The organism is Inhella proteolytica (assembly GCF_016093275.1).
Lineage (GTDB): Bacteria > Pseudomonadota > Gammaproteobacteria > Burkholderiales > Burkholderiaceae_C > Inhella > Inhella proteolytica.
The window spans coordinates 342,491-397,554 of record NZ_JAEDAK010000003.1 but is presented as its reverse complement, the minus strand read 5'-3'; the positions used below and the strand labels follow the sequence as shown (position 1 = coordinate 397,554).

At 71.0% G+C, this 55,064-nt stretch carries 50 protein-coding genes and 2 tRNA genes (2 of these 52 running past the window's edge); 27 read left to right on the top strand and 25 right to left on the bottom strand.

Features of this window, described 5'->3' with window-relative positions:
• The 5 genes from I7X39_RS06865 to I7X39_RS06845 form a co-directional block, all read right to left on the bottom strand.
• A protein-coding gene (locus tag I7X39_RS06865) for a hypothetical protein (RefSeq protein WP_198110226.1) crosses the window boundary here: on the bottom strand, window positions 1-1,517 show its 5' portion. The gene continues 397 nt to the left of window position 1, outside the view; 1,517 of the gene's 1,914 nt are visible here — the first part of the coding sequence; it begins with the start codon at window positions 1,515-1,517; its stop codon lies beyond the left edge, outside the window.
• 102 nt (window positions 1,518-1,619) lie between these two features.
• Window positions 1,620-2,789, bottom strand: a complete 1,170-nt coding sequence (locus I7X39_RS06860) for a HupE/UreJ family protein (protein ID WP_198110225.1) — start codon at window positions 2,787-2,789, stop codon at window positions 1,620-1,622.
• Complete coding sequence (locus I7X39_RS06855) at window positions 2,761-3,918, bottom strand: hypothetical protein (RefSeq protein WP_198110224.1); 1,158 nt, start codon at window positions 3,916-3,918, stop codon at window positions 2,761-2,763. Before I7X39_RS06855 ends, I7X39_RS06860 begins: the two co-directional genes overlap by 29 nt.
• Complete coding sequence (locus I7X39_RS06850) at window positions 3,915-4,202, bottom strand: hypothetical protein (RefSeq protein ID WP_198110223.1); 288 nt, start codon at window positions 4,200-4,202, stop codon at window positions 3,915-3,917. Before I7X39_RS06850 ends, I7X39_RS06855 begins: the two co-directional genes overlap by 4 nt.
• A 13-nt stretch (window positions 4,203-4,215) precedes the next feature.
• Window positions 4,216-5,757 (bottom strand): DUF4331 domain-containing protein, encoded by a 1,542-nt coding sequence (locus I7X39_RS06845; RefSeq protein WP_198110222.1) that lies wholly within the window; start codon window positions 5,755-5,757, stop codon window positions 4,216-4,218.
• Between the two features lie 216 nt (window positions 5,758-5,973).
• Here I7X39_RS06845 and I7X39_RS06840 point away from each other — a divergent pair, with 216 nt between their 5' ends.
• A complete protein-coding gene (locus tag I7X39_RS06840; RefSeq protein ID WP_198110221.1) occupies window positions 5,974-6,288 on the top strand; it encodes a hypothetical protein in 315 nt (104 codons plus the stop codon).
• A gap of 31 nt (window positions 6,289-6,319) precedes the next feature.
• A complete protein-coding gene (locus tag I7X39_RS06835; protein WP_198110220.1) occupies window positions 6,320-6,880 on the top strand; it encodes a YaeQ family protein in 561 nt (186 codons plus the stop codon).
• Here the strand turns inward: I7X39_RS06835 and I7X39_RS06830 are convergent.
• On the bottom strand, window positions 6,859-7,143 hold the full coding sequence (locus I7X39_RS06830) for a hypothetical protein (RefSeq protein ID WP_198110219.1): 285 nt from the start codon (window positions 7,141-7,143) through the stop codon (window positions 6,859-6,861). The genes I7X39_RS06835 and I7X39_RS06830 overlap by 22 nt on opposite strands.
• Window positions 7,144-7,254: 111 nt before the next feature.
• Between I7X39_RS06830 and I7X39_RS06825 the strand changes: the two genes are divergently transcribed.
• The 3 genes from I7X39_RS06825 to I7X39_RS23655 all read left to right on the top strand — a co-directional run bounded on the left by I7X39_RS06825 (window position 7,255) and on the right by I7X39_RS23655 (window position 11,590).
• Complete coding sequence (locus tag I7X39_RS06825) at window positions 7,255-9,870, top strand: ATP-binding protein (protein WP_198110218.1); 2,616 nt, start codon at window positions 7,255-7,257, stop codon at window positions 9,868-9,870.
• A 119-nt stretch (window positions 9,871-9,989) separates the two neighbouring features.
• Window positions 9,990-10,871, top strand: a complete 882-nt coding sequence (locus I7X39_RS06820; protein ID WP_198110217.1) for a hypothetical protein — start codon at window positions 9,990-9,992, stop codon at window positions 10,869-10,871.
• 68 nt (window positions 10,872-10,939) lie between these two features.
• Window positions 10,940-11,590, top strand: coding sequence for a PEP-CTERM sorting domain-containing protein (locus I7X39_RS23655; protein WP_198110216.1), 651 nt, complete (start codon window positions 10,940-10,942; stop codon window positions 11,588-11,590).
• A gap of 14 nt (window positions 11,591-11,604) precedes the next feature.
• On the opposite strand, the gene I7X39_RS06810 is transcribed toward I7X39_RS23655, so the two are convergent.
• Genes I7X39_RS06810 through I7X39_RS06800 form a run of 3 tightly spaced genes read right to left on the bottom strand, consistent with a single transcriptional unit; the run spans window position 11,605 to window position 14,269 of the window.
• Window positions 11,605-12,759 carry an alpha-hydroxy acid oxidase gene (locus I7X39_RS06810; protein WP_198110215.1) on the bottom strand — a complete coding sequence of 385 codons (1,155 nt, stop codon included), beginning with the start codon at window positions 12,757-12,759 and terminating at the stop codon, window positions 11,605-11,607.
• Between the two features lie 33 nt (window positions 12,760-12,792).
• Window positions 12,793-13,518 (bottom strand): substrate-binding periplasmic protein, encoded by a 726-nt coding sequence (locus I7X39_RS06805; protein ID WP_198110214.1) that lies wholly within the window; start codon window positions 13,516-13,518, stop codon window positions 12,793-12,795.
• Between the two features lie 28 nt (window positions 13,519-13,546).
• The gene (locus tag I7X39_RS06800) at window positions 13,547-14,269 is read right to left on the bottom strand and encodes a substrate-binding periplasmic protein (protein ID WP_198110213.1); all 723 of its coding nucleotides are present in this window, start codon (window positions 14,267-14,269) and stop codon (window positions 13,547-13,549) included.
• A 74-nt stretch (window positions 14,270-14,343) separates the two neighbouring features.
• Here I7X39_RS06800 and I7X39_RS06795 point away from each other — a divergent pair, with 74 nt between their 5' ends.
• Together I7X39_RS06795 and rraA are read left to right on the top strand one after the other, a co-directional pair.
• Window positions 14,344-14,760 carry a YbaN family protein gene (locus I7X39_RS06795; protein WP_198110212.1) on the top strand — a complete coding sequence of 139 codons (417 nt, stop codon included), beginning with the start codon at window positions 14,344-14,346 and terminating at the stop codon, window positions 14,758-14,760.
• Window positions 14,757-15,257: a ribonuclease E activity regulator RraA gene (gene rraA / locus I7X39_RS06790; protein WP_198110211.1), complete on the top strand. Its 501-nt coding sequence runs from the start codon at window positions 14,757-14,759 to the stop codon at window positions 15,255-15,257. The genes I7X39_RS06795 and rraA overlap by 4 nt, the downstream gene beginning before the upstream one ends.
• Here rraA and I7X39_RS06785 read toward each other — a convergent pair whose 3' ends face one another.
• The 7 genes from I7X39_RS06785 to I7X39_RS06755 form a co-directional block, all read right to left on the bottom strand.
• Entirely contained in the window at window positions 15,258-15,992 is a 735-nt protein-coding gene (locus I7X39_RS06785; protein WP_198110210.1) for a head GIN domain-containing protein, read from the bottom strand.
• Window positions 15,989-16,768 (bottom strand): LytR/AlgR family response regulator transcription factor, encoded by a 780-nt coding sequence (locus I7X39_RS06780; protein WP_198110209.1) that lies wholly within the window; start codon window positions 16,766-16,768, stop codon window positions 15,989-15,991. The genes I7X39_RS06785 and I7X39_RS06780 overlap by 4 nt, the downstream gene beginning before the upstream one ends.
• Window positions 16,769-16,774: 6 nt before the next feature.
• Entirely contained in the window at window positions 16,775-17,842 is a 1,068-nt protein-coding gene (locus tag I7X39_RS06775) for a sensor histidine kinase (protein ID WP_198110208.1), read from the bottom strand.
• 90 nt (window positions 17,843-17,932) lie between these two features.
• Window positions 17,933-18,658, bottom strand: coding sequence for a substrate-binding periplasmic protein (locus I7X39_RS06770; RefSeq protein ID WP_198110207.1), 726 nt, complete (start codon window positions 18,656-18,658; stop codon window positions 17,933-17,935).
• Entirely contained in the window at window positions 18,655-19,359 is a 705-nt protein-coding gene (gene serB / locus I7X39_RS06765; protein WP_198110206.1) for a phosphoserine phosphatase SerB, read from the bottom strand. Before serB ends, I7X39_RS06770 begins: the two co-directional genes overlap by 4 nt.
• Complete coding sequence (mfd, locus tag I7X39_RS06760; RefSeq protein WP_198110205.1) at window positions 19,356-22,808, bottom strand: transcription-repair coupling factor; 3,453 nt, start codon at window positions 22,806-22,808, stop codon at window positions 19,356-19,358. The genes serB and mfd overlap by 4 nt, the downstream gene beginning before the upstream one ends.
• 58 nt (window positions 22,809-22,866) lie before the next feature.
• A complete protein-coding gene (locus I7X39_RS06755; protein WP_198110204.1) occupies window positions 22,867-23,448 on the bottom strand; it encodes a peroxidase-related enzyme in 582 nt (193 codons plus the stop codon).
• 71 nt (window positions 23,449-23,519) lie between these two features.
• On the opposite strand from I7X39_RS06755, the gene tolB reads away from it, so the two are divergent.
• The 8 genes from tolB to I7X39_RS06715 all read left to right on the top strand — a co-directional run bounded on the left by tolB (window position 23,520) and on the right by I7X39_RS06715 (window position 30,580).
• On the top strand, window positions 23,520-24,797 hold the full coding sequence (tolB, locus tag I7X39_RS06750) for a Tol-Pal system beta propeller repeat protein TolB (protein WP_198110203.1): 1,278 nt from the start codon (window positions 23,520-23,522) through the stop codon (window positions 24,795-24,797).
• 157 nt (window positions 24,798-24,954) lie between these two features.
• Complete coding sequence (gene pal / locus I7X39_RS06745) at window positions 24,955-25,479, top strand: peptidoglycan-associated lipoprotein Pal (protein WP_198110202.1); 525 nt, start codon at window positions 24,955-24,957, stop codon at window positions 25,477-25,479.
• Window positions 25,479-26,249: a tol-pal system protein YbgF gene (gene ybgF / locus I7X39_RS06740; protein ID WP_198110201.1), complete on the top strand. Its 771-nt coding sequence runs from the start codon at window positions 25,479-25,481 to the stop codon at window positions 26,247-26,249. Before pal ends, ybgF begins: the two co-directional genes overlap by 1 nt.
• 64 nt (window positions 26,250-26,313) lie before the next feature.
• Entirely contained in the window at window positions 26,314-27,429 is a 1,116-nt protein-coding gene (locus I7X39_RS06735; RefSeq protein WP_198110200.1) for a YeeE/YedE family protein, read from the top strand.
• Window positions 27,419-28,192 carry a tRNA threonylcarbamoyladenosine dehydratase gene (locus I7X39_RS06730; protein ID WP_198110199.1) on the top strand — a complete coding sequence of 258 codons (774 nt, stop codon included), beginning with the start codon at window positions 27,419-27,421 and terminating at the stop codon, window positions 28,190-28,192. The genes I7X39_RS06735 and I7X39_RS06730 overlap by 11 nt, the downstream gene beginning before the upstream one ends.
• A 43-nt stretch (window positions 28,193-28,235) precedes the next feature.
• Window positions 28,236-28,311: transfer RNA gene (locus tag I7X39_RS06725), tRNA-Lys, on the top strand.
• A gap of 27 nt (window positions 28,312-28,338) precedes the next feature.
• Window positions 28,339-28,414 (top strand) — tRNA-Lys (locus I7X39_RS06720).
• A 222-nt stretch (window positions 28,415-28,636) separates the two neighbouring features.
• On the top strand, window positions 28,637-30,580 hold the full coding sequence (locus I7X39_RS06715) for a DUF1631 family protein (RefSeq protein WP_198110198.1): 1,944 nt from the start codon (window positions 28,637-28,639) through the stop codon (window positions 30,578-30,580).
• Here I7X39_RS06715 and I7X39_RS06710 read toward each other — a convergent pair whose 3' ends face one another.
• From I7X39_RS06710 to I7X39_RS06695, 4 genes are read right to left on the bottom strand one after another with little or no spacing between them, the layout of a single operon-like run.
• Complete coding sequence (locus I7X39_RS06710; RefSeq protein WP_198110197.1) at window positions 30,581-31,606, bottom strand: S66 peptidase family protein; 1,026 nt, start codon at window positions 31,604-31,606, stop codon at window positions 30,581-30,583. It abuts the gene before it with no gap.
• Entirely contained in the window at window positions 31,603-32,220 is a 618-nt protein-coding gene (locus tag I7X39_RS06705; protein WP_198110196.1) for a M15 family metallopeptidase, read from the bottom strand. The genes I7X39_RS06710 and I7X39_RS06705 overlap by 4 nt, the downstream gene beginning before the upstream one ends.
• Window positions 32,217-33,113 carry a LysR family transcriptional regulator gene (locus I7X39_RS06700; protein ID WP_198110195.1) on the bottom strand — a complete coding sequence of 299 codons (897 nt, stop codon included), beginning with the start codon at window positions 33,111-33,113 and terminating at the stop codon, window positions 32,217-32,219. The genes I7X39_RS06705 and I7X39_RS06700 overlap by 4 nt, the downstream gene beginning before the upstream one ends.
• Window positions 33,110-34,693 (bottom strand): ABC transporter substrate-binding protein, encoded by a 1,584-nt coding sequence (locus I7X39_RS06695; RefSeq protein WP_198110194.1) that lies wholly within the window; start codon window positions 34,691-34,693, stop codon window positions 33,110-33,112. The genes I7X39_RS06700 and I7X39_RS06695 overlap by 4 nt, the downstream gene beginning before the upstream one ends.
• A 180-nt stretch (window positions 34,694-34,873) precedes the next feature.
• Here I7X39_RS06695 and I7X39_RS06690 point away from each other — a divergent pair, with 180 nt between their 5' ends.
• The 11 genes from I7X39_RS06690 to I7X39_RS06640 all read left to right on the top strand — a co-directional run bounded on the left by I7X39_RS06690 (window position 34,874) and on the right by I7X39_RS06640 (window position 46,474).
• Window positions 34,874-35,224 carry a cobalt-zinc-cadmium resistance protein gene (locus I7X39_RS06690; RefSeq protein WP_198110193.1) on the top strand — a complete coding sequence of 117 codons (351 nt, stop codon included), beginning with the start codon at window positions 34,874-34,876 and terminating at the stop codon, window positions 35,222-35,224.
• Window positions 35,225-35,322: 98 nt separating this feature from the next.
• Window positions 35,323-36,567, top strand: coding sequence for a TolC family protein (locus I7X39_RS06685; protein ID WP_198110192.1), 1,245 nt, complete (start codon window positions 35,323-35,325; stop codon window positions 36,565-36,567).
• Window positions 36,568-36,588: 21 nt separating this feature from the next.
• Window positions 36,589-37,116, top strand: coding sequence for a hypothetical protein (locus tag I7X39_RS06680; protein WP_198110191.1), 528 nt, complete (start codon window positions 36,589-36,591; stop codon window positions 37,114-37,116).
• A complete protein-coding gene (locus tag I7X39_RS06675) occupies window positions 37,113-38,207 on the top strand; it encodes an efflux RND transporter periplasmic adaptor subunit (protein WP_198110190.1) in 1,095 nt (364 codons plus the stop codon). The genes I7X39_RS06680 and I7X39_RS06675 overlap by 4 nt, the downstream gene beginning before the upstream one ends.
• A gap of 1 nt (window position 38,208) precedes the next feature.
• Window positions 38,209-41,316 (top strand): efflux RND transporter permease subunit, encoded by a 3,108-nt coding sequence (locus I7X39_RS06670; protein WP_198110189.1) that lies wholly within the window; start codon window positions 38,209-38,211, stop codon window positions 41,314-41,316.
• Between the two features lie 26 nt (window positions 41,317-41,342).
• Window positions 41,343-41,723, top strand: a complete 381-nt coding sequence (locus I7X39_RS06665) for a hypothetical protein (RefSeq protein WP_198110188.1) — start codon at window positions 41,343-41,345, stop codon at window positions 41,721-41,723.
• 192 nt (window positions 41,724-41,915) lie between these two features.
• On the top strand, window positions 41,916-42,581 hold the full coding sequence (locus I7X39_RS06660; RefSeq protein WP_198110187.1) for a response regulator transcription factor: 666 nt from the start codon (window positions 41,916-41,918) through the stop codon (window positions 42,579-42,581).
• Between the two features lie 19 nt (window positions 42,582-42,600).
• Window positions 42,601-43,950 (top strand): sensor histidine kinase, encoded by a 1,350-nt coding sequence (locus tag I7X39_RS06655; RefSeq protein ID WP_198110186.1) that lies wholly within the window; start codon window positions 42,601-42,603, stop codon window positions 43,948-43,950.
• A gap of 115 nt (window positions 43,951-44,065) precedes the next feature.
• Window positions 44,066-44,755: a hypothetical protein gene (locus tag I7X39_RS06650; RefSeq protein WP_198110185.1), complete on the top strand. Its 690-nt coding sequence runs from the start codon at window positions 44,066-44,068 to the stop codon at window positions 44,753-44,755.
• A gap of 12 nt (window positions 44,756-44,767) precedes the next feature.
• Window positions 44,768-45,079 carry a c-type cytochrome gene (locus I7X39_RS06645; RefSeq protein ID WP_198110184.1) on the top strand — a complete coding sequence of 104 codons (312 nt, stop codon included), beginning with the start codon at window positions 44,768-44,770 and terminating at the stop codon, window positions 45,077-45,079.
• Between the two features lie 36 nt (window positions 45,080-45,115).
• The gene (locus I7X39_RS06640) at window positions 45,116-46,474 is read left to right on the top strand and encodes an FAD-dependent oxidoreductase (RefSeq protein WP_198110183.1); all 1,359 of its coding nucleotides are present in this window, start codon (window positions 45,116-45,118) and stop codon (window positions 46,472-46,474) included.
• A 12-nt stretch (window positions 46,475-46,486) separates the two neighbouring features.
• Here the strand turns inward: I7X39_RS06640 and I7X39_RS06635 are convergent, their stop codons facing one another.
• The 4 genes from I7X39_RS06635 to I7X39_RS06620 all read right to left on the bottom strand — a co-directional run bounded on the left by I7X39_RS06635 (window position 46,487) and on the right by I7X39_RS06620 (window position 52,785).
• Window positions 46,487-48,136, bottom strand: coding sequence for a right-handed parallel beta-helix repeat-containing protein (locus tag I7X39_RS06635; protein WP_198110182.1), 1,650 nt, complete (start codon window positions 48,134-48,136; stop codon window positions 46,487-46,489).
• A gap of 64 nt (window positions 48,137-48,200) precedes the next feature.
• Window positions 48,201-49,124, bottom strand: coding sequence for an agmatinase (locus I7X39_RS06630; RefSeq protein ID WP_198110181.1), 924 nt, complete (start codon window positions 49,122-49,124; stop codon window positions 48,201-48,203).
• Window positions 49,121-50,374, bottom strand: coding sequence for a serine hydrolase domain-containing protein (locus tag I7X39_RS06625; RefSeq protein ID WP_198110180.1), 1,254 nt, complete (start codon window positions 50,372-50,374; stop codon window positions 49,121-49,123). The genes I7X39_RS06630 and I7X39_RS06625 overlap by 4 nt, the downstream gene beginning before the upstream one ends.
• Window positions 50,375-50,376: 2 nt before the next feature.
• Complete coding sequence (locus I7X39_RS06620) at window positions 50,377-52,785, bottom strand: TonB-dependent receptor (protein WP_198110179.1); 2,409 nt, start codon at window positions 52,783-52,785, stop codon at window positions 50,377-50,379.
• 213 nt (window positions 52,786-52,998) lie between these two features.
• On the opposite strand from I7X39_RS06620, the gene I7X39_RS06615 reads away from it, so the two are divergent.
• The gene (locus tag I7X39_RS06615) at window positions 52,999-53,943 is read left to right on the top strand and encodes a LysR family transcriptional regulator (protein ID WP_198110178.1); all 945 of its coding nucleotides are present in this window, start codon (window positions 52,999-53,001) and stop codon (window positions 53,941-53,943) included.
• Window positions 53,944-53,980: 37 nt separating this feature from the next.
• Here I7X39_RS06615 and I7X39_RS06610 read toward each other — a convergent pair whose 3' ends face one another.
• Window positions 53,981-55,064, bottom strand: partial view of a C39 family peptidase gene (locus I7X39_RS06610; RefSeq protein WP_198110177.1) — the end only. Its footprint extends 1,196 nt past the window's final position; the window shows 1,084 of its 2,280 coding nt (coding positions 1,197-2,280); its start codon lies beyond the right edge, outside the window; it ends in the stop codon at window positions 53,981-53,983.

The window sequence follows — 55,064 nt, the reverse complement described above, 5'->3', positions numbered from 1 at the left end:
GTGAAGCTGGCCTTGTAGGCCGCGCCGTTCAGGCCGTCGGCATTGCCCAGCCAGCCCACGGCGCTGGGACGCAGCTGGTGGTCTTGCGGGGCGCCGGTCGGGATGACGCCTGCCGCCCCGGTGGGGGCCACGCACAGGTGGCGCTGGTTGCAGGCGGCCAGGGGCAGGGCGTAGTTCAGCGGGGTTTGCACGGTGCCGGCCAGCACCAGGTAGCTGGTGAAGGCCTCGTCGGTGGCCTGCAGGCGCACTTCCACCCCGGGGAAGGGCGTGGTGAGCGCGGTGCTGCCGGTGCCCAGGGTGTCGGCGCTGCCGTCGCGCTTGAGCAGCTGGGTGCTGGAGGCCCAGACATCGAAGGCGAGCGGGTGCCCGTTGCCGATCAGGGACCAGCGCTTGGTGGCGGTGTTGTAGGTCGCGGCGTCAAGCAGGCGGCGCACCGGCTTGCCGCTGCGGTCGCTCAGGGTGCTGGCCACCACGACGCGCAGGCAGTCACCCTTCTTGACGACCAGATCCGCGCAGCTCAGGACCTGCAAGGGGCCGAGCTGCAGGCCCTCGGCCGCGGCCGCCACCAGGCTGGCGGCCAAGGCGTCAGCGTTGCGGCCGTCGTGTTCGTCGTAGCCCGTGAGCGCGGCGCTGGCCTTGTAGGTGGCGGCCGTGGTGCTGGCCTGGGCCAGCAAGGGGTTCAGGGTGCTGACGATGCCGTCCAGCGTGGCCGCATTCGTCACCACCGAGGCCGCGGCGCTGGTGACCTTCAGCGTGCTGGTGATGGCCGAGGCCGGCACGCCGGTGCTGCCCTTGGCGAGCTCGGTCTTGGCCGTGGCCAGGCTCACCTCCACCTCGGGCGTGGGGTTGGCCAGGAAGCGCGTGCCCAGCAGCAGCTTGCCGCCGGCGCCATCCACCTGCAGGCGCAGCCCGGCCAGCATCAGGTCGGCGGCGCTCTTGGGCGTGGCCAGGCGGCTGTCCGTCAGCAGGTCGAAGGCGTCGAGGCTGGTGATCTTGGCGTCCGAGGCGGCGGTCTTGATGAGCGTCTTCAGGAACGTGCCAGCGCCACTGATAAGCGGGGCGGTGTCGGTCAGTTTGGCGTCGGCCGGCTTGGCGAAGGCGGCCTGGGGGTCGGCACCGAGCGCCAGCGCGCTCACGGCCTGCGAGAGCGGCGTCAGGTGCACGGTGGTGCTGGCGTCGTTGGCGGCCGCAGGCACCAGGGCGTGCAGCAGCACGGGCAGGCCGGCGGAATCGATGCCGCGCGCCTGCAGCATGAGCGGCAGGCTGGGGCTGGCGGCTGAGAGCTTGAGGCTGTAGCGCCCATCGCCCGCGTTGCTGCTGGTGCTGCCCAGGGCCGTGCCCTTGGCGTCCACCACGCTGATCTGCGCCCCGCCCAGGGGCACGCCGACCGACACCACGCCGGCCAGCGTGGGCGGCACGGCGGGCGTGGTGGGGGTGGTGGTGCCGCCGCCACTGCCACCCCCGCCGCCGCAGGCGGTGAGGAGCAAGACAAGCAGGGCAAGCAGGACAGCGCGCATGGTCAGAACCGGAGGCAGGGTGCCGAAATTCTCGGCCGCCCACCGCCGCGCCCGCGGCCGAACAGGCCGGTGTTCGCCTGCCAGATTGGCGCCATGCCGGGCTCAGGCCAGACGCTGCACCACCCACAGGCTGCCCATGGCGGCCGCCAGCGTGGAGCCCAGCCCCAGCACCCAGCGCGGGTAGCCGGCCCAGCGCCGCAGCGCCCACAGCAGGCCCATGGCCAGCAGCACCAGGCCCACCTGGGCCAGCTCCAGCCCCAGGTTGAACTGCAGCAGCGCCCAGGCCAGCGCGCCGGCGGGCAGCTCCAGTTCGGCCAGCACGCCCGCAAAGCCAAAGCCATGCACCAGGCCGAAGCCCAGGGCCACGCCCCAGCGCGGGCCGGGCAGGAAGGGGCGCAGGTTGTCCAGCGCGGCCAGCACGATGCTGAGCGCGATGGCCGGCTCGATCCACTGCGGCAGCAGCTGCACCCGTCCGTAGGCCGCCAGGGCGAGCGTCAGGCTGTGCGCCAGCGTGAACGCGCTGACGATGCCAAGCACCGCGCCCAGCGCCTCCCCCGGGCGCCGCAGCGGCTTCCAGCCCGGCGCGCTGCGCCGCCGCGCCAGCACCGCGGGCAGCAGCAGGCAGAGCAGGAAGAGCAGGTGGTCGTAGCCGGTGACGAGGTGGTGCATGCCTTCGCGCCAGAACGAAGGGGCGGCGGCGTGCGGCACGGGGTGCGGCGGCTGCTCCAGGGCCTGGGGTTGCGGGGCGGCCGTTGGCGGAGGCGTGGGCAGGGGCGGTGGCTCCAGCCATTCGCTGGGCTGCAGCGGGTGCAGCAGGCTCAGCTCGGGTTCCTTCTGCTCGCGTGACAGGCGCAGCAGGGCGCGGTGGGTCGGGTCCAACTCGCCCAGCAGGGTGTAGCGCAGCACCGCGCCCACGCCGATGTGGCAGGGCGCCTGCAGCTGCAGGGCGGCGTAGACGCCGTCGGCGCGGCGCTCCAGCCCGAAGCCCTTGGGGCTGAAGCCGGCCGCGCAGCCCTGCAGGCGCAGGCCGGCCAGCGCATAGCGCTCGATGGCGGGCTGCGCGGCCTGCACCTCGCCCCAGCTGAGCTGGCCGTCGGCGTTGGCGTCCAGGTCGAGGGTGGCGTCCAGGTCGCGCAGCGCCAGGTCCACGCGCAGCAGCGCGCCGCCCTCGCTGGCGCGCAGGTCCAAGTAGGCCTGGCTGCTGGAGTGGGCGCCGGCTGACAGGGGCAGCGCCAGCAGCAAGCTAAGGAGCCAGGGCTTGCAGGCGTTCATCGTGGAGTCCGATCTGTTCTGTGAGTGCTTGGGCCTGGCGCAGGGCCTGGGGCTGGCCGGCGGCCTGGGCGGCCTGGGCCAGCAGCAGCAGGTCGGCGCTTTCGCGCTGCTGCCGGGTGTTGCGCTGCGCCAGCTCCAGGGCCTGGCGCGGCGCGCGCTCCACCCAGAGCGCGAACTGGGCCTGCTCGCGCAGATGGGGCAGGGGCTCGCGCGGATCGGCGGCATGGCGCTCGCGTGCCTGCGCAAAGCGGGCGCGCAGCTCGGCGGCCCAGGGGCCGGCGCGGGTATCGCCCAGGGCCTGGGCCAGCGCGGCCTGGCGTACTGCCACGGCGTCGCTGCGGGCCTGGCCTTCCAGCAGGGCCAGGGCTTCACGCAGCCGCCCCTGGGCCTGCAGCAGGTCGGCCAGCGCGCAGCGGGTGTAGAGATCGTCCTGCAGCAGCAGGGCGGTGCGCAGGCCGGCCTCGGCCGGGCCGGACAGGCCGGCGCGTTGGGCCTGTTCGGCTTCGGCCAGCCAGAGCCAGGCCTGGGCCGCGGCATCGCCGCGAACCTGGGCGCGCAGGCCCGCCCATTCGGCCAGCGGCAGCGCGGGGTCGCGCAGGCTGCGGGTTTCAAGCTGGCAGGCTTGCTGGAGCCAGCCTGGGGGCAGCTCGGCACAGGCGGCTTCGCTGGCCGGCAATTGGCCCTGCGTGCGGCGCACGGCGGCCAGCAGCAGGGCGGCCTGGCTGCGCAGCCCGGCCTCCAGCGCTGGCCGGCGCAGCAGCGCCTGCAGGCCCTGGGCGCTGGCCTCGAAGTCATGCAAGTGCTGCTGCACGCGCGCACGCAGCAGGGCGACCTCGGGCGGCGGCGCTGCCTCGGCAAAGCCCTGCAGCGCCGCCAGCGCGCGCCCGCCCAGCCGGGCATCGCCCTCGGCACGGGCGCGCGCCAGCAGGCTCTGGCCCAGGGCCAGTGCAGCCTGCTGATCGCGCGGCTGCTGCTGCAGGCGGCGCTGCCAGCCGCGTTCGCGCGCGCGGCTAGCGGGGTCGCCGTCCAGCCGCTGCACGATCTCGGCCGCGCTGCGCGGCTGCAGCGGCGCCGCCAGGGCGCCTGCCGTGCAGAGCAGGGCCGCCAGCGTCAGCAGCAAGGGCCTCATGGCTCCTCGGGCTCCGTGCTGTCGCTGCTGGCCAGCTGCGCCTCGCCCAGCTCCAGCGGTTCGGCTGCCTCGCTGCTGCTGGCGGCGCTGCTGCGCACGAAGGCGGTGGCGGCGCTGGCGCTGGCGGCGGCGCTGCTGGGCACCTGGCTGCCGGGCTGCGGTGGGTCCGCGGGGGCCGGAGCCGGCGCGGGGGCAGGGGGCATGGGTGGGGCGCTGTAGTCGTCGCCACTGCCGCAGGCCGTCAGCAGGGCGGCAGCGCCCAGCACGAGCAGATGTTTGTGCATGGTCGGCCCCCGCTCAGAAGTTCTTCGCGCCGGGCAGCGGCGTGTTCAGGTAGGGGAAGGCGCTGCGGTAGTCGGCCGCCTGGGTGCGGCTGCCGTCCACGAAGGGCACGGCGCCGGCCGGGGCGTCGGCGGGCTTGCAGCCCACCTTGAGCGCATCGGCCTCGCCCGTCAGCACGCACAGCGCGCCCATGGCCACGCGCAGGGCCGCGTCCACCACGTCGTCGCCGGGGCGGCGGCCGTTGGGGAACCCGGCGTTGTCACCCGCCGCCACGCCCAGGGGCTTTTGCTGCGCGACCGGGGTGATGGCGATGGCGGTGTTCAGGCGCAGCATCTCGGCCAGCGGGCCGCCGGTGCCGAGGCCGGTGATGCGGGCCGGGCGGTTCACACCGGGCAGGCCGGTGAGGAAGGCGGTCATCAGATCGGTGCGCGGGAAGTTCGTCGGTGCCTTGGCGCCGAACAGCACCTCGATCAGTGCCGGCAGGGTCGGATGGGTGACGTAGTCGGCGAAGTTGGCGGCGTCATCCCTGGGTTTGCTGGCGTTGAACTTGTCCTTGTCCTTGAGGCCGATGACGACCTCGTTCACCAGCGGCATGCCCAGGCGCGAGACCTGCACCCAGGCGCCGCCGGTCTTTTCGCTCGCCTGCAGGCCGGAAGCCGGCTTGCCGTTCAGCAGCCGCGCCTGGCGCAGGCTGGCGGTCGTCCAGGCGCCGATCACCGGGTCGTTGCCGGCGGTCAGGCAGGCGGCGGGCAGCTCCAGCGCCAGCGTGGTGACGTTCTTGTCGGCGATGGTGCCGGCGCCGAACGCCGCGGCATTGGCCTCGTTGGTGATGACGGCGGCCGGAGCGTTGACGAGGTCGAAGATCGTGCCCAGGGTCACCGGGAAGGGGTCCTGCCGCTGGCCCACGAACACCTTGCCCGGCGTGCTGCAGCCGGGGAGGTTGATCGGGTGCACATGGCGCTGGGCGTAGGCCTCATAGCTGGCGGCATTGCCCAGGGTCTTCTCGCCGAAGTAGTCGATCGGCTTGGCAAAGCTGCTGGCGCCGCTGCTGGCGTGGGTGATGGCCTGGCGCTGGCCGCCGCGGCGGTCGCCCCGCACCAGGCTGAGCTCGAAGCTCTCGGTGTAGGCCAGCGGGTCGGTGGCGGCGCCGCTCACCGGCCCGGCCTGGCGCAGCGGAATGGCGACCGACTTGCCGCCCACGTTCAGCGCGATGCCGCCGCCGTTGGCCGCCAGGGTGTTCTTGAAGCGGAACTGGAAGCTCAGGTCCTCGACGCCGTCGCCGTTGTTGTCGACATGGATCTCGTACAGCGCGTTCGGGTCCAGGCTGAAGTAGTTCGGGCCGCCATAGCCGTCCTGCAGCGGCAGGTAGTTGGCGATCAGGGTGACGTAGCCCTCGCGCCCGGGTTCATACGAGCGGAACAGATAGAAATCCGTGCCGTCCACCTTGGGGGCAGTGGTGATGAAGGGCGCCTCGCGGTGCGAGGAGGCTTGGGCCGCGGGTGTGACCAGGGCAGCCAGCAGCAAGGCGCTGGCCAGGGCGGTGGGCTTGAAAGGCATCGAGGGGCTCCGTGGAACGGCCGGGATTGGCCATGGCAGCCCTTACGGCGAGGAGCCGGGCGGTGGATTCGCGCCGGCGCTGCGGACATGCCCCTGCATCCAGCCCGGTGCCGCCCGCGTAGCGCGCGCCCGCACCAGGTGCGGCGCCGAAATGGCGGGTTTTCGGGCCGCTTTTCCGGCTCAAGTCCGGCGCCGCACCGCGGCAGCATGGCGGCCATGGTGATCGACCTCCGCCCCCAAGCCGACCCGGATGCTCCCGGCGCCTCCTGGTTCGATGCGCGCCTGGACGGCCTGTTCTCGCTCGGCAGCCTGGGCGCCCCGGCCCGCCTGGACGAGCTGCAGGGCTTCGCCCGCCTGATGCAGACCCAGGGCCAGGGCGTGGAGGCCACGCGCATGCTGTTCGACGCGCCTTACGCCCACACCTTGCTGCAGCAGGGCCGGCTGAGCGCCTGCGCGCCCCTGGCCGAGCTGGCCGAGGCGCTGTTCCAGCGCTACCAGCGCGCCGGGCAGTGGCTCGGTCTGGTGAACTGAAGGCGGCTGGGACGAAAGGGACAATGGGCCAATGGCCCTCAAATCCACCATCTTCAAGGCGAACGTTGCGATCGCCGACATCGACCACGGCTACTACGCCGACCACAACCTAACCCTGGCCCGCCACCCGAGCGAGACCGACGAACGGATGATGGTGCGCCTGGTGGCGCTGGCCCTGCACGCGCACGAACTGCAGACGCGCTGCAATGGCGACGCCACCTTGGCCTTCGGCGCCGGCCTGTGCGACCCCGACGACCCCGATGTGGTGCTGACCGATTACACCGGCACCAAGCGCCTGTGGATCGAGGTCGGCCAACCCGACGACAAGGCGCTCAGCAAGGCCTGCAGCAAGAGCGAGGCGGTGGTGGTGTACGCCTACGGCCCGGCCGCCGAGGTGTGGTGGAAGGGCATCGAGACCAAGCTGACGCGCCTGGACAAGCTGCAGGTCTGGCGCCTGCCGCACGAGGCCATGGCCGAGCTGAACCGCCTGGCCGAGCGCAGCATGCAGCTGCAGGCCACCATCCAGGAAGGGCATCTGATGCTGACCAGCGGCCTGGGCAGCGTGGACCTTCAGCCGCTGCGCTGGAAGTGAGGCCGGAACGGCGGCGTGACGGGGTGATCCTCCCGGTCTGAGCGCCGGCGGCGGGGGGAGTTGGAGGCGGCCGCAGGGGTCGCGGCGGGCCGCGTCGCTTGCAGGGCCTGCTCCTGCAGCAGCCAGCTCACCAATTCGGTCACGCTCGCGAAGCTGTGCCGGCGGCCGCTCAGCACATGTTCGATGGAGCCGGCCACGCCGTTGGCGGGGGTGCGGGCGACCTGGACTTGCAGGGCATACAGGTGAGGGGCAGGGCAGTTCATGGCGCAGGCCGGGGCAGCAATCAATGCCACCATGCTGGCAAAGCCCGCGCGCCAAGTCGTCAGGAAGCGGTTTGTTTCAAGTCGGGCTTCTCCACACGAGCCCCGGAGGCCATGCAACCCCTGCACTTCGAACCCTTCTGCCTGGACATCGCCAACGCCCGCCTGACACGGGCCGGCGCGCCGGTCGAACTGCCGCCCAAGGCCTTTGCCGTGCTCGCCCATCTGGCCCAGCGGCCGGGCGAGCTGGTGCTCAAGGATCAGCTGCTGGATGCGGTGTGGGGGCGGCGCTTTGTCAGCGAAGGGGCCATCAAGACCGTGGTCAGCGAGCTGCGCGCCGCCCTGGGGGATGACCCCCGCGCGCCGCGCTGGATCGAGACCGTGCAGCGGCGCGGCTACCGGTTCGTGGCGGCGGTGCAGGGCCAGCAGCAGGCGCCTGCCGAAGCCGCGGCGCCGCAGCCGCCGCAGGGGCCGGAGCGCTCCCCACCACGCCCCGGCAACCTGCCCACCGGCCTGGGTGCGTTGCTGGGCCGTGCGGACGAGCTGCGCACGCTCGCCAGCCTGGGCCGCGCGGCCCGGCTGATCACCGTGACCGGCACGGCCGGTGTGGGCAAGACCCGCCTGGCCCTGGAGGCCGCCGCTGCGCGCCGCGCCGCGCACGCCGACGGCGTGTGGCTCCTGGAGCTGGCGCCGCTGCAGGCCCCCACGGCGCAGATGCTGCGCGCCACCATCGCCCGCACCGTGCTGGGCAGCTCGGTGGGCAGCGAAGCCGACGCGGGCCTGGTGCGGGCGCTGCATGGGCTCGATCTGCTGCTGGTGGTGGACAACGCCGAGCATGTGCTGGAACCCCTGGCGCCGCTGCTGGCCCATCTGCACGCCCAGCTGCCGGGCCTGCACCTGCTCGTCACCAGCCGCGAACCGCTGCACATCCCCGGCGAGCAGCTGCTCAACTTGGCCCCTTTGGCCCTGCCGCGCGAAGAAGCCGGCGGTGCCCCGCCCGGCGCGGGGGATGAAGCGGCCTCGTTTCGTCTGCTGGTGGCGCGCATCGAGGCGCGGCTGCCGGGCTTTGCGCCCGATGCCGCCCAGCAAGCGGCGCTGGCGCGCCTGTGCCGGCTGTTGGATGGCCTGCCGCTGGCCCTGGAGCTGGCCGCCGCGCGCGTGCCGGTGCTGGGTGTGCATGGCCTGGTCGAACACCTGGAGGCGGATGACCGGGCGGCCATGCGCCTGCAGCTGCTCACCCAGGGCCCGCGCACGGCGGTGCCGCACCAGCGCACGCTGCGCGCCACGCTGGATTGGAGCCACGCGCTGTTGTCGCCGGACGAGCGGCGCATCTTTCGCCGCCTGGCGGTCTTCCGTGGCGGCTTCACGCTGGCCGCGGCCCAGGTGGTGGCTGCGGATCCGGGGGAGCCGGCTTGGTCGGTGCTGGACCGCCTGGACGCGCTGGTGGCCAAGTCCCTGGTGGTGGCGCAGCGCGCGGGCGATGCGGCCCCGCGCTTCGGCCTGTTGGAGAGCCTGCGCGAGTACGCGTGGGAGCAGCTCGACGCCGCAGGCGAGGGCACCAGCACCGCGCGACGCCACCTGGCCTGGGCCTGCGCCCACTGGCGCGAGGCCGCGCGCAAGGCCCTGAGCGAGCCCGTGCTGCCTTGGAGCGAACGCCTGCTGCCAGAGCTCGACAACCTGCGCGCCGCCCTGCGCTGGGGAGCCGAGGCCAGTGGCGCCGCCAGCGTGGAGGCCACCGTGGTGGACGAGGCGCTGGCCCTGCTGGCCGCCTCGGCGCCGTTCTGGCAACGGGTGGGGCTGAGCGCCGAGGGCGGGCGCTGGTGCCTGGCGCTGGGCGACCTTGCCGCCGCCCACCCGGACCCGCTGCGAAGTGCGGATTACGACCTGACGGCCGCCACGCTGTGCCGCTTCACGCCGCTGGGCACGGCCGAGGAGAACCTGGCGCGTGCCCGCCGCGCCGCCGCCACCTACGCCGAGCAGGGAGACATCGACAACGAGTACCTGGCGCAGTACCTGTGCTGGGTGCTTGCATTGGAAGTGAGCGAGGCCGTCGATCGCCAGCAGGCCTTCGAGCGCCTGCGCGCGCTCGTGCAGCCGCATTGGGGCGCACTGGAAACGCGCTTTGTGCGTTCCATCGTGGCCCAGGAGGCGCGCCTGCGCGGCGACATGGAAGCCTTCCTGGCCACAAGCCGCGAGCTGGTGGCGGATCTGCAGGCGGCGGGTGCGCAGGTCGAGAGCTGGACCACCACCTTCCTGCTGATGCTGGCGGAGCACGACCTGGGCTCGGCCGAGCGCGCGCTCGCGCTCGGTCAGGCCGCGCTGGACCAGATCCGTGCCGCCGGGCTGCTGCGCAGCCAGGCCCAGCTGCTGTGCATGCACACCGCCATGCGGGCCGAGGCCGGCGACTGCGCCGGCACCCGCGCCGCGCTGGTGGACGCGCTGCCGCTGCTGGGGGGCATGCAGGCCTGCGAAGTGCTGCTGCTGGCGCTGGCCTGGCTGGCCTGGCACGAGGGCCGTGCTCCGGATGCCGCGCGCGTGCTGGCCTGGTTCCGCTCGCCGCAGCGCCCGAGCGGCAGCTACGGCCCGCGCACCTTCACCCAGCGCACGGCCCAGGCCTTGGCGCAGCGCCTGGAAGGCCAGCTCGGCGCGGCGGAATGCGCACGGCTGGCCGAGGCCGCCGAAGGCCTGGGTGACGCGGAGGCGGTGCGCCTGGGCCTCGGCCCGGCCTGACCCCCCGCTTGCGGCCCCGCAGCCACGGGGGGGCGGGGTACCCAATCCTGACCAAAACCTGACGACTCCGGCGACGGGCCCGCGAACACTGCGGCCATCGCACCCACTCAGGAGTCGTCATGCATCCCACCGCTTCCTTGCTCCAGGCCGCCCGGTTCGCCCTGGTTTCGGCGGCCGCCCTGCTAGGGGCGGGCATGGCCACGGCCCAGCCCGCGCACCACCAAAGTGCGCAGTTGCTGCTCGGGCAGATCCAGCAGGCCCAGTCGCAGGGCGTGTTTGCGGATGCGCAAGGGGTCTCGATCAACCGCTACGGCGGCAGCTGGAGCGGCAGCGACCCGTCCTTCATCCGCTTGGGCGACGCGCAGAACGGGGTGCTGCCCGGCAACCACAGCAAGTGCTCGTCCTTCCTGACGCGCCTGTTCCAGCACCAGTACGCCTGGAACTGGAACCAGGAGACCTACCGCTTCACCGACCCCAAGACCCAAGGCTCGGTCAAGACGGCCAGTCCCGAGGCCTACCAGTACGTCGGCCTGATCCAGCAGGGCAAGGGCTTCACCGAGATCCATGCCCTGAACCTGGCGCAGCCGGGCGATGTGCTGGCCTGGTGGGTGGTGGGCAGCAGCTCGAACGACCACGCCATGCTGATCGAGGAGGTGCGCTGGAACACCTTGAAGACCTATCCCGGCGGCCTGCCCAACAGCAACCCGGCCCTGGTGGGCACCCAGTACGTGGAGGTGCGGGTGATCGACAGCTCCAGCGACACCCACACCCAGGACACCCGTTTCGTGATGAAGGACGGGGTGCTGACCCCCATCGCCGGCCTGGGCGGCGGCACCATCGGCCTCCTGCTGGACGCCAATCTGCGCGTCATCGGCCGCACTTGGAGCCTGCCGACCAGCGACTACTACGCCAAGCCCGACACCTGGGTGAAAAGCCTGAACGAGCGGCTCAAGCTGGCCCCCAGCTGGGGCTTTGCCATCGGGCGCCTGCAGGCGCCCTGAGCCGACGCGGCCACACCGTCCGTCCCTGCCATTCCTTTCGTTTCCCCTTCAACCTTGGGAGCACCCCTGTGAAACAAGCCCTCCAGCAAGTCCTGGCCGCCACCGGCCTTTGCCTCAGCAGCTTTGCCTGCCACGCCGCCCTGACGGTGTATTCCGGAGGCGGAGCCGGCATCCCCGTGCAGGGCATGACCAATCCCTATCCGCTGGTCATCGAGGCCGGGGGTGGCACGATCGTTGATGTCGATGTGAAGCTCAAGGGTCTGTGGCACACCTACCCGGATGATCTGGACATCCTGCTGGTCGGGCCGCAGGGCCAGCAGGTGATGCTGATGAGCGATGTGGGGGGTCAGTTCGACGTGTTTGGCGTCCATCTGGTGTTCGACGATGACGCGGCCGACTCGATTCCCGACAAGGATCAGTTGCTGTCCGGAACCTACAAGCCCAGTGACAACAACCTGCAAGTGGAGCTGCCCTTCGAAGCCCCCGCGCCGGCAGGCCCTTACGGCTCCATGCTGTCGGTCTTCAATGGACTGGACGCGGCCGGCGCCTGGTCGCTCTTCATCCGCGACGACACCAGCGGCGACTCGGGGGTCTTCAATGGCTGGGAGCTCCACATCACCACCGCTGACCCAGCCCGCGCGGTGCCCGAACCCGCTTCGGCGGCCCTGTTCGGTCTGGCCGGGCTCGCCGCCCTGGGCGTGCGGCGCCGGCGCGGCTGAGAGCCCGGCCAGGCTCAGCGCGGCAGGGTGTGCGGCACCAGCACGCTGGCATCCACCTCGCTGAGCTTGCGACGGCCGCAGAAGGCCATCGTCAGGTCCAGCTCCCTCTGGATGATCTCCAGGCACTTGGTGACGCCGGCCTCACCCAGCGCGCCCAGCCCGTACAGGAAGGCGCGGCCGATGTAGGTGCCGCGCGCGCCCAGCGCCCAGGCCTTGAGCACGTCCTGGCCGCTGCGGATGCCGCCATCGAAATGCACCTCGATCTGCGAGCCCACAGCGGCCACGATGCGCGGCAGCACGGCGATCGAGCTCTCCGCGCCGTCGAGCTGGCGCCCACCGTGGTTGCTGACGATCAGCGCATCGGCGCCGCTGGCCACCGCCAGGCGGGCGTCTTCCTCGTCCAGGATGCCCTTGATGATCAGCTTGCCGCCCCAGCGCTTCTTGATCCACTCCACATCGCCCCAGTTCAACGCGGGGTCGAACTGGGCGTGCGTCCATTCGGACAGGCTGGTGAGCGAGTCCACCCCCTTGGCGTGGCCGACGATGTTGCCGAACTGGCGCCGCTTCGTGCCCAGCATCCCCAGGCACCAGCGCGGCTTGGTGGCCAGATCCAGCAGGTTGGTGAGCGTGGGCTTGGGCGGTGAGCTCAGGCCGTTCTTCAGGTCCTTGTGGCGCTGGCCGAGGATCTGCAGGTCCAGTGTCAGCACCAGGGCGCCGCAGCGCGCCGCCTTGGCACGGTCGATCAGGGCCTCGATGAAGGCGCGGTCCTTCATCACATAGAGCTGGAACCAGAAGGGCTGGGTGGTGACCGAGCGCACGTCCTCGATGGAGCAGATGCTCATGGTGGAGAGCGTGAAGGGCACGCCGAAGGCCTCGGCGGCGCGGGCGGCCAGCATCTCGCCGTCGGCGTGCTGCATGCCCGTCAGGCCCGTGGGCGCCAGGGCCACCGGCATCGCCACGGGCGTGCCGATCATCGTCGCGGCGGTGCTGCGCTGCGTCAGGTCCACCGCCACGCGCTGGCGCAGCTTGATGGCTGCGAGATCGGCCTCGTTGGCGCGGTAGGTGCTCTCGGTCCAGCTGCCGGCATCGGCGTAGTCGTAGAACATGCGCGGCACGCGCCGTCGCGCCAGTTGGCGCAGGTCTTCGATGCAGGTGATGACAGGGCTCATGGGCGGTTTGCGGGGTGGGGGGCCTTGGAGGGATCAACGGCCATAGGCCGCCAGGATGCGCTGCAGCTCACCGTCGGCCACCATCTCGGCCAGCGCGGCATTCACGTCGTCCAGCTTGAGCGGGCTGCGCGGCGACAGCGCGCAGGGCGCGGTGTAGGCGTTCAGCACCACGTCTTCGCGCAGGCCGTCCTCGGGCAGGCGGCGCTGGTGCTCGCGCAGCACCAGGCGGTCGGTGATGGCGTAGTCCATGCGCTTGGCCACCAGCTTGCGCAGATTGGCCTGCATGTCGGGGGCATCCTGGCGGCGCAGGCGCTCGCCCAGCGCGGCCTCGGCCTCGGCATAGCGGTAGCCCAGCACCGTGCCCACGGGGCGGTCGGCCAGGTCGGCCAGGCTGCGCAGGCGCGGCGCCTCGGGCCGCGCGGCCACCACCTCGGCGTTTGGAATCAGCGGCAGGGTGAAGCGAAAGTCCGGGCCGATCCACTGCGGCCGCGTGTAGCAGAGCAGATCGCCCTCGCCCTGGCGCAGGGCCATCGGGGCGCGCTTGCTGGGCATCAGCAGGTAGCGCGGGCGCAGTCCCATTCGCCGCGCCAGCGCATCGCCCAGGTCCTTGATGATCCCGCCGGTGAGTTGGCCGCGCTCGAAGCGCGACAGCGGCTCGGTGTGGTTGGTGGCCGTCACATAGACGATTTCCTGCGCCCAGAGCGGCAGGCACAGCAGGCTCAGCAGCAGGAAAAGCGTCGGGGTTCGGCGGAGGCGCACGCGTCCAGGTCCTCGGGCGGCCAGGGGCTCACTGACCATGCCGGCGCAGGATAGCGCGCAGCTCCCCACTGCGCTGCATCGCCTCCAGCGCGGCGTCGACCTCCTGCAGGCTGAGGAAGGATTGCGGCGACAGTGCGCAGGCGCTGCGGTAGTTTTCGAGCACCATTTCCTCGCGCAGCCCGGCGGCCGGGTGGCGGCGCTGCCACTCGCGCAGGGTGATGCGGTCGGTGAAGGCATAGGGCATGCGCCCGGCTAGCAGCTTGTCCAGATTCGCGCGCATGTCGACGGCCTCCAGCCGCCGCAGCGTGTCGCCGAGTTGCTGTTCCACCGTCGGGTAACGGTAACCGCGCACGATGCCGATCAGTTGGCCGCGCAGTTCGAGCAGCTGGCGCAGCGGGGGCGCATCGCCGCGGGCGGCCAGCACCTCGGCGTTGTCGAACAGCGGTCGGCTCCAGCGGAATTCGCCATCGATCCACTGTGGCCGGCTGTGGCAGAGCAGGTCCGCATGGCCGTTTCGCAGCGCCAACGCCACCCGAAGGCTGGGCAGGGGGATGTGGCGGGCCTGCAGGCCCAGCCGGCGCGCCAGCGCGTCTTCGGTCTCCACCAACAGGCCGCCCTTGAGTTCGCCTGCCTCGAACAGCACCAGGGGCGGGGCGTGGTTGGTGGCGGTGATGAAGCGCAGTTCGCCCTGAGGCCAGGCGCAAGGCGGTATCAGCAGCAAGCAGGCCAACAGAACACGCAGTCGGGGCATCGCAGGGGGCGGTGTGACCGGGGCCGGCAGTGTCACCCACGCCCAGCCAGCAGCCCGGTGCGAAGATGAGCCGCATGCGCGACTCCCTGCCCGAGACCCTGCCGAGCGGCCCGCGCGCGGCCGCCTGGCTGCGGCCGCTGTGGCTGGCGGCCGGCGCGGCCTGCCTGCTGCTGGGGGTGGCGGGGCTGGTGCTGCCGCTGCTGCCCGGTGTGCCTTTTCTGCTGCTCGCGGCCTTCTGCTTTTCGCGCGGCAGCCCGCGCTGGGAGGCCTGGCTGGTCGCCCACCCGAAACTGGGCCCGGTGGTGTTGGACTGGCGCCGCCACCGGGTCATTCCGCGCCGGGCCAAGCTGCTGGCCTGGACCATGATGGCGCTGGGCTGCGCGCTGGCGGCCTGGCGCGCGCCCTGGTGGGCCGCCAGCCTGGCGGCCCTCACCTGCCTGTGCGTGGCCCTTTGGATGGCGCGCCAGGCCGAACACGCTCCGACTCCATGAACCCTTTGCCTTCCACCTGCGACCTCTGCGATGCGCGCAAGGCCGACAGCAGCGGTGTGCTGCGCGTATTTGCCGGCAGTGGCTGGCGCAACTACGGTGGCGCCGAGCGCATGGCCGGACCGATCAGCACGGTGCGCTGCCTGGACGACAACAGCCAGGTCAAGGCCGCCGTGGAGGGGCCGGGCGCGGGCCGGGTGCTGGTGGTGGATGGGGCGGCCAGCCTGCGCCGCGCGCTGCTGGGCGGCAACCTGGCCGCCGCGGCGGCGCGCAACGGCTGGGCCGGGCTGTGGATCCACGGCGCGGTGCGCGATCTGGCCGAGCTGCGTGCCGTGCCGATCACCATCTGGGCCCTGGGCCACCTGCCGATGCCCTGCGACCGCAAGGGCCAGGGCGAGCGCGACGTGGCGATCTGGATCGAAGGCCAGGCCATCCGCCCCGGCGAATGGCTGCTGGCCGATGCGGATGGGCTGCTGGTGCACCCCACGCCGCTGGGCTGATCACTCGGCGGGGCTGGCGGGCGCAGGCGGGGGCGCGGGCTTCGGGCCCAGCCCGTTGATGGTGGCCAGGCCGGAGCTGCGCCGGCTGACCTTGGCATTGCCCCAGTGGTCTACCGTGCCGATGCCGGAGATCGACACCTCCAGCTCCTGCTCCACCCACAGCTTGGCCTTGCCCAGGCCGCTGATGCTGACCTTGGCCTGCTGCACCTGCAGGCCCTGAGCGAGGAAGTCGCTGCGGCCGGAAATGCTGAGCGAGAGGCGCTGGACCTGGCCGGCGAACTGGCCATCGCCTGCGCCGGAGACGCCGAACTTCAGGTCCTCGGTGCGCAGCTGGTCGAAGCGCACCAGGCCGGCACCCGAGATGCTGACGCGCAGCTCCGGCAGCTGCACTGGCTCGGGGGCCTGGAAGTTCACCGAGCCGGAGACGCTCAGGCGCTTGAGCTCGCGCGCCATCACCTGCACGCGCAGCCGGGTGTCGCGCCAGAACCACCAGGTGCCGCGGGTGTGCAGGCTGAGCTGGCCGTCGCGCAGCTGCAGGCGCACGTCCTTCTGCACGTCCTCGTCGCCCTCGATGAAGAGCTCGTCGCGCTCGCCCTGGCGGAAGCTCACCTGGGCGGCACCGCTGAAGCTCAGGCTGTCGAAGGGCCCGGGCGTGTAGAGCTTGCCCACCGGCTGGGCCTGGCCCCAGGCCGCCAGCGGCAGCGCCAGAACGAGTGTGAGGTAGAGCGGTTTCATAGCGAGTCGGCCCTCAGTTGCTTGGACACCTCGCGGCTGGCTGTGAAGCGGTTGCCGTCGCGCAGGTGCACGACGAGCTGGGAGCTCTCGTCCGGCACCAGGGCTTCGACGAAGTCCAGGTTCACGATGCAGCTGCGGTTCACCTTCAGGAAGCGCTGCGGGTCCAGGCGCTGCCCGAAGTGGCTGATGGGCAGGCGCACCAGGTAGGTGCGGCCCTGCGTGACGATGGCGGTGTACTTGGTGTCCGAGCGCAGGTGCTCGATGCGCTCGACCTGCAGCGGCACGATGCGGCCCATGTCGCGCACCAGCAGGCGCTGCAGCGGGGCTTCGGGGCTCGCGGTGTGGGCGGCCTCCAGCGCGGCCAGCTCGCGGCCGCCGCCGCTCTCGTCCTCGCTCGGGCGCACGGTCTGGGTCTGCAGCACATGGGCGATGGCCTCGTCGAAGCGCTCGCGTGAGAAGGGCTTGAGCAGGTAGTCCACCGCGTGCAGCTCGAAGGCGGTGAGGGCGTGCTCGTCGTAGGCGGTGGTGAAGATCACGGCCGGCAGGGCGGCACCCGGGCGCTCCTGGCTGAGCGTGCGCAGCACCTGCAGGCCGGTCAGGCCGGGCATCTGGATGTCCATCAGCACCAGCTCCGGCTGCTGGCTGCGGATGGCCTGCAGCGCGGCTGGGCCGTCGCCCACCGCGCCCAGCAGCTCCAGCTCCGGGTGGGCCTGCACCCAATCCACCAGGCCCTCGCGGGCCAGCAGTTCGTCTTCGGCGATCAGGGTCTTGAGCATCGGCGTTCAGTTCCTCGGGATGCGGAGCTCGACGGCGAAGCCCTGGCCCGGCGCGGTGTGCACCTGCAAGCGGGCCTGGCCTTCGAAGTCCAGCGCAAAGCGGCGCTGCAGGGTGCCCAGGCCCAGGCCCTGGCGGGCCGTGGGGGCGGGCGGCCAGGGGCACCCGGGGCCGTCGTCGGCCACGCGCAGCAGCAGCCAGTCGCCTTCACAGCGGGCCTGCAGGCTCAGGGTGCCGCCGCCCACCTGCGGGGCGATGCCGTGCTGGATGGCGTTCTCCACCAGCGGCTGCAGCGTCAGCGGCGGCACCGCCTCGGCCAGCGCGGCGTCCTCGACCTGCCAGTCCACGCGCAGGCGTTCGCCCAGGCGCAGGGTCTCCAGCGCCAGGTAGTCGCGCACGAAGTCCAGCTCCTCGGACAGGCTGACGCGCTCCTCGTTGTTGCGCTTGCTGTCCAGCACATGGCGCATCAGGCGCGAAAAGCCCAGCAGCGCCTGCTCGGCGCGGCTGGCGTCGCGCCGCACCAGCATCAGCAGCGAATTCAGGGTGTTGAAGAGGAAATGCGGGTTGAGCTTGCCGCTCAGGGCCGAAAGCTCGGCGCGCACGCGTGCGGCCTCGGCCTGTGCCGCCTGCAGCGCGGCAGCCTGGGCGCGCCGCGCATGCAGCACGCCGCCAAAGCCGAACACCAGCACGCCATAGGCCACGGCCCCGCCGGCGCTGCGCCACACCAGGCCCTGTTCCAGCCGGGCGTGTGCGTGGTCGGCACTGAAGAGCAGGGCGGCGGCGCCGGCGTCCAGCAGCTGCCAGCTGAGGCCAAAGGCGGCAGCGCCCAGCGCATGGCCGGCCAGGCGGCGCCACGGGCTGACAGCCTGCAGCCGGCGCGTCCAGGGCAGCACCGCCGGCCCCATGGCGAGGATGGGGCCAAGGTTCCAGGTGGCGTCGTACAGGCCCTCCCAGACGCTGCGGCTGCCGTACTGCCAGTCGGTGGCGGCAATCGCATACAGCGCCCAGCACAGCAGGCCCAGCCCGGCATAGGCCAGGGCGGTGCGGCGTGTGGCAGAGGGCAGGGCAGTGGACATGGGCGGCATCCTAGGCAGGCGCGGGCCGGCGGGCCGGCACCCGGCGACGAACTGCGGGGCCGGGGTTGAGAACTGCGGCGCGGCGGGTGTTCAGCTGCCGTAGCGGGCCAGGATGCGGCGGATCTCGCCCTCCCGCACCATCGCCGCCAGCTGCTGGTTGATGCCCTCGAAATCCAGCCGCGACTGCAGCGACTGGGCGCACTGCGCGGTGTAGCGGGCCACCGTCATCACCACGCGCAGGCGGCTCTTGGGGTGGCGCCGCACGTAGTCGCGCAGCGTCAGCTCCTCGCTGATCGCATACGCCATGCGGCCGGCGGCCAACTTGTCGAGGTTGGAGCGGGTGTTGAGCGCATCCTGCCGAATGAAGGGCAGTGGCTGGCCAGGCTCGGCCAACAAATGCGTGTAGCCGTAGCCGATCACGGTGCCGACCTGCTGGTTCTGCAGCTCGTCCAGGCGCTGGATATCGGGTGCCTCGGGCCGCGCGGCCACCACCTCGGCATTGGGCAGCACCGGCACGCTCCAGCGGTATTCGCCCTCCAGCCAACCCGGCAGCACGTAGCAGACCAGGTCGGCCTCGCCCTTGCGAAGCGTTTCGGACACGCGCCGGCTCGGCACCGGCAGGTAGCGCGGCTTGCGCTGCAGGCGCTCGGCCAGGCGGTCGCCGATGTCCTTGAGGATGCCGCCCTGCAGCAGGCCGCCGGCGCCAAAGCTGGCGATGGGCTCGGTATGGTTCGTCGGGGCGACGAACACGATCTCCTGGGCCTGCGCAGCGGCGCACAGGCAGCTGGCAAGCAGGAGGGCGCGCAGGCGGGTCATGCGATGTCCAGCGCCTCCAGCAGGCGCTCCAGCCCGCCGCTTTCGATCGACACGCGGGCCTGCTCGCGCACCCGGGGCTTGGCATGGAAGGCCACCGAGAGCCCGGCCGCGCCCATCATCGGCAGGTCGTTGGCGCCGTCGCCCACGGCCATGGCCTGCTGCGGGCTGCAGCCCAGGCGCTCGCAGTGTTCGAGCAGGAACAGGCGCTTCTGCTCGCCGTCCACCACATCGCCCCAGGCCTGCAGGCGCACCCGGCCGGTGAGCCGGCCGTCCACGACCTCGAGCTCGTTGGCGCGCACGAAGTCCATGCCCAGTTCGGCCGCGACGAAGCGCGTGAAGTGGGTGAAGCCGCCCGACACCAGGCCCAGCTTCAGCCCGGCCGCCTTCAGCGCCGTACACAGCTCGCGTGCGCCCGGGTTGAAGCGCAGGCGCTCCCGCAGCACGCGCTCCAGCAGGCTTTCGGGCTGGCCGGCCAGCAAGGCCAGCCGGCGGCGCAGGGATTCGCGGAAGTCGGTGATCTCGCCGCGCATCGCCGCTTCGGTGATGGCCGCCACCTGTTCGCCCACGCCGGCCAGGGCGGCGATCTCGTCGATGCACTCGATCGCGATCAGCGTCGAGTCCATATCGAAGGCGGCGAAGCGGAATTCGGCGAGGCGCGGGCGGGGGCCGCGCAGGATCAGGCCGGGGGCGATCTCGGTCATGCGGTGGCTTTCGGAGGGCCGATCAGGCGCAGCACCTCACGGACGCAGTGCGCACGGTCGGCCGGGTCGGAGAGGGATTTGTCGATGCGCAGCTTGTCATTGCCGACCAGCTTGATGGACGGGTTCTTCTGCACCAGCTGGATCACCTTGATCGCCTCGATCGGCGGGTTGGGCTTGAACAGCACATTGATGACGCCCGGCGCGGCGTCGATGCGCGTCACGCCATGGGCTTGCGCCAGCACGCGCAGGCGGTGCGTGTCGAAGAGGGTCTGGCCCTGCGGCGGCAGGGTGCCGAAGCGGTCGGTGATCTCCTCCAGCAGCGCGTCGATGTGCTCGGCCTTGCTGGCGCTGGCCAGGCGCTTGTAGAGCGACAGGCGCGTCTGCACATCGCCGCAGTAGGCGTCGGGCAGCAGCGCGGGGGCGAAGAGGTTGATTTCGGTGACGGCGGCCAGCGGGTTGGCCAGGTCCGGCTCCTTGCCGCTCTTGAGGGCGCGCACTGCCTCGGCCAGCATGTCGTGGTAGAGCTGATAGCCCACCTCCATCATGTTGCCGCTCTGCTTCTCGCCCAGCACCTCGCCGGCGCCGCGGATCTCCAGGTCGTGCATGGCCAGGTAGAAGCCGCTTCCCAGTTCCTCCATGGCCTGGATGGCCTCCAGGCGCTGCGCGGCCTGCTTGGTCAGGCCCTCGAGGTCCGGCACCATCAGGTAGGCATAGGCCTGGTGGTGGCTGCGGCCCACGCGGCCGCGCAGCTGGTGCAGCTGCGCCAGGCCGAACTTGTCGGCGCGGCTGATGACGATGGTGTTGGCCGAAGGCACGTCGATGCCGGTCTCGATGATGGTCGAGCACAGCAGCAGGTTGTGGCGCTGGGCCACGAAGTCGCGCATCACCTTTTCCAGCTCGCGCTCGGGCATCTGGCCGTGCGCCACGGCGATGCGCGCCTCGGGAATCAGCTCTTCCAGCGCCTGGCGGCGGTTCTCGATCGTCTCGACCTCGTTGTGCAGGAAGTAGACCTGGCCGCCGCGCTTGAGTTCGCGCAGCACGGCCTCGCGGATCACGCCCTTGCCCTCGTTGCGCACGAAGGTCTTGATGGCCAGGCGGCGCTGCGGCGCGGTGGCGATGACGCTGAGGTCGCGCAGGCCCTCCATCGCCATGCCCAGCGTGCGCGGAATGGGCGTGGCGGTCAGCGTCAGCACGTCCACTTCGCTGCGCAGGGCCTTCATGGCCTCCTTGTGGCGCACGCCGAAGCGGTGTTCCTCGTCAATGATGACCAGACCGAGGCGCTTGAACTTGGTGTCGGGGCTGAGCAGCTTGTGGGTGCCCACGACGATGTCGATGCTGCCGTCCTCCAGCCCCTGCTGCGCGGCCTTGATCTCCTTGGCGGTGCGGAAGCGGCTCATCTCGGCCACCTTCACCGGCCACTGGCTGAAGCGGTCGCTGATGTTCTGGGCGTGCTGCTCGGCCAGCAGGGTGGTGGGCGCCAGCACGGCCACCTGCTTGCCGCCCATCACGGCCACGAAGGCGGCGCGCAGGGCGACCTCGGTCTTGCCGAAACCCACGTCGCCGCACACCAGCCGGTCCATCGGCCGCGGGCTGATCAGGTCCTGCACCACGGCGTGGATGGCGGCGCGCTGGTCCGGCGTTTCCTCGAAGCCGAAGCTGGCGGCGAAGGCCTCGTAATCGTGCGGGCTGTAGCGGAAGGCGTGGCCCTCGCGGGCGGCGCGGCGGGCGTAGAGGTTCAGCAGCTCGGCGGCGGTGTCGCGCACCTGCTCGGCGGCCTTGCGCTTGGCCTTTTCCCATTGCCCCGAACCCAGCCGATGGAGTGGTGCTTCCTCGGCGCTGACGCCGGTGTAGCGCTGGATCAGGTGCAGCTGCGCCACCGGCACGTAGAGCACGGCATCGTCGGCATACACGAGGTGCAGGAACTCCGAGTTCCCTTGCCCCAGGTCCATGTGCTTCAGGCCCTGGTAGCGGCCGATGCCATGGCTGACATGCACCACCGGGTCGCCGATCTTGAGCTCGCTGAGGTCCTTGATCAGCGCGTCGACATTGCTGGCCTGCTCCTGGCGCCGGCGGCGGCGCGTGGCCGGGGCGGTGGCGAAGAGCTCGGTCTCGGTCAGCAACTGCAGTTGCCGCTCGCCCTCGATCCAGAAGAAGCCCTCGGCCAGGGGCGCCGCCAGCAGCGCGAACTTCTCGCCCGAGTCGTCGAACTCCTGCAGGGTCTTGAACGAGGGCGCGTCGAGCTTGTGCTCGCGCAGCAGGTCCAGCAGGCTTTCGCGCCGGCCTTCGCTCTCGGCCAGCAGCAGCACTTTGTGCGGGGTGCTGTCCAGGTGCCGGCCCAGCTTGGCCAGCGGCTCCTGGGCGCCGCGCTCGATGCTCAGGTCCGGCAGGGGGCGGGCGAAGTCCACCGCCTCGCGCTGGTTCAGCGTCAGCACCGCCAGCGGGTGGGTGCAGGCGAACAGCTCTTCGGGGCGCAGGAAGATGGCTTCCGGCGGCAGGATTGGGCGCTCGGGGTCGGTGGCGAGCAGCTTGTGGCGCTCGCGCGTGTCCTGCCAGAAGCGCTGCAGCGCTTCGTCCACGGCGCCCAGCAAGGCCACGGCAGCCTGCTTGCCGAGGTAATCGAAGAAGGTCGCGGTCTGCTCGAAGAACAGCGGCAGGTAGTACTCGATGCCCGCGCCGGCCAGGCCTTCGCCCATGTCCTTGTAGAGCCGCGCCTTGCTCGGGTCGCCGTCCATCGCTTCGCGCCAGCGGCTGCGGAACAGCTGGCGCGAGGCCTCGGTCATCGGGAACTCGCGGCCGGGCAGCAGGCGCACCTCGGGCACGGGGTAGAGGCTGCGCTGGCTGTCGGGGTCGAACACGCGGATCGAGTCGATCTCGTCGCCGAACAGGTCGACCCGGTAGGGCACGGCCGAACCCATCGGGAACAGATCGATCAGGCTGCCGCGCACCGCGTACTCGCCGGGGCTCACCACCTGGCTGACATTCTGGTAGCCGGCCAGCAGCAGCTGGGCGCGCAGGGCCGCCTCGTCCAGGGCCTGGCCCTTCTTGAACTGGAAGGTGGTGCCGGCCAGGAAGCTGGGCGGGGCCAGGCGGGTCAGCGCCGTCGTGGCGGGCAGCAGCACGACATCAATCTCGCGCTGGCTGGCCGGCTTGCCCTGCGACTGCAGCAGCTGCCAGAGCGTGGCCAGGCGCTCGGAGATCAGGTCATGGTGGGGGCTGAAGCGGTCCCAGGGCAGGGTTTCCCAATCCGGGAACACGGCCACGCGCAGGCCCGGCGCGAAGAAGGGCAGTTCGGCTTCCAGGCGCTGGGTGTCGCCAGGGTCGGCGCAGACGATGGCAACCACGCGCTCCGTCTGCGCCTGGCAGAAGCGGGCGAGCAGCAGGGCATCGGCAGAACCCAGAGGGCGTGGCGCCTGGTGGCGCTTCCCCAGCGCAATCGAGGGCAGGAGCATGGTCACAGCAGAAATGACGAAAGCCCCGGACAGGGGCCGCGCCATTGTCGCAAGGGCTTCAGGCCCTGGCCTTGGGCACCCGCCCCATCAGATAGAAGTCTTCGTTGGGCATCAGCGAAATGCTGTTGGCGATGCGGTTGCTCATGCCGAACAGGCCGACGATGCTGGTGATGTCCCAGGCGTCCTCGTCGTCGAAGCCGGCGGCGTGCAGGGCGGCGTAGTCGGCCTCGCTGATGGATTGGGCGTCCAGGCAGACCTTCATGGCAAAGGCCAGCATGGCAGCCTGCCGGGACGTCACCTCGGCCTTCAACGGGTTGGTGGCGAGCTGATCCGCCAGCCGCGGCGCCTTGGTGTAGACGCGCAGGATGGCGCCATGCGCCACCACGCAGTACAGGCAGCGGTTGGCGCCGCTGGTGGCCACGATGATCATTTCCTTCTCGGCCTTGCTCAGGCCCCCTTCCCGCAGCAGCAGGGCGTCGTGGTAGGCCAGAAAGGCGCGCAGCTCGGCCGGCCGGCGCGCCAGCGCCAAGAAGACATTGGGCACGAAGCCGGCCTTCTCCTGCACCTCCAGGATGCGGGCGCGCAGGTCCTCGGGCAGTTCGGCCACGGCGGGCACGGGGTAGCGGCAGATGGCGGTCATGGCGGGCGTCCTTTCGGCAGGGATTGTGGTCGGGGTCACAATCGCGCCCGCCTTCCCAAGCTGTACCGCGCATGAGCCTGAACCCCCGCCTCAACCGTCGCCATCTGTTCGCCGCCCTGGGCGCCACCTGCCTGCCCGCCTGGGCCCAGTTCCGGGTCGAGATCTCCGGCGTGGGCGCCACCCAGCTGCCAATCGCCATCGGCGAGTTCCGCGACGAATCCCGCACCGGCGTGGCCGCCATCGTGCGCGCCGACCTGGAACGCAGCGGCCAGTTCAAACTGGTCGACGCCGGCCTCGCGCCGATCACCGAACTGAGCAGCCCCGCCTTCACCGACTGGCGCGCCAAGGCCGCCGACGCGCTGGTGGGCGGCTCCATCACCCGGCTGGCGGATGGCCGATTTGATGTGCGTTTCCGGCTCTGGGACGTGGTGTCGGGCAAGGATCTTGGCGGCGAGAGCCAGTTGGTGATGCAGGACGATCTGCGCCTGGCCGCGCACCGCATGGCTGATGCCATCTACCTGAAGCTGACCGGCGAGCGCGGCGTGTTTGCCACCCGTTTGGCCTATGTCACCAAGGCTGGCCGCCAGTACGCGCTGCGCATTGCCGACGCCGACGGCGAGGGCGGCCAGGTGGCGGTGACCAGCCCCGAGCCGCTGATCTCGCCGGCCTGGGCGCCCGATGGCCACACCATCGCCTACGTGAGCTTTCACACCGGCAAGGCGGTGGTCTATCTGCAGGACCTGGCCACCGGCCAGCGCCGCACCTTGGCGGACTTCCGCGGTACCAACAGTGCACCGACCTTCTCGCCCGACGGCCAGCGCCTCGCGCTCTCGCTCTCGCGCGACGGCGGCACGCAGCTCTTCATGATCAACCGCGATGGTTCCGGCCTGCAGCGCCTGGCGCGCAACCTGGCCATCGACACCGAACCCGTCTTCACGCCCGATGGACGCACGCTGTATTTCGTCAGCGACCGGGGGGGTGGCCCGCAGATCTACCGCATGCCCGTGGAGGGCGGCACGGCCGAGCGGGTCAGCTTCAACGGGCCCTACAACGTCAGCCCCGCCATCAGCCCCGATGGTCGCAGCCTGGCCTACGTGGCACGCCAGGACGGTGCCTTCCGCGTCTGCGTGATGGACCTCGCCAATGGCGGCGGCACGCGCGTCATCAGCGACACGGTGGACGACGAATCGCCCAGCTTCGCGCCCAATGGCAAGCTGCTCGTCTACGCCACCCGCTCGCAGGGCCGCGATGTGCTGATGACCTCGACCTTGGATGGCAAGGTCAAGGCCAAGCTCATCATCACCAGTGCCGATGTGCGTGAGCCCGCCTGGGGGCCGTTCGGCCGCTGAAGGCCACGGAGCCATGCCGTTTTTGCCCGATCTGTGCCGGAATCGGCAGGGGCCTGAATCCGGGTGCCAAGCCAAGCTGGCCCGAAATCCGCGACAATTACGGGTTTTCCGTCCCACCCACGCCGGTCCGCCGGCTTCATTCATTCGAGAGTTCGACATGACGATGTCCCGCTTTGCCCTGGCCGCCGTGGCCGCCGCTGTCCTCGCCGGTTGCAGCACCACCAAGCTGGAAGAGACCCCGAAGGCTCCGGTCGAAACCCGTCAGCCCACCCCGGCCCAGCCGGCCCAGCCGAAGGCCCCGGAATCGGCCGTCAAGACCGTTGACCTGGCTGCCGAGCAGCTGGCTGCCGTGGCCGACAAGCGCGTCATCTACTTCGACTTCGACAGCTATGTGGTGAAGGACGAGTTCCGCCCCACCGTTGAAGCCCACGCCAAGCGCCTGAACCTGATCAAGACCCAGAAGGTCAGCCTGGAAGGCCATGCCGACGAGCGCGGCAGCCGCGAGTACAACCTGGCTCTGGGCCAGAAGCGCGCCGAGGCCGTGAGCCAGCAGCTGGGCCTGCTGGGCGTGGCCGCCGGCCAGGCCGAGCCGGTCAGTTTCGGCAAGGAGCGCCCGGCTGTTCAGGGCACCGGCGAAGCCGTCTGGGCCAAGAACCGTCGCGTCGAAGTCAAGGACAAGTGATGCAACAGCGCCTGCGTCAGCTCTGTGCGGTTCTGGCCCTGGCCGGCGCACTGCCGGCGCAGGCCGCGCTGTTCTCCGACGACGAGGCGCGCAAGGCCATCCTGGAATTGCGCGCCAAGGTCACTGCGCTGGAGGAGGCGCAAAAGCGCCTGGCCTCCAGCCAGGACCTGCAGGATCAGCTGCAGACCCTACGTCGCAGCCTGCTCGAGATTTCCAACCAGAACGAGGCGTTGCGCGCCGAGATGGCCCGCCTGCGCGGCGCCAACGAGCAGCTCACGCGCGATCTGGCGGACACCCAGCGTCGCCTGAGCGACCAGCTGCAGGGCTTTGATGCCCGCATCAAGCAGTTCGAGCCGCAGAAGGTCTCGCTGGATGGCCAGGAGTTCAAGGTCGAACCCGAGGAGCAGCGCCAGTACGAGGCTGCGATGGGCCTGCTGCGCCGCGGCGAGTTCGCCCAGGCCGCCAGCGCCTACGAAAGCTTCCTGAAGCGCTTCTCGGCCAGCGGCTATGGCGCGGCGGTGCGCTTCTGGCTGGGCAATGCCCAGTACGGCCAGCGTGCCTACGCGCCGGCCATCGCCACCTTCCGCGAGTTTCTGAAGCTCAACCCCCAGCACCCGCGCGTGCCCGAGGCCCTGCTCGCCCTGGCCAATTGCCAGATCGAGCTGAAGGACAGCAAGTCGGCGCGCAAGACCCTGGACGAGCTCATCAAGGCGCACCCGGGCAGCGAAGCCGCCCAGGCCGCGAAAGAGCGCCGCGCCAGCTTGAAGTGAGGCCTCGCGGCCCGAACCCCACCCGGCCCGCCGCCTCTGCCGCGGGCCTTCTTTTTTGGCAGCGATGAACGAAGCTGAGCTGTTGACGCGCACCCAGCAGGTGCTGGCCCTGGGCTTTGGGCTCGGGGCGCTCTTGGGCGCGCTGGCCCAGCGCACCCAGTTCTGTGTGATGGGGGCAATCAGCGACGCCGCCTTGCTGGGCGAACGCGCCCGGCTGCGCCAATGGGTGCTGGCCATCGCCGTGGCGCTGATCGGCTTCAACCTGCTGGTGGCGGCCGGCTGGGTCAGCGCGGCGCAAACCGTTTACGGCGCGCGCACGCTGCTCTGGGTTTCGCATCCGGTCGGGGGCCTGCTCTTCGGCTTCGGCATGGTGCTGGCCTCGGGCTGCGGCACCAAGACCCTGGTGCGCGTGGGCGGCGGCAACCTCAAGTCCCTGGTGGTGCTGCTGGTGATGGGCCTGGCGGCCTTCATGACACTGCGCGGGCTGACCGCGGTGCTGCGTCACCATGGGCTGGACCGCTGGGTGATCGAACTGCCCACGGGCCAGGATCTGCCCAGCCTGCTCGCGCAGGCGCTGGGCCTGCCGGTACCGCAGCTGGCATTGGGCCTGGGGCTCGGCCTGGGCGTTCTGCTGCTGACCTGGGTGCTCCGCCACCCCGAAGGCCGCCGTGCGGAAGTGTGGATGGGTGGGGCAGGCGTCGGATTGCTGGTGTGCGCGCTGTGGGCGCTGAGCAGCCGCTTTGCCTTTGTGCCCGAGCACCCGGCCACGTTGGAGCCGGTCTATCTGGCCACCGCGGGCAACCGCCCGGAGTCCTTCAGCTTTGTTTCGCCCAGTGCTGGCCTGCTGGACTACCTGCTGTTCTTCAGCGACCGCAGCAAGACCCTGAGCCTGGGCGTGGCGGTGCTGCTGGGGGTGATCGCGGGCGCGGCGCTCAGCAGCCTGCTGCGGCGCGAGTTCCGCTGGGAAGGCTTTCGCCAGACCGAGGATCTGGCCAACCATCTGGTGGGTGCGCTGCTGATGGGCGTGGGCGGCGTCACCGCGCTGGGCTGCACCTTCGGCCAGGGCATCAGCGGCCTGTCTACGCTCAGCCTGGGCAGCCTGCTGGCCACCGCAGGCATCGTGCTCGGTGCGCTGGGTGCGCTGCGCTACCAACTCTGGCGGGCCGACCATGCAGGCTGAGGACCTGGAGCGCCGCTTCGGTGGCCTGCGCCGGCTTTACGGTGACCCCGGCTACGCGGCCCTGCGCGGGCTGCGCCTGGGGGTGGTGGGCCTGGGTGGGGTGGGCTCCTGGGCGGTGGAGGCCCTGGCGCGCAGCGGCGTCGCGGGGCTGACGTTGATCGACCTCGACCATGTGGCCGAGTCCAACATCAACCGTCAGGTGCAGGCGCTGAGCTGCAGCCTGGGGCAGCACAAGGGCGAGGCCCTGCGCGCACGCATCGCAGAGATCCACCCCGGCTGCGAGGTGCGCGTGATCGACGCCTTCGTCGAACCCGGCAACTGGCCGGACCTGTTGGAGGGCGCTCTGCTGGATGGCCTGATCGACGCCTGCGATCAGGTGCGTGCCAAGGCCAGGCTGGCGGCCTGGGCGCTGCAGCAGCGCAACGCGTTCGTCAGCGTGGGAGCGGCGGGCGGTAAGCAACGACCGGAGGCGCTGGAGCTGGCCGATCTGGCCGAGACCACGCACGACCCGCTGCTCGCTTCGTTGCGCGCCCGTCTGCGCCGCGAGCAAGCCGCGCCGCGGCAAGGGCGCATCGGGCTGCGCTGCGTGTTTTCGCGCGAGGCGGTGGCGCGGCCGGTTCAGGAGGGCGAGGCCTGCGCCGTGGATGGCAGCCTGAATTGCGCCGGCTATGGCTCCAGCGTGATGGTGACCGCCGCCTTTGGCATGGCCGCCGCTGCGGAGCTCATCCGGCAATGTTTGAAAGAAATTTCGACGCGCGCTTGAAGACTTCAAAAAGTATGCATATACTGACAGGCTTTCCTGACGCGGGTCGGTAGCTCAGTCGGTAGAGCAGCGGACTTTTAATCCGTTGGTCGCGAGTTCGAGTCTCGCCCGACCCACCACCGCCATAATGGCGGCCGGAAAATTCAGGGCTCTTAGCTCAGTTGGTAGAGCAGCGGACTCTTAATCCGTTGGTCGTAGGTTCGAATCCTACAGGGCCCACCAAAATACCTGAATGAAATCAACGGCTTGCACCGGAAACGGCGCAGGCCGTTGGTCTATTTGCGGCGCGCAAACTGCGGCCGGGACGAATTGCCGCGGCAAAGTGCATGGGCAGTCCGGGCTTGCGAAAAGCGCGCCGGAGAGGCTCGGCTAGAGTCATTCGCTTTGTGCGCGCCCTCTGGCGCGCGTGGGCGCCTTGCGGGCGCTTTGTTCAGAGCGATCGCGATGTCTGAATCCGAACTTTTTCAGCGCCACCTCGACCACATGCGGGCAGCCGCCCAGCCGGTGGCCGAGCAATGGCTGGCGGCCTGCGTGCGCAAGCTGGCGGAGCCCGTGATGGACCGCGCTGCTGCCCAGCCGGTGCTGGCCTTGATCCGCTCCGCGCATGCCCGCTGGGTGGGTGATCTGGCGACGCGCATCCGGCAGGGCATCACGGCGGCGCAGCTGAAGCGGCGGCCCGCCCCCGCGGCGGCGCGCCCGGCCGCACCGCGCAGCCTCAGCGATCTGACCCTGGTGGACGAGGACCAGGCCGAACGCGAGATCGAGGTCTCGCGCGTGATCCAGGTGGTGGACCTGGAGGCCGAATGGGTCTTGCGCGAACTGGTGGGCCTGGCCAGTGCCCTGCAGGTGGCGCATGGCGAACCCATGGGCCTGGCGCAGTACCCGGCCGGCCCGGCGGTGTACGCCCGCGCCTTCAGCGAGATGGCCCAGGCCATGCAACTTCCGCCGGTTCAACGCGCCGCCCTGATGCGGGCCGCCTGCGCGGGTGCGGCCGAGGTGCTGAAGACTGCCTACACCGAAGCGGCGCAGCAGATCCGCTCATGGGGGGTCGAGGAAGCGCGCTACCAGCGCAGTGCGGCGCCGGGGGGCAGCCAGGAGGCCCGTTTGGCCCTGGGGCCTTCGATGCAGCGCCTGCTGTCCAGCCCGAGGCTGCAAGCGGGTGGGGACGACCCCAGCGTGGCCCTGCTGGCGCGCCTGTTTCAGGAGATGCTGACCGACCCCCGGCTGAACGGCCCGATGCGCCGCGTGGTGGCGCGCTTGCAGGGCACGGTGCAGAAGACCGCGCAGCGCGACCGCAGCGTGCTGGCCAGCCAGGATCACCCGGTGTGGCAGCTGATCGAGCAGATTGCCAGCTATGCCGAGGAGCACGGCCAGCCCGAAGACGCCGCGGCCTCCGATTTCATGCAGTTCGTGGAGCCGCTGGTGGACCGCCTGGCCACCGGAGCGGCGCCGGGCCGGGAGGCCTACGCCCAGGCCTTGGGCGAGCTGCGCGGCTACGTGGCGCAGGACGAGGCGGCCGAGCTGGCTCGCGCGGCCGACGCACGCCGCCTGCTGGATCAGGCCGAGCACGAGGATGCGCTGCGGCCGGTGCTGCGCGAGCAGGTGCAGCTTTCCCTGCGCAAGGTGCCCCAGGTGGGTGAGAACCTGCGGCTCTTCCTGCTCGGCCCCTGGACGGATGTGATGGCGCATGCCGTCGTGCACCTCGGTGATGGCCACGCGGAGACGCAGGGCATGCTGTCCGCTGTGGACGAGTTGCTGTCCAGCCTGCAGCCGCTGCAGGACGCCGCACAGCGCCAGCGGCGCATGCGCGAGCTGCCCGGGCTGGTGGCCCGCCTGCAGCGCGGCATGCAGCTGGTGGGCATGTCCAAGGTGCGCGCCGAGGCCATGCTGGACGAGCTGATGGACGCCCATCGCAAGCTGCTGCTGCCCGCCGCCGCCGCAGGCCCGGCGCCGGCACCTGCGGAGCCGATCGCTCAGGCCGCGCCCGCTGGGCCGGACACCGACATCCAGTGGGACGACGACGACGCCTATCTGCGCGAACAGCCGGCCGACCGTTGGGGCCACAGCGACACCAATTTGGGCCATCTGCCCACCGTGCCCATGGGCCTGGATGCCGAAGCCGCCGGTGCGGCGGTGGCGCAGTGGGTCAAGGGCCTGCGCGAAGGCCAGCGCTGCAAGATCTTCCTGCAGGGTCAGTGGGTGACGGCGCGCCTGATGTGGCAGAGCGAGAACGGCGGCTTCTTCATGTTCTCGTCGCCGCTTGAAGGCGGCTCGCATTCGCTCACGCGCCGTGCGCTGGAGCGCCTGCGTGCGGAAGGCCTGGTGACGGATGTGGCCGAACCCAGTCTGCTGCAGCGCGCGGTGGACAGCCTGATGCAGGACCTCTGATCAGCCCACCGCGGGTTCCAGCAGCTGCAGCGTGCCGGCGTCGGCGTCGATCTCGGCCAGCGCCCCCACCGGCACGGTGAATTTGCGGCGGATGTGGCCGATCATGGCGCCGCGGTAGACGGGCACGTTCAGCGGCAGGAAGTACTCGTCGAACAGCTCGTCGAGCGTGAGCGCGCCATAGCCCTCGCCGGGCTCGCACTTGGTGAACTGACCCAGCACCACGCCCGCCACCTGGCTCAGCGCGCCGGTCAGGCGCAGGGTGGAGAGCATGCGGTCGACGCGGTAGATGTACTCGTTGATGTCTTCCAGGAACAGGATGGCGCCGCGGAAATCCGGCCAGTAGGCCGAGCCGGCCATGGCCGTCAGCACTGCCAGGTTGCCGCCCACCAGGCGGCCGCGCGCGCGCCCGCCGCGGATCGTCTGGATGCGGTCATTCGTCTGCACCAGGTGCTCGCCCAGCTCGCCCGTGGGGTTCTTCAGCAGCGGCGTGCCGGCCTGCATCACCAGCGCCCTGAAGTGCTCGACGCTGAAACCGTTCCATTGCGAGAGCGCGGTGGGGCTGTGGAAGGTGATCAGCCCGGTCTGCTGGTGGATGGCATTCACCAGCGCCGTCAGGTCCGAAAAGCCGCCGAAGAACTTGGGCGTGCGGCGGATCTGCGCGTAGTCGATGGCCGGCAGGATGCGCGTGCCGCCGCTGCCGCCGGTCAGCGCGATCAGGCCCTGCACGCCGTCGTCGGCGAAGAAGCGGTTGATGTCCTCGGCGCGCTGGGCGTCGGTGCCCGCCAAGTGGCCGTGGCGGGCGCGCAGGTGCGCACCCGGCTTGACCTTGAAGCCCAGCGCCTGCAGGGCCTCGGTGGCGATCTGAAAGGGCTCGCGCTCGTAGGTGGCGTGGGCCGGGCTGATGAGGCCGAGCGTGTCGCCGGGTTTCAGGCGCGGCGCCCGCAGCACCGGCCTCGATTCGGCAAAGGCGGGGAGGGCGGTGCCGGCCGCGGCCAGGCTCAGCAGATGACGGCGCGAAACGCTCATAGCACCCGGGGCAGTTGGGCGCGCACCTGGGTGCGGTCGCCGAAGTCGAAATGCCACCACTCGGTGGTGATGGGGTGAAAGCCGGCCTGGCGCATGGCGGCGCGCAGCCAGCCGCGCGCCTGCAGCTGCGCGGGCGTCAGGCGCCCCTGCGCCAGCAGCTCGGCCTCGAACTCGGGGTGGGAAAGGGCGTCCATCTCGTCGAAGCCCGAGCCCATGTCCAGCTCCTGGCCTTGTGCGTCCAACAGGGTCACGTCCACCGCCATGCCGAAGCTGTGGATGGAGCCGCGCTCGGGGTGGGCCAGGTAGATGGCCAGCGGCGTGCCGGCCAGCTCCTGGTAGAGCGCCTCCTGCACGCGCTGCGGGCGCAGGGCGTCCAGCACGCGCAGGCGCAGGCCGGGTTGCCGGGCATCCAGCCAGGCGGCGGCCTGCTGCAGGCCGGTGGCGGCTTCGCGGCGCAGCCAGGCGCAGTCCAGCCCGCCGTAGACGGCGCGGCCGACGAAGTTGTCGCGCGTGGCGTAGCGCAGGTCCAGGTCCAGTTCGGGCAGGCTGAGCAGGTGCACGAAGTCCGGATGGCCGGGCACGTCCTCGCAGAGCAGGGTGAGCGGCGCGCTCATAGCGTGGCCAGGCTGGCGCGCGTGGCGTCGGCAATTTGCTTCACGAGCTTGCGGCCCACCTGGGGCAGGGGCGCGTTGGCGGCGCTCAGCAGCACCAGGTTCACCGGCGCGCTGGGCTTGAGCGGGCGCACGCGCACGCGGCTGCGGTCGGCTGCGGTGGCGGTGAAGGGGTCCACCACGGAGAGGCCCAGGCCGGCCTCGACGAGCGAGCGAGCCAGCTGGTAGGTCTGCACGGTGAAGCGGCTGCGCGGGTGCAGGCCGGCGGCTTCGAAGCCGGCCATCAGCTGGCTGCCCAGCGGGTCGTCCTCGGCCATGGCGATCAGTTCGCTTTCGATTTCAGTCAGCGCCAGCGGACCTTCGGCCTGGGCCTCGGGGCTGCCCAGCGGGCACAGGGCCATCAGCGGGCCGCTGGCCAGCACCTCGGCCTTGATGCCGGGGTGGCGCGGGTCCTGCAGGCTCAGGCCCAGGTCGGCCTCGCCCACCAGCAGGGCGCTGACGATCTCGCGCGTGTGGTGCGTGGCCAGGCGGCAGTGGTTGTTCGGGAAGGCCTTGGCCCAGGCGGACATGGCCGCTGGCAGCACCGAAGCGCCGAGGGCCGGGGTGGCCATTACGCGCAGGGATTCGGACTCGCCGGCGCGCAGGCTGGCGGCCAGGCGGCGGATGCCGATCAGGTCGCGGTTGAGCTTGTCCACCTCGACGAACAGGCGCTGCGCCTCGGGCGTGGGCACCAGCTTGCCCTTGACGCGGTCGAACAGCGGCAGGCCCAGTTGCAGCTCGGCGTGCTGCAGCACCTTGGTGACGGCGGGCTGCGAGATGTGCAGCACCTGCGCCGCGCCGCTGATGGAGCCGGCCTGCATGATGGCGTGGAAGACCTCGATGTGCCTGAGCCTCATTCCCTGAACACCCCTTCGAAATCGACGCTGCCGTTGGGCGCCATCGTGAAGCCGCGCACGTCCTGGCGCACGGGAATGTAGATCGTGGAGTGCGCCATGGTGATCCAGGGACGCTCGCGCTTGAAGATCTCCTGGGCCTGCTCGTACAGGCGCATGCGCGCCTGCGGGTCGGTGGTGGCGCGGGCCTGGTCGATCAGGCGCTCGAACTCGGGGTGGCAGAACTTGATGCCGGTCTTGTTGGCGGCGCAGCTGAGGTTGGGGGTGAGGAAGTCGTCGGCGTCGCCGCTGTCGCCACTCCAGCCGCTCATGTAGACGTCGTGCTCGCCCTTGTTGGCGCGCTTCAGGTACTCGCCCCACTCGTAGGTCTTGATGCGCGCGCGCACGCCGATGCGCGCCCAGTCCTGCTGGATCAGCTGCGCCATCAGCTGGCCATTGGGGTTGGTGGGCCGCGCCACCGGCAGGGCCCAGAGGTCCAGCTCGAAGCCCTGGCCCAGGCCCGCGTCGGCCAGCAGCTGGCGCGCCCGCTCCGGGTTGAACTCGTTCTTCAGGCCTTGGTGGAAGCCGGGAATGGCGGGCGGGAAGGCGCTCACGGCCTGCAGGGCATCGCCGCGCGGGAACAGGGCCTTGAAGATGGCGTTGCGGTCCACCGCGATGTCCAGCGCCTCGCGCACGCGGCGGTCGGTCAGTGGCGCCTTCTTCAGGTTGAAGGCCAGGTAGGAGATGTTCAGCGCCTGGATCTTTTCCAGGCGCACGCCGGGCCGCTTCATGACCGAGGCCACATCCACGTCCCGGATCGGGCTGGTGACCTGGCATTCGCCGGCAATCAGCTTCTGCACCCGCACCGCCGGCTCGCGGCTGATGCTGTACAGCAGCGCCGGCGTGCGCTGCTGGCCGCCCCAGTAGCCGGGGTGGGCCTGCATGCGCACCACATGGTCTTTTTCGTAGCGCTTGAACTGGTAGGGCCCGGTGCCCACCGGTAGGCGGTTGATCTGCGCCGCCTGGCCTTGGCGCAGCAGCTGCGCACCGTACTCGGCCGACTGGATGCCGGCAAAGCTCATCGCGAAGGTGCTCAGGAAGGTGACGTTGGGCGCGCGCAGCGTGAAGCGCACGCGCAGCTCGTCCAGCTTCTCGATCGAGGCGATCTGCTTGGCCAGGCCAAGGTTCTGCGGGTAGATGAAGTTGGCCGGGAAGGCCTGGTTGAAGGGGTGCTGCGGGTGGATGAAGCGCTGGTAAGTGAACAGCACGTCATCGGCATTGAAGGCTCGCGTGGGCGTGAACCAGGCCGTGCGGTGGAACAGCACGCCGGGGCGCAGGGTGAAGGTGAACACCGTGGCGTCGGGCGAGACCTCCCAGGCCGTGGCCAGCTTGGGGATGAGCTCGGTGCCGCCGCGCTTGAAGCCCAGCAGGCCCTGGAACATCTGGTTGTTCACATTGCTGGTGCTGCTGCTGTCCCACAGGCCGGGGTCGAAGCCCTCGGGGCTGGCGTCGGCGCAATAAACGAGAGGTTTGGCGGCGAGGGCAGGGCTGGCCCAGGCGGTGAGGGCGGTCAGAAACAGCAGCAGCGGGAGCAGGGGGCGCATGCGCGCGATTGTGGTCAGGCACCGGCCCCGTTTCGCTGCCAAGCACCGCGCGGGCCATAACCCCAGGCTATGAAGGGACTGGGGCTTGACCCTGCACCGGCTCCAGGCTTTCCACTCGCCTTCTCTGGCTTGATCTGCGACAGGGCCATCCCGCCCGCCCTCGATAGACTGCGACCCCTGATGAACCGCCTGCTCCTCCTCCTGCTCGCCCTGCTGCTGCCTCTGCAGTTCAGCTGGGCCTTGCTGGGCCCGTACTGCGGGGACGAGCACGAGGGCGCGACGACCCATGCCCTGCATGCCGAGCCGGGCGACCAATACCACCATGCCCAGCTCCAGGTCGACGACGCCGACGACCCGGGCGCCAGCTTGGACTGCAGCCATTGCCACGGCCACCTGACTCCCCTGCCGCCGGCCGAGGCTCAGGCGCCGCAGGTGCGGCTGTCCATGCCCTGGCTGGAAGACGGCAGTGCTGCCACACCAGCCCGCGCCGGCCCGCGGCCCGAACGCCCGCAGTGGACGGCCCTCGCCTGAACGGCGAGGGAGTGCCGACCTGACTCCGCCCGCGGGCTGCGCAGCAGCCCGCCCCTCGCCGATCGCCCCCGTGGTTTGTTTCCACCCTGGAGCATCGGATGCATTGGATTTTTCAAGCCCGGCTGCGGCCGCTGGCCCTGCTGTGCGCAGCCTGGGCGGCCGCCAGCCCGGCCCTGGCCTCGGCCGGCCCGGAGCCGCTGAGCCTGCCGCAAGCCTTTGAGCGCGCTTGGGCCCGTCAGCCCGAGGCGCAGGCCCTGGCCGCGCGCCGCGAGGCCGTGCAGGCCCAGCGCGAAGCCGCCGCCGCCTGGACCCCCGAGCCCGCCGCGCTCGAGGCCTCGCTGCGCAGCGACCGTTTCAACCGACGCCAGGGCGCGCAGGAGGTGGAGCTCGGCCTGGCCGTGCCGCTGTGGCTGCCGAACGAGCGCGCGCGCAGCCAGGCGCTGGCAGCGGCGCAGGCCCAGAGCCTCGAGGCCGAGGCCCTGCGCGCGCAGTGGCAGCTGGCCCAGCTGCTGCGCGAACATTGGTGGGCGCTGGCCCTGGCACGCGAAGAGCAGCAGGCCGCGCAGGAGCGCTGGCAGGCCAGCCAGGCCCTGGCGGCCGATGTGGCCCGTCGCACCCAGGCGGGTGAGCTGGCCCGCGCCGACCGGCACCAGGCCGAGGCCGCTGCTGCGGCCGCGCGCGCCGAGCACCTGCTGGCGCAAGCCCGCAGCAGCGCCGCCGAACAGGAGCTGCGCGCCCTGCTGGGCCTGGCGCCGCAAGAGGCGCTGCCCCTGCTCGACAGCCCCGAGCCCGAGCCGGCCGACGATGCCCCGGCCCACCCGCTGCTGGCTGCACTGGCCGCCAAGGCCCAGGCGGCGCGCAGCGCCGCAGCGCTGGCGCAGGCGCAATCGCGCGCCAACCCGGAGCTCACGCTGCTGCAGACCCGCGAGCGGGGCGCCCGCGGCGAGGCCAGCAACGGCACGCTGAGCCTGGGCCTGCGGATCCCGCTGGGCGGCGGGCAGCGCCAGCGCGCCGCACTGGCCCATGCCACGGCCGAGCAGACCGAGGCGGAGATCGCCTTGGCGCGCGAGCGCGAACGCGTGCAGGCCCAGGCCCACAGCGCCCGCGCCGCCCTGGCCGCCGCCCGCGCCGTGCTGCAGGCCACCGACGAGCGCGCGCGCTTGGCGCGCGAGACGCGCACCTTCTTCGACAAATCCTTCCGCCTGGGCGAGACCGATCTGCCCACCCGCCTGCGCGTGGAGCTGGAGGCCGCCCAGGCCCAGCGCGAGCAGGCGCGTGCGCGCATCGCCCTGCACCAGGCCATTGCCCAGCTGCGCCAGGCCCTGGGCCTGCTGCCGCAATAGCGCCGCACCGAAAGAACGCTGATGAACCCCCAACACCTGTTGATCGCGCTGGCCCTGCTGCTGGTGCACCCCACCTGGGCCGGCCCGGGCCATGACCACGACCATGACCACGACGCCCCCAATGCCAGCGCCCCGGCCCAGCCGCGCTTCGTCGCCAGCTCCGAGCTGTTCGAGCTGGTGGGCGTGCTGGAGGGCAAGGCCCTGACGCTCTACCTGGACCGTGCCGACAGCAACGCGCCCGTCACCGCCGCCACGCTGGAGCTGGAGCTGGCCGGCGCCCAGCTCAAGCCGCAGCCCCAGGCCGATGGCAGCTTTCGCGCCGAGCTGGCCGCCGTGCCGGCCGCGGGCGTGCATGCCGTCACCGCCACGGTGATGGCGGGCGAGGACGCGGACCTGCTGGCCGGCGAGCTGGACCTGCATGGTCAGGCGCACGAGGAGCACGAGCCGCGAAATTGGAAGCGTTTGGGTCTGTGGGCCGGCTTCGCCCTGTTGGCGCTGATTGGCGCTGGCACCGCGCTGCGCATGCGCCAGAAGGGGGGTGCCGCATGAAGCGCGTCCTGCTGATCTGGAGCGCCAGCCTGGTGCTCGCAACTGCCTGGGCCGGCCCCGGGCACGACCACGGCGATGAAGCCGCCCCCGCCACCGCCGGCGCCCCGCAGCGCCTGCCCGATGGCTCGGTCTACCTGCCCAAGCCCGCGCAGCGCCAGCTGGGTCTGCGCACGCTGGCCGTCAGCGCCGCCGAGCTGCCGCGCAGCCAGGAGCTGCAGGGCCAGGTGGTGATGGACCCGAACGCCGGCGGCCCGGTGCAGGCCGCGCAGAGCGGCCGCCTGCTGGCGCCGCCGCAGGGCCTGCCCACGCTGGGGCAGCGCGTGCAGCGTGGGCAGCTGCTGGGCTATGTGGAGCCGCTGGCCGGCGCGCTGGAGCGTTCCGCCCAGGCGGCCCAGTTGGCCGAGTGGCGTGCCGCGCTGCGCCTGGCCGAGCAGCGCGCCCAGCGCCTGCAGGAGCTGGCGGACACCGTGCCGCGCCGCGAGATCGAGGCCGCGCAGATGGAGGTGGAAAGCCTGCGCGCGCGCATGGCGGCGCTGGGCCAGGGCCTGAGCGGGCGCGAGGCCCTGCGGGCGCCGGTCAGCGGCGTCATCGCTTCGGCCCATGCCGCGGCCGGTCAGATCGTCGAGGCGCGCGAACTCTTGTTCGAGGTGGTGGACCCGCAGCGCCTGCGCATCGAGGCGTTGGCGTATGACATCGCGCTGGCGAACGACATCGGCGCGGCATTTGTTGCGGATGGGGCGGCCCAGCCGCTGCGCTTCCTGGGCGCCGGCAGCCGCCTGCGCGAGCAGGCCTTGCCCTTGAACTTCATGGGTGTGAATGGGACAAGTTCGGGCCTGGCCTTGGGCCAGAGCGTGCGCGTGGTGGTGCAGAGCCGCCGCACCGTCAAGGGCCATGCCGTGCCGGCGCAGGCGCTGATGAAGAACCCCTCGAACCAGACCATCGTCTGGGTCAAGCAGGCGCCCGAGCGCTTCGTGCCGCGTGTGGTGCAGGCGCAGGCGCTGGACGGCGCGCGCGTGGCCATCACCCAGGGCCTGAACGATGGCGATCGCGTCGTCATCCAAAGCGCCACTCTTTTGAACCAGGTGCGCTGACATGTTCGAGTTCCTGGTTCACAGCAGCCTGCGCAACCGGCTGGTGGTGCTGGCCATCGCCCTGGCCATGATGGTGCTGGGCGCGCTGACGCTCACCCGCACGCCGGTCGATGTCTTTCCCAGCCTGGACCGCCCGCAGGTGACGCTGCAGATCGAGGCCGGCGGCATGGCGCCCGAGGAGGTGGAGCAGCTCGTCACCCTGCCGCTGGAGCAGGCCATGAGCGGCCTGCCCGGTGTCACGGCGGTGCGCTCGGTGTCTTCGGTCGGCCTGGCCTTCGTCTACGTCACCTTCGATTGGGGCACCGACATCTACCGCGCGCGGCAGATCGTTAACGAGCGTTTCACCACCGCGCGCGATGCGCTGCCGGCCGGCGTGCAGCATGCGGCCATGGGGCCCATCAGCTCCATCATGGGCGAGGTGATGCTGGTCGCCATCCCCATCGACGAGGCCCAGATCAGCGCCATGGCCACGCGCGAGTACGCTGACTTCGTGCTGCGCCCACGCCTGCTGGCCATCCCCGGCGTGGCGCAGGTGATCCCGATTGGCGGCGAGGTGCGCCAGTACCAGGTGCAGCCCGACAGCGCGCGCATGGCGCAGCTGGGCGTCAGCGTGGAGCAGTTGCGCGCCGCGCTGCAGGGCCATGCCGGCAACAGCAGCGGCGGCTTTCTGGAGCTGAATGCGCGCGAATACCTGATCCGCAACCTGGGCCGCACGACGCGGCTGGAGGACCTGCAGCAGCTGCCGGTGGCGTGGAAGAACGGTCAGTCGATTCTGCTGAGCCAAGTCGCCAGCGTGCGCTTCGCGCCCGCCATCAAGCGGGGCGACGCCGGCTTCAACGGCGGGCCGGCCGTCATCCTGGGCGTGCAGAAGCAGCCCGAGGCCGACACCGTGGCGCTGACGCGCGCCATCGAAACCGCGCTGGTGGAGCTCAAGCCCGGCCTGCCCGCCGGCATGCAGGCACCGCGCGTCACCTTCCGCCAGGCCAGCTTCATCGAAGCCAGCATCGGCAACCTGCAGGGCAAGCTGATGACGGCGGCCGCCATCGTGGCGGTGGTGCTCTACCTCTTCCTGGCCAATCTGCGCACCACGCTGATCTCGCTGGCCGCCATCCCGGCGTCCATCCTCATCACCGTGCTGGTGTTCCGTCACTTTGGCCTGTCCATCAACACCATGACGCTCGGCGGCCTGGCCATTGCCATCGGCGAGCTGGTGGACGACGCCGTGGTGGGCGTGGAAAACGTGCTGCGGCGCCTCAAGCTCAACCGCCAGCAGGCCCAGGGCCTGGGGCCGCTGGAACTGATCGCCAAGGCCACGCTGGAGGTGCGCAGCGCCATCGTCGTGGCCACGCTGATCATCGTGCTCGTCTTCGTGCCGCTCTTTGTGCTGCCGGGCATTGAGGGCCGCTTGTTCGTGCCGCTCGGGGTCGCGTACATCACGTCCATCCTGGCCTCGATGCTCGTGTCCATCACGCTCACGCCCGTGATGGCTTATTACCTCTTGCCAAAGCTCAAGAGCCTGGACCATGGCGACCCCAAGCTGGTGCAATGGCTGAAGGCGCGCTACGCCCGCGGCTTGGCCTGGGTGTTTGCCCACACCCGCCCGGTGCTGGCGGCCGGCGTGCTGGCGGTGGCGGGCGCGCTGGCGCTGCTGCCCTTCTTTCCCACCACCTTTCTGCCGCCGTTCAACGAAGGCTCGGTGCTCATTGGCCTGCGCCTGAACCCCGGCACCACGCTGCAGGAATCGGTGCAGGTGGCGCGCCAGGCCGAGCGCTTGCTGAAGGACGTGCCCGAGGTTGTTTACGTGGGCCGGCGCTCCGGCCGGGCCGAGATGGACGAGCATGCCGAGGGCGTGCATGTGTCCGAGCTGGACATCGGCCTGCGCGAAAGCCAGCGCCCGCTGGAGGCCGTGTACGCCGACCTGCGCCAGCGCCTGGCCAATCTGCCCGCCGCCATCGGCCTGGGCCAGCCCATCAGCCACCGCATCGACCACATGCTTTCCGGCGTGCGCAGCGCCATCGCCATCAAGCTCTTTGGTGAGGATCTGGACACCCTGCGCGGCCAGGCCGAGGCGCTGCGCGCCAAGCTGGCCAGCATTCCGGGCATTGCCGACCTGGAGGTGGAAAAGCAGGTGCTCACCCCGCAGATCCAGGTGCGTGTGGACCACACCGCCGCGCGCGCCTATGGCCTGGCGCCGGGCCAGCTGCTGGCCGAGCTGCAGCAGCTGGTTGATGGCGAGCGCATCACCCAGGTGGTGGAGGGCAACCGCCGCTTCGACCTGGTGCTGCGCCTGGCCGACCCCGCGCGCAGCCTGCAGGCGCTGCCGCAGTTGCTGATCGACACCCCGGCCGGCCGCGTGCCGCTGGGCAAGCTGGCGCAGATCGAGGAGGGTGATGGCCCCAACCAGATCAGCCGCGACGACGGCAAGCGCCGCATCGTCCTGTCTGCCAACGCCGCCCAGCGGCCGCTCTCGGATGTGGTGGCCGACATCCGCGCCGTGGTGGCCCAGCACCGCCTGCCCGAGGGCATGTTCATCACGCTGGGCGGCCAGTTCGAGGCGCAGGAACAGTCCAGCCGGCTCATCGCGGCCCTGAGCCTGGTTTCCGCCGCGCTGGTCTTTCTGGTGCTCTACAGCCGCTACCAAAGCAGCTTGCTGACCCTGCTCATCATGGCCAACATCCCGCTCGCCCTGGTGGGCGCGGTCATCGGCCTCAAGCTCAGCGGCCAGCCGCTGTCGGTGGCGGCGCTGATCGGCTTCATCACCCTGGCCGGCATCTCCATCCGCAACGGCATCCTCAAGGTCAGCCACTACATCAATCTGTGCGCCTTCGAGGGCGAGCGCTTCGACACGGCCATGCTCACCCGCGGCTCGCTGGAGCGCCTGAGCCCGGTGCTGATGACTGCCCTGGTGGCCGCCCTGGCCTTGGCCCCGCTGCTGTTCGAAGCCGGCCAGCCCGGCACCGAGGTGCTCTACCCGGTGGCGGTGGTGATCTTCAGCGGCCTCATCAGCGCCACCCTGCTCGACACCTTCCTCACCCCCGCGATGGTCTGGCGCTTCGGGCGCGCCCCCATCGAACGCCTGGCGGCCGATGCCGGTGGCCAGGTCTATTGACGCCCCACAGACTCAAGGAGCCTTTCATGCCCCGCACGCCTTTCAAGACCCTGCCCGCCCTGCTGCTCGCCCTGGCCCTGCCGCTGGCCCAGGCCGGGGGGGACCATCAACCCAAGCACGGTGGCATCGTGGTGCCCACCGCCCACATGGACTGGGAACTGGTGGCCAAGCCCGAGCGCATCACCCTGCACGCCAGCGATCACGGCAAGAAGGCCAGCACCGCCGGCGCCACCGGCAAGCTGCTGGTGCTGAGCGGCAAGGACAAGACCGAGGCCGTGCTGAAACCCGCGGGCGACGACCGTCTGGAGGCCGAAGGGCCCTTCACCCTGGGCCCTGGCACCAAGATCGTGGCCACGGTGCAGTTGGCGGGCAAGCCGGTGGCGAACGTGCGCTTCAGCCTGAAGTGAAGGGGCGCCGGCGCCCTGCCGGCCCCGCGACCCTGGGGTCTCGACCCGCACGGCTGCGCTTGCCCCCGGTTTGACCTGGCTCATGGCCCCGCTGCGGCCGCCGCGCCACGATGGGCGGGTGCAAGGGGCCGTCAGCGGGGGTGCCCGGACGTGGTCCGGACCGCATGGCCCCGGCCGGAAGGGGGCGAGCTCATGCGGGTGCTGGTGGTCGAGGACGACACGCTGCTGCGCGACACCCTGAAGCGCGACCTCGCCGCCGCCGGCTTCGCGGTGGACGTGGCGGCGGATGGGCTGAGCGGGGAGTTCCTGGGCGCCAGCGAGACCTACGACGCCGTGGTGCTGGACCTGGGTCTGCCGGGCCTCTCCGGCCTCGAGGTGCTGCGCCGCTGGCGCGAGGCCGGGCACAGGATGCCCGTCATCGCCTTGACCGCCCGCGACCAGTGGTACGAGCGCGTCGAAGGCCTGAAGGCCGGTGCGGACGATTACCTGGGCAAGCCCTTCCACTTCGAGGAACTGCTGGCCCGCCTGGGGGCGCTGATGCGGCGCCAGGGTGGCACGCTGGCGCCGCGATTGCGCTGCCTGGGGATCGAGCTCGACGAAGCGCACCAGGCGGTGATCGTGGATGGCGTGCGCCGCGAGGCGCTCACCGCGCTGGAGTACCGCCTGCTGCGCTACCTGGTCGTGCACTGCGGCGAGGTGGTCTCGAAGGCCACGCTGGGCGATCACGTCTACGAGCGCGACATGGACCCCGACAGCAATGTCATCGAGGTCTACGTCAACCGCTTGCGCAAGAAGCTGGGCAAGGACCTGATCCACACCCGGCGCGGCCAGGGCTATGTGCTGTGCGCGCAGCCCTGAGCCTGTCCGTCAGCCGGTCATGAACGAGCGCGTGGCGCCGGCCGCGGCGGGCCGCCCCGTGAGCTCCCTGCGCGGGCGCCTGCGGCGCGTGCTGCTGGTTCTGCTGGCCGGCCTGTGCGTGCAGTGGTGGATGGCCGACCGCATGATCCTGCACGTCGGCGAGAGCGAGATGACGACGCGCCTGCAGCACGACCTGGACTCCCTTGCCGGTGCGCTTCAGGCCCAGCCCCATGTCCGCGCGGTCAACTTCGAGCATGTCGCCCTGGTGTATGGGCAGCCGGGCTCGGGCCATTACGCGGTGCTGCGGGGGGCCGGCTGGGCGGTGGGTTCGCCCTCGTTCGGCCGCGAACCCTTGTTCGCACCCACCGGTCTGGCCAGCGAGGCCCGGGCCCGCATTGCCGGGCCGTACGGTCAAGCGGTGCTGCTGATGGTGCGCCGCGTGCAGGCGGGGGCGGTGCCGGTCGAGATCGCCGTGGCCGAGGACCTCACGGAACTGGACGCGCAGCTGCGCGAGTTCCGGCTGATGTTCCTGGCCGGTTCGGTGCTGGTGCTGGCCCTGACCATGGCCATCCAGGCGCTGGAGATCCGGCGTGCGCTGCGCGCGGTGGACCGCGCACGCGACGGCATCCTGCAAGTGGCGCAGGGCCACACGCTGGTGGTGCCCGCGGACGCGCCGGCGGAGATCCGGCCGCTGCTGGACGAGATCGGGCGCTTGGTGCGGCATGTGGAGCAGAGCCTGCAGAAGTCGCGCACGGCGATGGGCGACCTCTCCCACGCCGTCAAGACCCCGCTGGCCGGCCTGCAGCGCCTGGCCGACGACGCGCGCATCGGCGCACACCCGGAGCTGCAGCGCCTGCTGCGCGAGCAGATCGAGACGATCACGCGGCGCATCGAGCGTGAGCTCAAGCGCGCCCGCATGGCGGGCGACCGTCGCTCCGGCCCGGGCTTTCGCGCCCACCAGGAACTGCCGGCGCTGGTGGAACTGCTGCGCCGCATCCACCACGACAAGGTGCTCGACATCCGCTGGCAGGCCCCGGCGCAGGTGCTCCCCTTCGACGCCGAGGACCTGCTCGAGATCCTGGGCAATCTGGGCGACAACGCCTGCAAATGGGCGGCATCGCGGGTGGAGATCACGCTGACGGATCGCGACGGTCTATGCCTGACCGTGGCCGACGACGGCCCGGGATGCCCCGCCGAGCTGCGCGAGGCGCTGGGCGCGCGCGGGCTGCGCGCGGATGAGCGCCTGCCCGGGCACGGGCTGGGCCTGGCCATCGTGCGCGACATCGCCGAGGCGGCCGGCGGCCGGCTGGAGCTGGGCCAATCGGCCACGCTGGGCGGCCTGGAAGCGCGCGTGCAGTTGCCGCGCTGACGCGGCCCGAGTCCTGCGGCGCAGCGTGCGCCATTCAGCTTGAAATTAACTCCGGCGCCTACAACGCGCTCCTGGCTGGGCCCCACGGCCCGCCGCTGTTTGAAGGAGCGCACGCATGAGAAACCTTTCCTTTGCCCTGGCACTCGGGGCCGCGCTGGGCTGGGCCGGCCCGCCTGCCCAGGCGGCCAGCGCCGTGCAAGTTGGCAGCAGCGGGCAAACCTTTGCGTCCAGCGCCGTGCAATGCGTGGCCGATGCCTCCGGCAGCCTGGTGCGCCCGATGGTCAAGGCCGGGCTCTACAACGCCAAGCGCAACGCCAGCGCCAGCGTCACCCTGAACCAGCGCCTGGTGGCCACCGTGACGGACACCCAACCGGCCGCGGATGTGTGGCTGGGCATGGGCACGAATGCCGTCACCGTCACCCTGAGCCGCAAGACGGCGGACACCTATGTGTTCAATGTGAACGCCGACACCTGTGCGGTGCCCAACACCTCGGGCAACACCTTCAGCGCCGACGGCACGCTGGAGTACGCCGCCAGCGGCAAGTCCTACGCCACCGTGACGCCCGGCTGCGCGCTGAACCCGGCCAGCGGCCAGGCGCAGCCCTATGTGCATCTGTTCGACAACGGCGGCTTCCTGCTCAATGTCTCGCTCAACGGCGTGCCCCTGACCCAGCTCAGCGTGCAGAAGACCCATACCCCCGTGTTCCTGGCCGCGGGCCGCAACGTCATCTCGGCCGCGAACGGCAGCCTTTCCACCGACTACTACCTGCGCGACGGCGGCGATGGCCGCTGCCTGCTGCCCTGAAAGGACCCGGCCATGAACACCGCATGGAAATCCCCGTTGGCTGGCGCTGCGCTGGCTGCACTGTTCGTTCAAGGCGCCTGGGCGCAGGCGGCCGACGAGGGGCGCCTGCTCGCCTCCGGCTGCTTCCAGTGCCACGGCACGAATGGCGTCAAGGGCGCCTTCGGCACCCTGGCGGGCAGCAGCAAGAAGGACCTGGTGGACAAGCTGAACGACCTGCGCCGCAAGTCCGCCCGCTCCAACATCATGGCCCCGCATGCCCGCGGCTACACGCCGCGGCAGATCGAGCTGATCGCCGAGTACTTCGCGCGCCAGCCCAAGCCCTGAACCCCTTTGGAGTGGCATGCCATGAGAACCGTGCGAATGAACAAGCGTGAACTCTTGAAGGCCCTGAGTGCCGGTTCGCTGGCGCTGCCCTGGTCACGCGCCGCCCAGCCGGCCGGCCTGGCGCGCGTGGTGGTGGTGGGGGGCGGCATGGCCGGTGCCACAGCCGCCAAGTACCTGCGGCTGTGGAGCCAGCGCAGCATCGAGGTGACGCTGGTCGAGCCCTCGGCCCAGTACACCTCGAACATCATGAGCAACCTCGTGCTCACCGGGCAGTACAGCCCCTCGATCCTGAACTACGGCTGGTCCAATCTGCAGCGCAATTACGGCATTGCACGGGTCGTGGGCAGCGTCACCGCCGTGGAGCCGGGGGGCAGCCTGGGCGCCTGGAAGGTCAGCATCGCCACCGCCAGCGGCACCCAGGTGCGCTACTGCGAGCGCGTGGTGCTCGCCCCCGGCATCCAGTTTGACGCCGTGCCTTCCATGCAGGACGCCAGCGTGCCCGCCCCCATCCTGCATGCCTGGCAGGCCGGCCCGCAGACCCTGCAACTGCGCGACCAACTGGCGGCCATGCCGGCCACCGGCCGCTTCGTGATGACCATCCCCAAAGCGCCCTACCGCTGCCCGCCCGGGCCGTACGAGCGCGCCTGCGTGGTGGCTGACTACCTGAAGCGCAACAAGCCCGGTGCGCAGGTGCTGGTGCTGGATGCCAACCCGGACATCATGGCCGAGCGCGAGAACTTCTCGCTCGCCTTCGGCACGATGTACGCATCCAACCTGCGCTACCTCAGCGGCCGGGTGCTGCGCTCGGTGCAGGCCAGCGCCGGGCAGGCGGGTGGGGCGGTGCGGGTGGACGTGGTGGTGCGCGACGCCAGCGGGCAAGAGCTCGTGATGGGCAGCGAGACCCATGAGGCCCAGGTGCTGAACGTGATCCCGCCGCACCGCGCGGGGGCCATCGTGCAGGCGCTCGGGCTGGCGGATGCCGGCGGCTTCGCCCCGGTGGACGGCCGCTCCTTCGAAAGCACGCTGCCCGGGCGCGCCGGCCTGCATGTGATTGGCGACGCCGCCAAGACCACGCTGCCCAAGGCCGGCCACGTGGGCAACCAGGGCGCCAAGATCTGCGCCGATGCCATCGTGCGTGCCTTCGCCGGCCTGCCGCCCTACGCCACACCCACGGCCAACTCGGCCTGCTTCTCACCGCTCAGCAACAGCCTGGCCTCCTGGCTGACGGCGGTCTACCAGTACGAGCAGGATCCAGTCAGCGGCGCCTGGCGCTTCGTCGCCCGCGACCAGGTGGCGGGCACGGTCGGCGCCACCGAGGCCGCCGGGCCCAGCACCGAGCAGTTCGAGAAGATGGGGACCTGGTACCGCTCGCTGATGAACGAGACCTATCTGTGAAGCACCGCTGAGTCAGAACCCCGCCGCGGCGGCCTGCGCCAGGAAGTCGCTCACCGCCCCCACGTCCAGCAAGTTCCACTGCTTGCCGTTGTGCAGCACCATGCGCGTGCCGTCGCTGCCCAGGTAGTTGCCGGTGGCCGGGTAGTAGCGGTAGCTGTAAGGCGCGTAGCTACCGCGCGTGCCGCCGCGGGGGAAGAGCTGGGGGTAGACGTATTCGGCCCAGTTCATCACGCGTTCCATCGCGCTGCTGGGCTGGGCCTGGTCGGCGCCGTAATCCACCTGGCCGCCGCTGCGCGGCTGGCGGTCGAAGTCTTCGCTGACCTGGGGCAGGGCGGGGGCCTGGTTGCTGGCCGGGCTGCCCGGGGGCAGGTGGCCGTCGGGGCTGGTGGCCACCGCGCCGGTGCGGCTGTTGCGGTCGGCGTTCAGGTGCTGCTGCCATTGCGCCAGGCTGCCGCCGTCCTGGATGGGGCTGCCGGGCCGGCCGTCGAAGAAACGGCAGTCGTTCGGTGCTTGCAGCCAGTTGTGCTCGCTGCCCGGGCTGCCCACCAGGCCGAAGACGCCGGCGGCGCTGATCTCATTGGCCCAGCGGATGCCGATGCAGGCACCGCCCTGCTGCAGCACCAGGTTGTTGCGCAGCGTGGGGTTCACCGAGCCCGGGCGCTTGGCCACGGGGTCGAAGTCTTGCAGGGTGACGCCGAAGTACAGCGCCGCGTGCCCCAGGCGGGCGGTGTCGATGACCGTGTTGTGGGCCACCAGCGCGTCCTGCGCGGCAAAGAGCCCGATGCCCGCATAGCCCGTTTCGCGTACCACGTTGTTCACCACCACGCCGCGGATGCTCTCGTAGTAGTTCGGGTTCAGCGCGGTGTCGAAGAACTCGGGGCTGGTGTCGTAGCCCACCATGATCCCGCCCTCGCCGGTGCGTTCGATTCGGTTGCGCTGCACGCGCACATCGGCTGCACCGCCCTTGAAATAGAGGCCATTGGTGGCGATGTCGTGGATCCAGCAGTCCTCCACCGTCATGCGGCTGCCATTGACGTTGTCGATGCCCTCGGCGTTCTTCTCTTCGAGCGGCGTGCCCGCGGGGTAGATGCGGCCGGTGTTGTAGATCTCGCAGCGGCGGATGGTGATGTCGTCGCTCTTGGGGGTGATCTTGATGGCGTCGCGCCCGGTGTCGTGGATGCGGCAGTCCTCCACCAGCACGTTCGAAGCCCCGCGCCCACCGCGGTTGTTGCGGGAATCCCAGTCGGTCTGGAAGAACAGGCCGTAGAGATTGCCGCCCATCACCTCCAGGCGCGAGATCGTGCTGCCCGAGGCCTCGGGGTCGATCTGGATGCAGACGCCGTCCTCCAGGTTCAGCGGGCAGCGGATGACGGCCCATTCGCCGGGGTGGGAGCGCAGCGTCAGCGGCAGGCGCAGGCGCACCTCGGTTTCGTCGAACACATTGGCGCCCTCGGAGCCACGCAGGGTCACCGTGTCGCCGGCGCGCACCAGGGCACGGGCGGGGTCCAGCAGGTGGCCCAGGGTGCGGTAGGGCGCGGCCAGGCTGCCATTGCCGGTGCTGTCGCTGCCGGTGGTAGCCACGAACCATTCGGCGGCCGGGGCCGCCAGCGGCGTGACGGCCAGGGCCAGGGTGGAGATCCACTTCCCAATCGGTGTTGCCATGCAGCCCCCGCTTAGATGTGGGCCGCATGGTGCCGGCTTTCGCGCGGGGCGGCGAGCCCCCCGTTCAGGGCCGTGGCGGCTGCGCCAAGCGCGCACAGAGATACGTCCACACCGCATGCGCCGCCGCCAGGCTGGTGAGCTGCGCGTGGTCGTAGGGGGGCGAGACCTCCATGCAGTCCATGCCCACGCAGTTCAGCGTGGCCAGGTCTTCCATCAAGGTGAGCAACTGGCCGTTGCTCAGGCCGCCGGGCTCGGGCGTGCCGGTGCCGGGGGCGCAGGCGGGGTCCAGGCAGTCGATGTCCAGGCTGATGTAGACGGGCGGGTGGCCCAGCAGCCCCATGCGCGTGCGCACGGCCTGCAGCAGCGGGGCCAGCGCCGCGCCCTCCAGACCGCGCAAGGAGCGGCCGTCGAACACCAGTCCGCCGGCGGCCGTGACGCGTTCGCGTGCCGCGCGCTCGGCCGCCGAGCGGATGCCGATCTGCACCACGCCCTCGGGCCGCAGCAGGCCTTCTTCCAGCGCCTCGTGCACCCAGGTGCCGTGGCCGCTGGGTTCGCCGAAGTGCTCGGTCCAGGTGTCGCAATGGGCGTCGAAGTGGATCAGCGCCAGCGGCTGGCCGAGGTGCTGGCGGTAGGCGCGCAGCAGCGAGAGGGTGAGCGAGTGGTCGCCCCCCAGCCACACCATGTGGTGGCGCGCCAGCAGCGGGGGCAGCTGCGCGGCCAGGGTCTGGCGCACGGCGGCCAGGCTGGTGTTGGGCAGGGGCAGGTCGCCCAGGTCGGCCAGCTGGCCTTGCGGGCTGGTGTCGAACAGGGGGTGGGTGCCGTCGCACAGCAGCTGGCTGGCGGCGCGGATGGCGCCCGGCCCCAGGCGCGCGCCGGGGCGGTTGGTGGTGGCGCCGTCCCAGCACAGGCCGGCCAGGGCGAAGGGCTCGTCGCCGCGCGGGGGCGGGCACTGCAGGAAGTGCGGGTGGTGCTGGAAGGGGAAGGTCATCGGAGCTGGTCCAACAGGGTTTCGAGCACGAGTTCCTCGCAGCGGCTCAGGCTGGAATGGCGGCCGCGTTCGGGTTGCGCCAGCGTGCCGTTGAAGGCGTAGAGCAGGCTCCAGCCGGGTTGCTGGGCATCGGCGGGCTGGAACAGCAGGCCGGAAAGCAGGCCATAGGCCTCGCCCAGGTGGCCGTAGGCGCGCCAGCCGCCTTGCGGGTGCAGGCGGTCGCCGCCGGCGGCGTCGTGCACATCGGCAAAGATCTGCAGACCCAGGCCCCAGGCGCGGAACAGGCCGCCCAGGGTGTCGGCGCCATCGCCCGCGCGGTGCACCCAGCTGGCCTGCAGCAGGCTCTCGAAGCCGGCCGGGCTGATCAGGGCCTGGCCCTGCCAGCGGCCACGCTGCTGCAGCAACTGGGCGATACGCGCGAGTTCCGGCAGGCTGATGCGCAGCCCGCCCTGCGGGGCGAAGCTGCTGCCGTTCTGGCCGGGCTGCTGGTGCCGGCCCCAGCGCGGCTGGGTGGGCAGGGGCCATGCGTCGGTCTGCGCCTCCCAGCTCTGCGGGCCGCGCCGGTACAGGGTGGCCAGGCGGGCGCGCTCGGCCGCGTTCCAGCGCGCCACGTCGTAGCCGGGGCGGATGCCCAGCGGCGCGAACAGCCAGCGCTGCATCAGCGCGTCGAAAGGTTCGCCGCTGGCGGCTTCCATGGCGGTGGCCAGCAGGGCGAAGGCGAAGTTGCAATAGGCGAAGCGAGTGCCGGGGGCGGCAGGGTGCCAGTTGGCGGGGTCGGCCCAGCTGCGGCGCAGGGCGGCGCCGTCGGGCTGCACGGCGTGTTCGGGGTCTTGCAGGCTGGCCTGGTGGGTGAGCAGCAGCCGGGCGGTGATGGGCACCTCGCGATGCAGCGGGTGGCGCAGCGGCGTGCCCAGCCAGCGGCTGAGGTCGGCGTCCAGGTCCAGCCGGCCGGCCTCGTGCAGGCGCAGCAGGGCCAGCGCCAGGGCCAGCTTGGAGATCGAGGCGATGCGCAGCCGCGTGTCCATCTGCATGGGCAAGGGCTGCGCGCCCAGGCGGCGCCAGCCCCAGGCCCCTTGGGCCAGCAGCTGGGGGCCGCGCTGCAGGCGCAGCACCAGGCCGCTGAGCGGGGCGGCCGGGCCCTGGGTGAGGCCGGCCAGGCGATCGAGGCGCGTGTCGGCCCGCGCCTGCCCCATGGCCGACGCCAACGCGGTCAGCAGGCCCTGGCGCCGATTGAGGGGGAGGCCCCGCATGCTCAGAACCGCCAGCCCAGGTTCAGCCCCACGGTGCGCGGGGTCAGGTAGATGCCACGCAGGCCCACGCGGCTGGCCACGGCGGAGGTGCCCTGGAAGGAGACCAGCTCACGTTCGTTGCTCAGGTTGTCCACCCACAGGCTCAGGTCCCAGTTGCCCTGGCTCAGGCCGGTGCTCAGGCGGTAGGTGGTGTAGGCCTTGTATTCGAAGGGCTTGTCCTCGGGGTCGTCGCCGCGGTCGCTGGCCTTCACGCCCAGGTAGTTCGCGCTGGCGGCCACATACACGTCGCTGTCACCCCAGCTGCTGCTCCAACGGGCGTTGGCGCTGTGCTTCCAGGGCGCGGTGCCGCCCAGCTGGCCGCCCTTGCGGTAGGTGCGGCATTCGGTGCCGTCGGCGTACAGGCAGACCTCCTTGGTGCCGGCCCATTCGCCTTCGGTGTAGCTGCTGCTCAGGCCCAGCTCCAGGCCGGCCACGGGCAGCCAGCGCAGCTGCATCTCGAAGCCGCGCGTGCGCGCCTTCGGGCCATTGGTGGTGCCCCACACCGGGAAGCCCTGGATGTCCTGGCTGAAGTAGGTCTGCGGGTCCTTCCAGTCGATCTGGTAGACGTCGGCCTGCAGGTAGAGCTGGCGGTCCAGCAGGAAGCCCTTGGCGCCGATCTCGAAGTTGTCGGTACGGTCCGGGCGGTAGCCCTGCAGGGCGGGGTTGACGGCCTGGTCGCCCACGCCGCGGAAGCCGTTGGCGCCACCGCGCCGGAAGCCCTGGCTGAGCGTGGCATAGGCCAGCAAATCTTGGGTGAGCGCGTAGTTGGCGTTGAGCTTGAAGTAGCTCTGGCCGCTGTCCTTCTCGCGGCCCTTGATGGTGCCGGTGACGAGGTCGAAGGCGTAGTCCTCGACCTGGGTGCTGCTGTCGTCCTGGTAGGCGAACAGGCGGGCGCCGGCGGTGAGGGTGAGCTTGTCGGTGGTCTTCCAGCTCAGTTCGCCGAACAGCGCGCGCTCGCGGTACTTGCTGCGCTGGTCTTCCAGGTAGCCCTCGCCGGGGCGGCCGCTGGAGGGCAGGGTGGGCATCCACTCGCTGTACTGCTGGCTCTTTTCCTGGCTGGAGAGGAAGAGGCCGGCAATCCAGCTGAGCACTCCGGGCTCGGAGACCAGGCGGGTTTCGTGCAGCAGGCCTTCGTTGCGGTTGTCGTAGGTCATGTAGGCCGTCTGGCCGGCGAAATTGGGCGCGCCCAGGCGGTAGCGCGAGTAGCCCAGGTCGCCATAGAAGAAGGAGCCGGTGCCGAGGTAATCGCCCTGGCCGACGCGGCTGTCCTTGAAGCGGCTGGTGCTGCTGTGCAGCTGGCCCAGGCCGTCCAGGCGCCAGTCGAGGTCGATCGTGGTGAGGTCGATGCGGCGGTCGGTGTACTCGGGGTAGGGGGAGAGCACGGTCTGGCGGTCCCAGGCGGGCGGGGCGGTGTAGCGCGCCGGCGAGCCGCTGGCCGGCAGCAGCTGGCCGCCGCTGGTGCCGTGGGCGGTGCTGTCCTGCCAGCCATGCGTCAGGCGCAGCTCCAGCGCGGGCGTGGCGCGCCACAGCAGGGACACACGCGCGGTGTCGGCGCGGTACCAGTCGTCGTCCTTGTAGAGCACCTGGTCGGCGTTGGGCTTGGGCGTCCAGGTCGACGTGAGGTAGCTGGGCGTGCCGGCGTAGCGGTCGGTGTAGCCGCGGTCATCCAGGCGCGCCAGCGACACGCGCAGCGCCAGGTCCTCGCCCAGCGGGGCGTTCAGCACCCCATCGGTGTCGTTCGACAGCGAGCCGTGCTTGACCTGGAAGAAGCTGGTGTTGAGCTGACCCTCGAACTTGCCCAGCTGCGGCTTGTTGGTGATGTAGCGCACCGCCCCGCCCAGCGCGCCGCCGCCGTATAGCGTGCCCTGGGGGCCGAGCAGGGTTTCGACGCGGGCGATGTCCTTGATGCGGAAGCCCACCGCCGGGAGCATGGCGTCGTCCAGGTAGGTGGACAGGGTGCTGCGCGCAAACCACTCGATGTTGTTGGCGCTGACCGAGCTGATGTTCAGACCGCGCACGGTGATCGAGTCAGAGAAGCGCGCGCTGTTGGGCGGGGCCTCGATGGAGGGGCTGTTGGCGATCAGGCGCTTGAGGTCGGTGATGTTGGCCTCGCGCAGCGCCTGCTCGCCGATGGCGGTGACGTTGTAGGGCAGGCGGTGCGCCAGCTCGCGGCGCTTGCTGGAGGTGACGATCACGGTGTCCAGCTGGGCGGGCTTGGCCTCCTTCTCGGTCTTCTCGGCCTTCTCGGTCTTGTTCTTCGCTTCGGCCTCGGGCTCAGCGGGGGCGTTTGTCTGTGCTGCGGCGGGCAGCTGGATCAGGCCGGCCAACAGCAGGGCCAGGGCGACGGGACTCGGGGTGTGACGCAGACGCATTCGCAGGACTCCTCGGAAGATGTTGTGGGCCGACAGCCTGGTGCGGTGCATCGAGAGCCCGGCCGTCTTGGGCGGCGAGTCTGGTCGCGCCATCGGTCCGTTTCGGCAACTTGCTCTTGCCCCGCGGTTCGGGCTGCTGCCCCCCCCCAATCAGGCGGCGCTGCGCGGTGATTCCCCATGGCGCCGCGGCCGAAGGGCAGGCAGCATGGCGGCATGAGCCTGGACCTGAACCCCTTGCTGATCTTGCTGGAAGTGCAACAAGCGGGCGGCCTGGCGCCCGCGGCGGCGCGCCTGCACACCACGCCTTCCGCGCTGTCCAAACAGATCCGTGCGCTGGAGCGCCAGACCGGCCAGCTGCTGGTGGAGCACGGCGCCAAGCCCCTGCGCCTGACCGAGGCCGGACGCGCCTACGCACTGGCCGCGCGGCAGATGCGCGAGCACCTGCGCAGCGCGCAGGACCAGAGTGCGGCCCTGCGCAAGCAGCTCGGCGGCACGCTGCGTGTGGCGGCCAGCTTCATGCTCGGCCATGCCGTGCTGGCCGAGTACGTGGTGGCCTTCCGTCGCCGCCACCCGCAGGTGGAGCTGGAGCTGGTGCTGCGCGACGACGACCCCGACCCCGTGGCCGAGCAGTTCGACCTGGCGCTGCGCCACGAGCAGGGTCGGAGCAGCGAGCTGATCGCGCGTTCGCTGGGGGCCAACCGCGTGCGCCTGTGCGGCGCGCCGGCCTACTTCGAGCGCATGGGCTTCCCGCGCGAGCCCGAGGATCTGGCCGGCCACCCCTGCCTGGTCTTCCACTGCGAAGGCCTGGACAGCCGCTGGCGCTTCGTGGGCCCGCAGCGCACGGTGGTGGTGGTGCCGCAGGGGCCCATCACCTGCAACAGCGACGAGCTGCTGCTGGCGCCGCTGCGCGCCGGCGAGGGGCTCTTGCCCTGCTTCGACTGGGTGGTGGCGCGCGACCTGCGCGAGGGCCGGCTGCAGACCTGCTTGGACGACTGGCGCTTCGAGTGCGAGGCCTGGGGCGAGCCCGAACTCTGGGCCGTCTACCCCAAGGGCAAGCGCGGCCAGCCCAAGATCAAGGCCTTCATCGACGGGCTGGCGGAGTACTTGGCCCAACTAAACGCCGGCGTCGAAAAAGCGCAAGCCTGGCTGGGCCGCTGAAGCTCGGCCGCGCCAGGCTTGCGAAGGGCTCGGGCCCTTACTTGAAGACGTGCATCAGCAAGTCGGCGCCCGTGCCGTCATCGGTGATCACGGCCTCGAACTTGGCGGCCGGGACCTTCACGCCCTTGCCGCTGCGCGTGGTGTCGTAGTTCTTCGAGTAGGGCACCCCGTCCCACACGCCATAGGGGTCGTTGACGATGTAGTGGGTGCCGTCCCAGCCCACCACCTCCACGATGTGGCCGGGGCCGGTGAACCAGCCATGGATGACCACCGGCTTGCCACTGCTCACCAGGCTGCGCAGTTGGCCGATGGAGCCGGCGCTCGTCCACTGATCCCGCAGCGCGGAGCCTGCCTTGATGGCCTCGGCGTTGAAGATGTTGGCCATGGTGGCCGGCGCGCCGCTGATGCCGTAGGTCTTGTAGAGGTAGTCCGGCGTGCGCATGCCCAAGCGGGCCGGGTCGGTGATCTTGTAGAAGTCCAGCACCATGGCCAGCGAGGTGATGCTGCAGGCGCGCCAGCCCTCCTGCTGGTTGGCGTTCTGGTTGTAGTACGGGAACGAAACCGGCGTGCTGCTCAGACCCTTGAGCTGCAGATAGAAGTCGCCCGACCAGCGCTGCTGCAGGCAGGCCAGACCGCCGCCCTTGCTCTGGCAGCTGGCCGTCAAGGTGGCGGGGAAGGGGCCGAAGACGTTCAGCGGGTTGCCGCTGGGCGCGGTGCCTTCCACGCACAGGCCGTCAAAGCGTGCATCGCCCGCGCTACTGCCGCGCGGGCAGGCGGCCGTGCCGCGCAGGCTCTTCGTAAAGGCCTTGGCCCAGCGGGCGGCCGCCACCGTCACCGTGTTGCCCTGGTAAGGCAGGGGCTGCTGCTCGGCACAGGTGCTGCCGCCGCCCAGGCGCTGGCACTCACTCACCATCGCGGCGGTGAAGGGGCCGTAGGCGTTGGTGCCGTCGGCGCAGAAGCCCAGCGCGGTGTCGAAGCTGGCGCCGTCGGGGCAACTGGTGGCCACCGGCGTGGGGTTGGGCGGCGGGCTGGCAGCGATCTGGTAGTTGCCGGCGCTGCAGGCGGTGCTGGTGTCCCAGCTGGCCTGCTGCCAGTTCATCGCAGCCATGGTGTTCCATTGT

Bases quoted from the DNA above. Each gene is read 5' to 3' on its own strand.
- I7X39_RS06840 (WP_198110221.1), top strand. From the start codon at position 5,974: ATGGTGATCGACCTCCGCCCCCAAGCCGACCCGGATGCTCCCGGCGCC.
- I7X39_RS06770 (WP_198110207.1), bottom strand. From the start codon at position 18,658: ATGACCCGCCTGCGCGCCCTCCTGCTTGCCAGCTGCCTGTGCGCCGCT.
- I7X39_RS06755 (WP_198110204.1), bottom strand. From the start codon at position 23,448: ATGACCGCCATCTGCCGCTACCCCGTGCCCGCCGTGGCCGAACTGCCC.
- I7X39_RS06625 (WP_198110180.1), bottom strand. From the start codon at position 50,374: ATGCGGGGCCTCCCCCTCAATCGGCGCCAGGGCCTGCTGACCGCGTTG.
- I7X39_RS06620 (WP_198110179.1), bottom strand. From the start codon at position 52,785: ATGCGTCTGCGTCACACCCCGAGTCCCGTCGCCCTGGCCCTGCTGTTG.
- serB (WP_198110206.1), bottom strand. From the start codon at position 19,359: ATGACCGAGATCGCCCCCGGCCTGATCCTGCGCGGCCCCCGCCCGCGC.
- I7X39_RS06700 (WP_198110195.1), bottom strand. From the start codon at position 33,113: ATGAGGCTCAGGCACATCGAGGTCTTCCACGCCATCATGCAGGCCGGC.
- I7X39_RS06685 (WP_198110192.1), top strand. From the start codon at position 35,323: ATGCATTGGATTTTTCAAGCCCGGCTGCGGCCGCTGGCCCTGCTGTGC.
- I7X39_RS06715 (WP_198110198.1), top strand. From the start codon at position 28,637: ATGTCTGAATCCGAACTTTTTCAGCGCCACCTCGACCACATGCGGGCA.
- rraA (WP_198110211.1), top strand. From the start codon at position 14,757: ATGAACCCTTTGCCTTCCACCTGCGACCTCTGCGATGCGCGCAAGGCC.
- I7X39_RS06780 (WP_198110209.1), bottom strand. From the start codon at position 16,768: ATGCTCAAGACCCTGATCGCCGAAGACGAACTGCTGGCCCGCGAGGGC.
- I7X39_RS06820 (WP_198110217.1), top strand. From the start codon at position 9,990: ATGCATCCCACCGCTTCCTTGCTCCAGGCCGCCCGGTTCGCCCTGGTT.
- I7X39_RS06800 (WP_198110213.1), bottom strand. From the start codon at position 14,269: ATGCCCCGACTGCGTGTTCTGTTGGCCTGCTTGCTGCTGATACCGCCT.
- I7X39_RS06785 (WP_198110210.1), bottom strand. From the start codon at position 15,992: ATGAAACCGCTCTACCTCACACTCGTTCTGGCGCTGCCGCTGGCGGCC.
- I7X39_RS06735 (WP_198110200.1), top strand. From the start codon at position 26,314: ATGAACGAAGCTGAGCTGTTGACGCGCACCCAGCAGGTGCTGGCCCTG.
- I7X39_RS06730 (WP_198110199.1), top strand. From the start codon at position 27,419: ATGCAGGCTGAGGACCTGGAGCGCCGCTTCGGTGGCCTGCGCCGGCTT.
- I7X39_RS06810 (WP_198110215.1), bottom strand. From the start codon at position 12,759: ATGAGCCCTGTCATCACCTGCATCGAAGACCTGCGCCAACTGGCGCGA.
- I7X39_RS06675 (WP_198110190.1), top strand. From the start codon at position 37,113: ATGAAGCGCGTCCTGCTGATCTGGAGCGCCAGCCTGGTGCTCGCAACT.
- I7X39_RS06645 (WP_198110184.1), top strand. From the start codon at position 44,768: ATGAACACCGCATGGAAATCCCCGTTGGCTGGCGCTGCGCTGGCTGCA.
- I7X39_RS06855 (WP_198110224.1), bottom strand. From the start codon at position 3,918: ATGAGGCCCTTGCTGCTGACGCTGGCGGCCCTGCTCTGCACGGCAGGC.
- I7X39_RS06835 (WP_198110220.1), top strand. From the start codon at position 6,320: ATGGCCCTCAAATCCACCATCTTCAAGGCGAACGTTGCGATCGCCGAC.
- I7X39_RS06830 (WP_198110219.1), bottom strand. From the start codon at position 7,143: ATGAACTGCCCTGCCCCTCACCTGTATGCCCTGCAAGTCCAGGTCGCC.
- I7X39_RS06640 (WP_198110183.1), top strand. From the start codon at position 45,116: ATGAACAAGCGTGAACTCTTGAAGGCCCTGAGTGCCGGTTCGCTGGCG.
- I7X39_RS06825 (WP_198110218.1), top strand. From the start codon at position 7,255: ATGCAACCCCTGCACTTCGAACCCTTCTGCCTGGACATCGCCAACGCC.
- I7X39_RS06860 (WP_198110225.1), bottom strand. From the start codon at position 2,789: ATGAACGCCTGCAAGCCCTGGCTCCTTAGCTTGCTGCTGGCGCTGCCC.
- I7X39_RS06650 (WP_198110185.1), top strand. From the start codon at position 44,066: ATGAGAAACCTTTCCTTTGCCCTGGCACTCGGGGCCGCGCTGGGCTGG.
- I7X39_RS06775 (WP_198110208.1), bottom strand. From the start codon at position 17,842: ATGTCCACTGCCCTGCCCTCTGCCACACGCCGCACCGCCCTGGCCTAT.
- ybgF (WP_198110201.1), top strand. From the start codon at position 25,479: ATGCAACAGCGCCTGCGTCAGCTCTGTGCGGTTCTGGCCCTGGCCGGC.
- I7X39_RS06615 (WP_198110178.1), top strand. From the start codon at position 52,999: ATGAGCCTGGACCTGAACCCCTTGCTGATCTTGCTGGAAGTGCAACAA.
- I7X39_RS06850 (WP_198110223.1), bottom strand. From the start codon at position 4,202: ATGCACAAACATCTGCTCGTGCTGGGCGCTGCCGCCCTGCTGACGGCC.
- I7X39_RS06705 (WP_198110196.1), bottom strand. From the start codon at position 32,220: ATGAGCGCGCCGCTCACCCTGCTCTGCGAGGACGTGCCCGGCCATCCG.
- I7X39_RS06690 (WP_198110193.1), top strand. From the start codon at position 34,874: ATGAACCGCCTGCTCCTCCTCCTGCTCGCCCTGCTGCTGCCTCTGCAG.
- I7X39_RS06795 (WP_198110212.1), top strand. From the start codon at position 14,344: ATGCGCGACTCCCTGCCCGAGACCCTGCCGAGCGGCCCGCGCGCGGCC.
- I7X39_RS06845 (WP_198110222.1), bottom strand. From the start codon at position 5,757: ATGCCTTTCAAGCCCACCGCCCTGGCCAGCGCCTTGCTGCTGGCTGCC.
- I7X39_RS06695 (WP_198110194.1), bottom strand. From the start codon at position 34,693: ATGCGCCCCCTGCTCCCGCTGCTGCTGTTTCTGACCGCCCTCACCGCC.
- I7X39_RS06630 (WP_198110181.1), bottom strand. From the start codon at position 49,124: ATGACCTTCCCCTTCCAGCACCACCCGCACTTCCTGCAGTGCCCGCCC.
- I7X39_RS06710 (WP_198110197.1), bottom strand. From the start codon at position 31,606: ATGAGCGTTTCGCGCCGTCATCTGCTGAGCCTGGCCGCGGCCGGCACC.
- I7X39_RS06680 (WP_198110191.1), top strand. From the start codon at position 36,589: ATGAACCCCCAACACCTGTTGATCGCGCTGGCCCTGCTGCTGGTGCAC.
- tolB (WP_198110203.1), top strand. From the start codon at position 23,520: ATGAGCCTGAACCCCCGCCTCAACCGTCGCCATCTGTTCGCCGCCCTG.
- I7X39_RS06635 (WP_198110182.1), bottom strand. From the start codon at position 48,136: ATGGCAACACCGATTGGGAAGTGGATCTCCACCCTGGCCCTGGCCGTC.
- I7X39_RS06660 (WP_198110187.1), top strand. From the start codon at position 41,916: ATGCGGGTGCTGGTGGTCGAGGACGACACGCTGCTGCGCGACACCCTG.
- pal (WP_198110202.1), top strand. From the start codon at position 24,955: ATGACGATGTCCCGCTTTGCCCTGGCCGCCGTGGCCGCCGCTGTCCTC.
- I7X39_RS06655 (WP_198110186.1), top strand. From the start codon at position 42,601: ATGAACGAGCGCGTGGCGCCGGCCGCGGCGGGCCGCCCCGTGAGCTCC.
- I7X39_RS06665 (WP_198110188.1), top strand. From the start codon at position 41,343: ATGCCCCGCACGCCTTTCAAGACCCTGCCCGCCCTGCTGCTCGCCCTG.
- mfd (WP_198110205.1), bottom strand. From the start codon at position 22,808: ATGCTCCTGCCCTCGATTGCGCTGGGGAAGCGCCACCAGGCGCCACGC.
- I7X39_RS06670 (WP_198110189.1), top strand. From the start codon at position 38,209: ATGTTCGAGTTCCTGGTTCACAGCAGCCTGCGCAACCGGCTGGTGGTG.